General features: G+C 71.8%; 51 protein-coding genes and 7 tRNA genes (2 of these 58 running past the window's edge). 40 read left to right on the top strand and 18 right to left on the bottom strand.

The window, feature by feature from the left end:
- The 4 genes from cbiE to GA0115234_RS13105 form a co-directional block, all read left to right on the top strand.
- Nucleotides 1-955, top strand: the 3' portion of a protein-coding gene (gene cbiE / locus GA0115234_RS13120; RefSeq protein ID WP_093541105.1) for a precorrin-6y C5,15-methyltransferase (decarboxylating) subunit CbiE. Its footprint begins 272 nt before the window's first position; only the last 955 of its 1,227 coding nucleotides appear in the window; its start codon lies beyond the left edge, outside the window; its stop codon occupies nt 953-955.
- Between the two features lie 333 nt (nt 956-1,288).
- Nucleotides 1,289-4,732 (top strand): nicotinate-nucleotide--dimethylbenzimidazole phosphoribosyltransferase, encoded by a 3,444-nt coding sequence (gene cobT / locus GA0115234_RS13115; protein ID WP_093541103.1) that lies wholly within the window; start codon nt 1,289-1,291, stop codon nt 4,730-4,732.
- A gap of 244 nt (nt 4,733-4,976) precedes the next feature.
- Nucleotides 4,977-6,233, top strand: a complete 1,257-nt coding sequence (cobA, locus tag GA0115234_RS13110) for a uroporphyrinogen-III C-methyltransferase (protein ID WP_093541101.1) — start codon at nt 4,977-4,979, stop codon at nt 6,231-6,233.
- A 99-nt stretch (nt 6,234-6,332) separates the two neighbouring features.
- Complete coding sequence (locus GA0115234_RS13105) at nt 6,333-7,151, top strand: TrmH family RNA methyltransferase (protein ID WP_093541099.1); 819 nt, start codon at nt 6,333-6,335, stop codon at nt 7,149-7,151.
- Nucleotides 7,152-7,185: 34 nt separating this feature from the next.
- Here GA0115234_RS13105 and GA0115234_RS13100 read toward each other — a convergent pair whose 3' ends face one another.
- Entirely contained in the window at nt 7,186-8,523 is a 1,338-nt protein-coding gene (locus tag GA0115234_RS13100; protein ID WP_237541318.1) for a serine/threonine-protein kinase, read from the bottom strand.
- Between the two features lie 609 nt (nt 8,524-9,132).
- Between GA0115234_RS13100 and GA0115234_RS13095 the strand changes: the two genes are divergently transcribed.
- The 3 genes from GA0115234_RS13095 (at nt 9,133) to GA0115234_RS13085 (ending at nt 10,931) form a co-directional block, all read left to right on the top strand.
- Entirely contained in the window at nt 9,133-9,339 is a 207-nt protein-coding gene (locus GA0115234_RS13095; protein ID WP_093541097.1) for a hypothetical protein, read from the top strand.
- A gap of 267 nt (nt 9,340-9,606) precedes the next feature.
- Entirely contained in the window at nt 9,607-10,578 is a 972-nt protein-coding gene (locus tag GA0115234_RS13090; RefSeq protein ID WP_093541606.1) for an aminoglycoside phosphotransferase family protein, read from the top strand.
- Between the two features lie 68 nt (nt 10,579-10,646).
- Complete coding sequence (locus GA0115234_RS13085) at nt 10,647-10,931, top strand: TFIIB-type zinc ribbon-containing protein (RefSeq protein ID WP_093541095.1); 285 nt, start codon at nt 10,647-10,649, stop codon at nt 10,929-10,931.
- A gap of 137 nt (nt 10,932-11,068) precedes the next feature.
- On the opposite strand, the gene GA0115234_RS13080 is transcribed toward GA0115234_RS13085, so the two are convergent.
- From GA0115234_RS13080 to GA0115234_RS13060, 5 genes are all read right to left on the bottom strand, one after another.
- A tRNA-Val gene (locus tag GA0115234_RS13080) sits at nt 11,069-11,143 on the bottom strand.
- 23 nt (nt 11,144-11,166) lie between these two features.
- Nucleotides 11,167-11,238: transfer RNA gene (locus GA0115234_RS13075), tRNA-Val, on the bottom strand.
- A 19-nt stretch (nt 11,239-11,257) separates the two neighbouring features.
- Nucleotides 11,258-11,329 (bottom strand) — tRNA-Val (locus GA0115234_RS13070).
- Between the two features lies 1 nt (nt 11,330).
- A tRNA-Cys gene (locus GA0115234_RS13065) sits at nt 11,331-11,404 on the bottom strand.
- A 37-nt stretch (nt 11,405-11,441) separates the two neighbouring features.
- Nucleotides 11,442-11,514, bottom strand: a tRNA-Gly gene (locus GA0115234_RS13060).
- A gap of 163 nt (nt 11,515-11,677) precedes the next feature.
- Here GA0115234_RS13060 and GA0115234_RS13055 point away from each other — a divergent pair.
- Genes GA0115234_RS13055 through GA0115234_RS13045 form a run of 3 tightly spaced genes read left to right on the top strand, consistent with a single transcriptional unit; the run spans nt 11,678 to nt 14,412 of the window.
- Nucleotides 11,678-12,712 (top strand): chorismate-binding protein, encoded by a 1,035-nt coding sequence (locus GA0115234_RS13055; protein WP_093541093.1) that lies wholly within the window; start codon nt 11,678-11,680, stop codon nt 12,710-12,712.
- Nucleotides 12,712-13,533: an aminotransferase class IV gene (locus GA0115234_RS13050; protein ID WP_093541091.1), complete on the top strand. Its 822-nt coding sequence runs from the start codon at nt 12,712-12,714 to the stop codon at nt 13,531-13,533. The genes GA0115234_RS13055 and GA0115234_RS13050 overlap by 1 nt, the downstream gene beginning before the upstream one ends.
- A gap of 42 nt (nt 13,534-13,575) precedes the next feature.
- Nucleotides 13,576-14,412, top strand: a complete 837-nt coding sequence (locus GA0115234_RS13045) for a GNAT family N-acetyltransferase (RefSeq protein ID WP_093541089.1) — start codon at nt 13,576-13,578, stop codon at nt 14,410-14,412.
- Between the two features lie 12 nt (nt 14,413-14,424).
- Here GA0115234_RS13045 and GA0115234_RS13040 read toward each other — a convergent pair whose 3' ends face one another.
- On the bottom strand, nt 14,425-14,940 hold the full coding sequence (locus tag GA0115234_RS13040) for a DsbA family protein (RefSeq protein WP_093541087.1): 516 nt from the start codon (nt 14,938-14,940) through the stop codon (nt 14,425-14,427).
- A 204-nt stretch (nt 14,941-15,144) separates the two neighbouring features.
- Between GA0115234_RS13040 and GA0115234_RS13035 the strand changes: the two genes are divergently transcribed.
- The 3 genes from GA0115234_RS13035 to GA0115234_RS42305 all read left to right on the top strand — a co-directional run bounded on the left by GA0115234_RS13035 (nt 15,145) and on the right by GA0115234_RS42305 (nt 17,156).
- Nucleotides 15,145-15,600: a hypothetical protein gene (locus tag GA0115234_RS13035; RefSeq protein WP_093541604.1), complete on the top strand. Its 456-nt coding sequence runs from the start codon at nt 15,145-15,147 to the stop codon at nt 15,598-15,600.
- A 96-nt stretch (nt 15,601-15,696) separates the two neighbouring features.
- A complete protein-coding gene (locus GA0115234_RS13030; RefSeq protein WP_093541085.1) occupies nt 15,697-16,716 on the top strand; it encodes a LacI family DNA-binding transcriptional regulator in 1,020 nt (339 codons plus the stop codon).
- 263 nt (nt 16,717-16,979) lie between these two features.
- Nucleotides 16,980-17,156, top strand: a complete 177-nt coding sequence (locus GA0115234_RS42305; RefSeq protein WP_176729149.1) for a hypothetical protein — start codon at nt 16,980-16,982, stop codon at nt 17,154-17,156.
- A 4-nt stretch (nt 17,157-17,160) separates the two neighbouring features.
- Here the strand turns inward: GA0115234_RS42305 and GA0115234_RS13025 are convergent, their stop codons facing one another.
- Both GA0115234_RS13025 and GA0115234_RS13020 read right to left on the bottom strand, forming a co-directional pair.
- Nucleotides 17,161-17,748: a CGNR zinc finger domain-containing protein gene (locus GA0115234_RS13025; RefSeq protein WP_093541083.1), complete on the bottom strand. Its 588-nt coding sequence runs from the start codon at nt 17,746-17,748 to the stop codon at nt 17,161-17,163.
- Nucleotides 17,749-18,057: 309 nt separating this feature from the next.
- Complete coding sequence (locus tag GA0115234_RS13020; RefSeq protein WP_003959770.1) at nt 18,058-18,471, bottom strand: SsgA family sporulation/cell division regulator; 414 nt, start codon at nt 18,469-18,471, stop codon at nt 18,058-18,060.
- Nucleotides 18,472-18,661: 190 nt separating this feature from the next.
- Here GA0115234_RS13020 and GA0115234_RS13015 point away from each other — a divergent pair, with 190 nt between their 5' ends.
- Together GA0115234_RS13015 and GA0115234_RS13010 are read left to right on the top strand one after the other, a co-directional pair.
- Entirely contained in the window at nt 18,662-19,150 is a 489-nt protein-coding gene (locus tag GA0115234_RS13015) for a TIGR02611 family protein (protein WP_093541082.1), read from the top strand.
- A gap of 55 nt (nt 19,151-19,205) precedes the next feature.
- Nucleotides 19,206-19,277 (top strand) — tRNA-Val (locus tag GA0115234_RS13010).
- A 415-nt stretch (nt 19,278-19,692) separates the two neighbouring features.
- Here GA0115234_RS13010 and GA0115234_RS13005 read toward each other — a convergent pair.
- Entirely contained in the window at nt 19,693-22,230 is a 2,538-nt protein-coding gene (locus GA0115234_RS13005; RefSeq protein ID WP_176729151.1) for an SCO7613 C-terminal domain-containing membrane protein, read from the bottom strand.
- Between the two features lie 83 nt (nt 22,231-22,313).
- Between GA0115234_RS13005 and GA0115234_RS13000 the strand changes: the two genes are divergently transcribed.
- Nucleotides 22,314-22,760, top strand: a complete 447-nt coding sequence (locus GA0115234_RS13000; RefSeq protein ID WP_093541080.1) for an SRPBCC family protein — start codon at nt 22,314-22,316, stop codon at nt 22,758-22,760.
- 39 nt (nt 22,761-22,799) lie between these two features.
- Nucleotides 22,800-22,871, top strand: a tRNA-Val gene (locus GA0115234_RS12995).
- Between the two features lie 84 nt (nt 22,872-22,955).
- Here GA0115234_RS12995 and GA0115234_RS12990 read toward each other — a convergent pair.
- Nucleotides 22,956-23,681, bottom strand: coding sequence for a 3'-5' exonuclease (locus GA0115234_RS12990; protein WP_093541079.1), 726 nt, complete (start codon nt 23,679-23,681; stop codon nt 22,956-22,958).
- Nucleotides 23,682-23,871: 190 nt separating this feature from the next.
- Here GA0115234_RS12990 and GA0115234_RS12985 point away from each other — a divergent pair, with 190 nt between their 5' ends.
- From GA0115234_RS12985 to thrS, 3 genes are all read left to right on the top strand, one after another.
- Nucleotides 23,872-24,438, top strand: coding sequence for a DUF4365 domain-containing protein (locus tag GA0115234_RS12985; protein WP_093541602.1), 567 nt, complete (start codon nt 23,872-23,874; stop codon nt 24,436-24,438).
- Nucleotides 24,438-25,721 (top strand): hypothetical protein, encoded by a 1,284-nt coding sequence (locus GA0115234_RS12980; protein ID WP_237541315.1) that lies wholly within the window; start codon nt 24,438-24,440, stop codon nt 25,719-25,721. The genes GA0115234_RS12985 and GA0115234_RS12980 overlap by 1 nt, the downstream gene beginning before the upstream one ends.
- A gap of 114 nt (nt 25,722-25,835) precedes the next feature.
- On the top strand, nt 25,836-27,812 hold the full coding sequence (gene thrS, locus GA0115234_RS12975) for a threonine--tRNA ligase (RefSeq protein WP_093541078.1): 1,977 nt from the start codon (nt 25,836-25,838) through the stop codon (nt 27,810-27,812).
- 29 nt (nt 27,813-27,841) lie between these two features.
- Here the strand turns inward: thrS and GA0115234_RS12970 are convergent, their stop codons facing one another.
- Entirely contained in the window at nt 27,842-28,519 is a 678-nt protein-coding gene (locus GA0115234_RS12970; protein ID WP_093541077.1) for a potassium channel family protein, read from the bottom strand.
- A 66-nt stretch (nt 28,520-28,585) separates the two neighbouring features.
- Between GA0115234_RS12970 and GA0115234_RS12965 the strand changes: the two genes are divergently transcribed.
- On the top strand, nt 28,586-29,146 hold the full coding sequence (locus GA0115234_RS12965) for an HIT family protein (RefSeq protein WP_093541076.1): 561 nt from the start codon (nt 28,586-28,588) through the stop codon (nt 29,144-29,146).
- A gap of 80 nt (nt 29,147-29,226) precedes the next feature.
- Here the strand turns inward: GA0115234_RS12965 and GA0115234_RS12960 are convergent, their stop codons facing one another.
- A complete protein-coding gene (locus GA0115234_RS12960; RefSeq protein WP_093541075.1) occupies nt 29,227-30,897 on the bottom strand; it encodes a hypothetical protein in 1,671 nt (556 codons plus the stop codon).
- A 147-nt stretch (nt 30,898-31,044) separates the two neighbouring features.
- Complete coding sequence (locus GA0115234_RS12955) at nt 31,045-33,270, bottom strand: elongation factor G-like protein EF-G2 (protein WP_093541074.1); 2,226 nt, start codon at nt 33,268-33,270, stop codon at nt 31,045-31,047.
- 267 nt (nt 33,271-33,537) lie between these two features.
- Between GA0115234_RS12955 and pgsA the strand changes: the two genes are divergently transcribed.
- The 15 genes from pgsA (at nt 33,538) to GA0115234_RS12880 (ending at nt 48,811) form a co-directional block, all read left to right on the top strand.
- Nucleotides 33,538-34,209 (top strand): phosphatidylinositol phosphate synthase, encoded by a 672-nt coding sequence (gene pgsA, locus GA0115234_RS12950; RefSeq protein ID WP_093541073.1) that lies wholly within the window; start codon nt 33,538-33,540, stop codon nt 34,207-34,209.
- Nucleotides 34,206-35,141 (top strand): phosphatidylinositol mannoside acyltransferase, encoded by a 936-nt coding sequence (locus tag GA0115234_RS12945; RefSeq protein WP_093541072.1) that lies wholly within the window; start codon nt 34,206-34,208, stop codon nt 35,139-35,141. Before pgsA ends, GA0115234_RS12945 begins: the two co-directional genes overlap by 4 nt.
- Nucleotides 35,138-36,298, top strand: a complete 1,161-nt coding sequence (locus GA0115234_RS12940; protein WP_093541071.1) for a glycosyltransferase family 4 protein — start codon at nt 35,138-35,140, stop codon at nt 36,296-36,298. Before GA0115234_RS12945 ends, GA0115234_RS12940 begins: the two co-directional genes overlap by 4 nt.
- Before the next feature lie 72 nt (nt 36,299-36,370).
- Complete coding sequence (locus GA0115234_RS12935) at nt 36,371-36,916, top strand: hypothetical protein (RefSeq protein WP_093541598.1); 546 nt, start codon at nt 36,371-36,373, stop codon at nt 36,914-36,916.
- Nucleotides 36,917-37,085: 169 nt separating this feature from the next.
- On the top strand, nt 37,086-38,006 hold the full coding sequence (gene pdxS / locus GA0115234_RS12930) for a pyridoxal 5'-phosphate synthase lyase subunit PdxS (RefSeq protein WP_093541070.1): 921 nt from the start codon (nt 37,086-37,088) through the stop codon (nt 38,004-38,006).
- 6 nt (nt 38,007-38,012) lie between these two features.
- Entirely contained in the window at nt 38,013-38,606 is a 594-nt protein-coding gene (gene pdxT / locus GA0115234_RS12925) for a pyridoxal 5'-phosphate synthase glutaminase subunit PdxT (protein WP_093541069.1), read from the top strand.
- Nucleotides 38,607-38,667: 61 nt separating this feature from the next.
- Entirely contained in the window at nt 38,668-39,420 is a 753-nt protein-coding gene (locus tag GA0115234_RS12920) for a YebC/PmpR family DNA-binding transcriptional regulator (RefSeq protein WP_093541068.1), read from the top strand.
- A 124-nt stretch (nt 39,421-39,544) separates the two neighbouring features.
- Entirely contained in the window at nt 39,545-40,117 is a 573-nt protein-coding gene (ruvC, locus tag GA0115234_RS12915; protein ID WP_093541067.1) for a crossover junction endodeoxyribonuclease RuvC, read from the top strand.
- Nucleotides 40,114-40,740 carry a Holliday junction branch migration protein RuvA gene (gene ruvA / locus GA0115234_RS12910; RefSeq protein WP_093541066.1) on the top strand — a complete coding sequence of 209 codons (627 nt, stop codon included), beginning with the start codon at nt 40,114-40,116 and terminating at the stop codon, nt 40,738-40,740. Before ruvC ends, ruvA begins: the two co-directional genes overlap by 4 nt.
- Nucleotides 40,741-40,811: 71 nt before the next feature.
- Complete coding sequence (ruvB, locus tag GA0115234_RS12905; RefSeq protein ID WP_093541065.1) at nt 40,812-41,885, top strand: Holliday junction branch migration DNA helicase RuvB; 1,074 nt, start codon at nt 40,812-40,814, stop codon at nt 41,883-41,885.
- A gap of 165 nt (nt 41,886-42,050) precedes the next feature.
- Nucleotides 42,051-42,536: a preprotein translocase subunit YajC gene (gene yajC / locus GA0115234_RS12900; RefSeq protein ID WP_093541064.1), complete on the top strand. Its 486-nt coding sequence runs from the start codon at nt 42,051-42,053 to the stop codon at nt 42,534-42,536.
- Between the two features lie 146 nt (nt 42,537-42,682).
- Nucleotides 42,683-44,416 (top strand): protein translocase subunit SecD, encoded by a 1,734-nt coding sequence (gene secD, locus GA0115234_RS12895; protein WP_093541063.1) that lies wholly within the window; start codon nt 42,683-42,685, stop codon nt 44,414-44,416.
- Nucleotide 44,417: 1 nt separating this feature from the next.
- Nucleotides 44,418-45,521: a protein translocase subunit SecF gene (secF, locus tag GA0115234_RS12890; RefSeq protein ID WP_093541062.1), complete on the top strand. Its 1,104-nt coding sequence runs from the start codon at nt 44,418-44,420 to the stop codon at nt 45,519-45,521.
- Nucleotides 45,518-46,069, top strand: coding sequence for an adenine phosphoribosyltransferase (locus GA0115234_RS12885; RefSeq protein WP_093541061.1), 552 nt, complete (start codon nt 45,518-45,520; stop codon nt 46,067-46,069). The genes secF and GA0115234_RS12885 overlap by 4 nt, the downstream gene beginning before the upstream one ends.
- Nucleotides 46,070-46,237: 168 nt before the next feature.
- Entirely contained in the window at nt 46,238-48,811 is a 2,574-nt protein-coding gene (locus GA0115234_RS12880) for a RelA/SpoT family protein (protein ID WP_093541060.1), read from the top strand.
- A 60-nt stretch (nt 48,812-48,871) separates the two neighbouring features.
- Here GA0115234_RS12880 and GA0115234_RS12875 read toward each other — a convergent pair whose 3' ends face one another.
- The 3 genes from GA0115234_RS12875 to GA0115234_RS12865 all read right to left on the bottom strand — a co-directional run bounded on the left by GA0115234_RS12875 (nt 48,872) and on the right by GA0115234_RS12865 (nt 51,987).
- A complete protein-coding gene (locus tag GA0115234_RS12875; RefSeq protein WP_093541059.1) occupies nt 48,872-49,477 on the bottom strand; it encodes an ALF repeat-containing protein in 606 nt (201 codons plus the stop codon).
- Nucleotides 49,478-49,768: 291 nt separating this feature from the next.
- Nucleotides 49,769-50,998 (bottom strand): DUF349 domain-containing protein, encoded by a 1,230-nt coding sequence (locus tag GA0115234_RS12870; protein WP_093541058.1) that lies wholly within the window; start codon nt 50,996-50,998, stop codon nt 49,769-49,771.
- A gap of 197 nt (nt 50,999-51,195) precedes the next feature.
- Nucleotides 51,196-51,987: a peptidylprolyl isomerase gene (locus tag GA0115234_RS12865; RefSeq protein ID WP_093541057.1), complete on the bottom strand. Its 792-nt coding sequence runs from the start codon at nt 51,985-51,987 to the stop codon at nt 51,196-51,198.
- Nucleotides 51,988-52,137: 150 nt separating this feature from the next.
- On the opposite strand from GA0115234_RS12865, the gene GA0115234_RS12860 reads away from it, so the two are divergent.
- From GA0115234_RS12860 to GA0115234_RS12845, 4 genes are all read left to right on the top strand, one after another.
- The gene (locus GA0115234_RS12860) at nt 52,138-52,824 is read left to right on the top strand and encodes an MBL fold metallo-hydrolase (RefSeq protein WP_093541056.1); all 687 of its coding nucleotides are present in this window, start codon (nt 52,138-52,140) and stop codon (nt 52,822-52,824) included.
- A gap of 15 nt (nt 52,825-52,839) precedes the next feature.
- Nucleotides 52,840-54,102, top strand: coding sequence for a histidine--tRNA ligase (gene hisS, locus GA0115234_RS12855; protein WP_093541055.1), 1,263 nt, complete (start codon nt 52,840-52,842; stop codon nt 54,100-54,102).
- A 420-nt stretch (nt 54,103-54,522) separates the two neighbouring features.
- The gene (locus GA0115234_RS12850) at nt 54,523-55,158 is read left to right on the top strand and encodes a vitamin K epoxide reductase family protein (protein ID WP_093541054.1); all 636 of its coding nucleotides are present in this window, start codon (nt 54,523-54,525) and stop codon (nt 55,156-55,158) included.
- A 71-nt stretch (nt 55,159-55,229) separates the two neighbouring features.
- Nucleotides 55,230-56,609: a replication-associated recombination protein A gene (locus GA0115234_RS12845; RefSeq protein ID WP_093541053.1), complete on the top strand. Its 1,380-nt coding sequence runs from the start codon at nt 55,230-55,232 to the stop codon at nt 56,607-56,609.
- Nucleotides 56,610-56,651: 42 nt separating this feature from the next.
- Here GA0115234_RS12845 and GA0115234_RS12840 read toward each other — a convergent pair whose 3' ends face one another.
- Nucleotides 56,652-56,979: the final stretch of a DUF2470 domain-containing protein gene (locus tag GA0115234_RS12840; RefSeq protein WP_176729150.1), read on the bottom strand. Its footprint extends 374 nt past the window's final position; 328 of the gene's 702 nt are visible here — the last part of the coding sequence; the start codon falls outside the window, past its right edge — the gene reads right to left on this strand; the stop codon is at nt 56,652-56,654.

The raw sequence follows: 56,979 nt of genomic DNA, 5'->3' as shown, positions 1-56,979 counted from the left end.
GGAGGTCGAGGTCGTCCCGGCCGTGTCCTCCGTCGCCGCGGCCTTCGCCCGCGCGGGAATGCCGTGGGAGGACGCCCGAACCGTCGTCGCCCACCCACGTACCCTGCGCCGCGCCGTCAACGTCTGCCGCGCCCACCACAAGGTCGCCGTCCTCACCTCGCCCGGCGCGGGCCCCGCCGAACTCGCCCTGCTCCTCGAAGGCGTCCACCGCACCTTCGTCATCTGCGAGGAACTCGGCACCGCCCGCGAACAGGTCACCGTCGTCACCTCCGACAAGGCCGCCGACCACGTCTGGCGCGACCCCAACGTCGTCATCGTCATCGGCGGCGGCCCCGAACCCCGCGCCGCCGGAGCCTGGATCGCCGGCCAACACCCCGCCCACCTCCACGGCGTACGCGGCTGGGCACTGCCCGCCGAGGCCTACCGGGGCGCCGGCGGGGAGAGCGGCGAGGGCGAGTCCCCGGGGCTGCGCGCCGCCCAACTGGCCCGCCTGGGCCCCCGGACCGGCGACCTCCTCTGGGACATCGGCTCCGGCAGCGGGGCCCTGGCCGTGGAGGCCGCCCGCTTCGGCGCGGCGGTCCTGGCCGTCGACAGCGACCCGGCCGCCTGCGCCCGTACCGCGGCGGCGGCGCGGGACTTCGGGGTCCAGCTCCAGGTCGTCGAGGGCCGGGCCCCCCACGCGCTGGAGCGGCTGCCGGAACCCGACATCGTACGGATCGGGGGCGGCGGGGTCCCCGTCGTCACCGCCGTCACCGATCGGCGGCCGGAGCGGATCGTGACCCATGCCTCGACGCGGGACGAGGCCGAGGCGCTCGGCGCCGCCCTCGGGGCGAACGGATACACCGTCCGGTGCTCGCTCCTCCAGTCCGTCGAACTCGACACGGCCGCATGGTCGGAGCGCGAACGCTCGGTCGTGTTCCTGCTCTCGGCGCTGCGCTCCGACCTCGCCCCGTGACCCGGTCGGCGTACAGCGGGAGGTAGGCTGGCCGATCGTTGCACCGCGCCTGGACGTTCGTCGCTTCGTTCGTCAATGTCCGGAAAAGGGGACTCTTTTGGCCCCCGTTGTGGTACGGCAGCACCGGGGGACGCGCAAAGTGGCGCAGTCCACAGCGGGCCGTGGCGAAATGAGCTGCCGCGGCGGCGAACGGCCGCGAGAATGCAGTATGTCCGCGACCGGTTCGTGCCGCGCGGCGAGCCCGCTCGTTCTTGTTGACGAGCACCGGCCTGCCGTGCTCGGGCGTCCCGGGCGTAGGGCCGAAGGAGCACTGACGATGGGCGAGGGGTACGCATGAGTGACACCGGCCAGATCCCGGGTGAGGGACTGCCGGAGAACGCAGGCATGGTGGAGCAGCCGGGCGTCGCCGCCCCGGATGCCTACGCCTACCTCGCTCCCTCCGAGCATGTCTCCGAGGACGACGACCTCCTCCTGATGCCGAGCCCCCAGGGCGCCTGGAGCGACCCGCAGACCGTGCCGGCCCCTGGCCAGTACCCCGAGGGCGCCGTTCGGACGCCGCTGCCCGGACAGGGCACCTACCAGGCCCAGCCGGTGGCACAGCCCTACGCCCAGCAGGCCGATGAGGCCCCCGCTCAGCCCCAGGGCCCCGTCCAGGTCCAGGTGCAGGAGTCTCCCGTCCAGACGCAGGCCGCGGACGCGTACGCCGCCCAGCAGACGGTGGCGGAGCCGCTGCCCGGGACCGGCCAGGGGACCCATGAGTCCGGTGGCCGCGACTCCGGTTCGGTCGACCTCAGGGGCGTACGCATTCCGTCGCCCGCCCCGGCCCCCGCTCCGGCGGCCCAGCCCCAGACACCGGTGCGCCGGCCGCTGCACCGCGGCCCGGTCGCGGCCGACGGCTCGCCGACGTACGGCGGGACGCCGACCGGCGGAGTGGTGCGTTCGCTCGCCGACCGCGGACCCGCGGGCGCGCCCCAGACGCAGGCCCGTACCCAGGCCCCCGCGCGGCACGCCGGTCCGCCGACCACCGGCCCGGAGTTCTTCGAGGCGCCGGCCGAGGACGCGTCCGCGCTGCCGGGCCCGCAGCTCGGGGAGATCCTGCCGCAGGGCGGCAGCCCGTGGGCGGCCCAGGCGCCGGAGCAGGAGGCCGTACCGTCGGCCGCGGAATCGGTCGTTCCGGAGCAGGCCGCCGAGCCCGTGCCGGCGGAGCAGCCGGTTCAGGCCGCTGAGGCCGTGGCGCCGGAGGCCGAAGCGGCTCCGGCCGTGACCGCTCCCGCCGTCGAGCCGATCCCGGCCGAGGCCGGGACGCCGGACGAGATCCCCGCCGACGCCGGGGCGCCCGCCGAGGCGATCGCGCCGCAGCGCGCCGCGGAAGCCGTTCCCATGGGCCAGTTCGTGCCCGTGGAGGGCTCGGTGCCGACGACACCGCACCTGGCCCCGACACCCATCGCGGAACAGCCCGTCGCGGCGGAGCCCGCGGTAGAAGTCGAGGCGGAGCCCGTAGCCGTGGCCGAGGCAGAGCCCGAAGCCGAGCCCGTGCGCGTGGCGATCGCCATGGAGCCCGTGCCGACTCCCCAGCCGGAGGCCGTTGAGGCCGTGGTGGCCGGGGGAGCCGTCGAGCCTGCCGAGTCGGCCGCGCCTGCTGCCGAGCCCGTCGAGCCTGCCGCGACCGCTGAGGTCGTCGAGGCTGCCGAGCCCGTCGTGAACGCTGAGCCTGCCGAGGCCGTCGAGAACGCTGCGACGGCCGAGGTTGTCGCGGCCCCTGAGCCCGCCCCCGCCGCCGAGGCCGAGGCCCCGGCGGTGACCGAGCGGGAGTCCGAGCAGGGCCCGGAGGTCATCGAGACCCCGGACCTCACGGACACCGCGGCCCCCGCGGAAGCCACCCCGCCCGCGGAGCCCACGGCGGCGGAGAGCACGGAGGCCCCGGAGACCGGGCACGTGGACCCCGTACAGCCCGAGGACCTGCCCCAGGAACCCGTCGAGCCGGAGGCCGCTCAGGCGGAAGCCCCCGAGGCGTCCGAGGCCGACGAGCCCGCGGCTGCCGCCGGTCCGCCGGCCCCCGGCTACGACGACGCCGAGCGCGAGGCGGTGCTCCGCGTCATGCGTGAGCGCCGTGACATCCGCAACGGCTTCCGCAGCGACCCCATCCCGCACGAGGTCCTGCTCCGCGTCCTCGAAGCCGCGCACACGGCGCCCAGCGTCGGCCACTCGCAGCCCTGGGACTTCGTCGTCATCCGCTCGGCGGAGACCCGTCGCTCCATGCACGAACTGGCCCAGCGCCAGCGCGACGCCTACGCCAAGTCGCTGCCCAAGGGCCGGGCCAAGCAGTTCAAGGAACTGAAGATCGAGGCCATCCTCGACACCCCGGTGAACATCGTCGTCACCGCCGACCCCACTCGCGGAGGCCGCCACACCCTCGGCCGGCACACCCAGCCGCAGATGGCCCCGTACTCCTCCGCGCTCGCCGTCGAGAACCTCTGGCTGGCCGCGCGCGCCGAGGGGCTCGGTGTCGGCTGGGTCAGCTTCTTCGACGAGCGCGAGATGGTCCGCGCCCTGGGCCTGCCCGAGCACCTCGAAGTCGTCGCCTACCTGTGCGTGGGTTACGTCGACGAGTTCCCCGAGGAGCCCGAACTGATGCAGGCGGGCTGGTCCAAGCGCCGCCCGCTGTCCTGGGTCGTCCACGAGGAGACCTACGGCCGCCGTGCCCTGCCCGGCGAGGAGCCGCACGACCTGCTGCAGGAGACCATCTCCAGCATCCGCCCGCTGGACGCCAAGGCGCTCGGCGAGGCGTGGGAGCGCCAGAAGCGGATGACCAAGCCGGCCGGTGCGCTCGGCATGCTGGAGATCATCTCGGCGCAGCTCTCCGGGCTCTCCCGGATGTGCCCGCCGCCGATCCCCGAGCCCGCGGCCGTCGCGATCTTCGCGGGCGACCACGGCGTGCACGCCCAGGGCGTCACCGCCTGGCCGCAGGAGGTCACCGGCCAGATGGTCGCCAACTTCCTCGGCGGCGGCGCGGTCTGCAACGCCTTCGCGGCCCAGGTCGGCGCCGAGGTGTGCGTGGTCGACGTCGGCGTGGCCATGGAGCTGCCCGCGACGCCGGGGCTGCTGCCCCGCAAGGTGCGCGCCGGGACCGCCGACTTCACGACCGGTCCCGCGCTCAGCCGCGAGGAGGTGCTCGCGGCCATCGAGGTCGGCATCGAGACCGCCCGCGATCTGGTCGCGGCGGGCAACAAGGGCCTGCTCACCGGTGAGATGGGGATCGCCAACACCACGGCGTCGGCCGCGTTGATCTGCGTGTACACGGGCATGGACCCGGCCGAGGTGACCGGTCGCGGTACCGGCATCAACGACGAGATGCACGCCCGCAAGGTCGACGTGGTCCGCCGGGCCCTCGAACTCCACCAGCCCGACCCGGCCGACCCGATCGGCGTCCTGGCGGCGGTCGGCGGCCTGGAGCACGCCGCGATGGCCGGCTTCCTGCTGGGCGGTGCCTCGCTCCGTACGCCCGTCATCCTCGACGGCGTGAGCGCGGGCGCCGCGGCCCTGGTCGCGCGGGCGATCGCCCCCGAGGCCCTGGCCGCCTGCATCGCCGGTCACCGCAGCGCCGAGCCCGGCCATGTCGCCGCGCTCAACAAGCTGGGCCTGCGTCCCCTGGTCGACCTCGACCTCCGCCTCGGCGAAGGAACGGGCGCGCTGCTGGCGCTCCCGATCGTCCAGAGCGCGGCGCGTGCGATGCACGAAGTCGCGACGTTCGACTCGGCGGGCGTGACGGAGAAGTAGACCGCACCCCGCTCCTCAAGCCCCCGGGCGGTCGAGGAGCGGGGTCCGGGGCGGAGCCCCGGCCATCGGGAAGGGGCGGGGGAGGGAAGGCCGGCCGCAGGCGCCCACTCCTGCCACCGCAGTGCCCGCCACACCCCCCGGCGCACCCCGTATCGTGGACCCACGCCCCACGAAACCGCACGTCACAGCCGCTCCATCGCCGCAGCGGCCCGCACCCCGCATCGCACGAGGAGTCCGCACCGCCATGGCCGAGCACGCCGATCACCCCGCGTACCCCGTCGGACTGCGCCTGAGCGGGCGCCGCGTCGTCGTCGTCGGCGGCGGCCAGGTCGCGCAGCGCCGCCTCCCGGCACTCATCGCGGCGGGCGCCGACATCACTCTCGTATCGCCGTCCGCGACCCCGTCCGTCGAGGCGATGGCCGACGCCGGCGAGATCCGCTGGGAGCGCCGCCGGTACGAGGACGGGGACCTGACGGACACCTGGTACGCGCTCATCGCCTCCGACGACGACGCCGCGAACGACGCCGCGTCCGCCGAGGCCGAGCGCACCCGTACCTGGTGCGTGCGCAGCGACAACGCCGACGTGGCCACCGCCTGGACCCCGGCCACCGGCCGCAGCGAGGGCGTGACCGTCGCCGTCCTCTCCACCGACGCCCAGGGCCGCGACCCGCGCCACTCCGCCGCCGTCCGCGACGCCATCGTCGAGGCGCTGCGCGACGGCACGCTCGCCGCCCCGCACCACCGCACCCGGCCCGCCCCCGGCGTCTCCCTGGTCGGCGGCGGCCCCGGCGACCCCGACCTGATCACCGTGCGCGGCCGCCGCCTCCTCGCCGAGGCCGATGTGGTCATCGCCGACCGGCTCGGCCCGCGCGACCTGCTCGACGAACTGCCGCCGCACGTCCAGGTGATCGACGCGGCGAAGATCCCCTACGGCCGCTTCATGGCGCAGGAGGCGATCAACCAGGCGCTCATCGAGCACGCCAGGGCGGGCAAGGCCGTCGTACGGCTCAAGGGCGGCGACCCGTTCGTCTTCGGCCGGGGCATGGAGGAGGCGCAGGCGCTCGCCGCCGAAGGCATCCCGTGCACCGTCGTCCCCGGTATCTCCAGCTCGATCTCCGTGCCCGGCGCGGCCGGAATCCCCGTCACCCACCGCGGGGTCGCCCATGAGTTCACCGTCGTCAGCGGCCATGTCGCCCCCGACGACGAGCGTTCGCTGGTCGACTGGGCGGCGCTCGCGCAGCTGCGCGGCACCCTCGTGCTGCTGATGGCCGTGGACAAGATCGGCGCCATCGCCAAGGCCCTCGTCGCCCACGGCAAGTCCCCTGACACCCCGGTCGCCCTGGTCCAGGAGGGCACCACGGCCTCCCAGCGCCGCGTCGACGCCACCCTGGCGACGGTCGCGGAGCGGGCCGCCGCCGAGGACGTGCGTCCCCCGGCCGTCATCGTCATCGGAGACGTCGTCGCCATCGGCCCCGACACCGCACCGCTCCCCGCCGGGTAGCCGGGCCGGGACGCCCCGCACCCCCGTCGAGTAACCAGCGGTAACGGATCTTCTCCCGAGCCGTTGGCACCACACACCGGACAAGGCAGTATCGAACCCGTGGCTGATCTCATCACCGTCGACGACCCCGACGACCCCCGACTGCGCGACTACACCGGACTCACCGACGTCGAACTCCGGCGCAGGCGGGAGCCCGCGGAGGGCCTCTTCATCGCCGAGGGCGAGAAGGTGATCAGACGCGCCCGGCACGCCGGGTACGAGATGCGGTCGATGCTGCTCTCGGCGAAGTGGGTCGACCTGATGCGGGACGTCATCGACGAGGTCCCGGCCCCGGTGTACGCGGTCAGCCCCGAGCTCGCCGAACGTGTCACCGGCTACCACGTCCACCGCGGAGCCCTCGCGTCGATGCAGCGCAAGCCGCTGCCGACGGCCGACGAACTGCTGACGACGGCCCGCAGGGTGGTCGTCATGGAGGCCGTCAACGACCACACCAACATCGGGGCGATCTTCCGCAGCGCCGCCGCCCTCGGCATGGACGCCGTACTGCTCTCCCCGGACTGCGCCGACCCGCTCTACCGGCGCTCCGTCAAGGTCTCGATGGGCGCGGTCTTCGCCGTCCCCTACGCCCGCCTCGACATCTGGCCCAAGGACCTGGAAGCGGTACGGGAAGCGGGCTTCAGGCTCCTCGCGCTGACCCCGGACGAGAAGGCCGGCAGCATCGACGAGGCGGCACCCCACCGGATGGACAAGGTGGCGCTGATGCTCGGCGCCGAGGGCGACGGGCTGTCCACCCGGGCCCTGGTCGCCGCCGACGAATGGGTACGCATCCCGATGGCGCACGGCGTCGACTCGCTCAACGTGGGAGCGGCCGCGGCGGTCGCCTTCTACGCCGTGGCATCGGGCCGCCCGCAGAACTGACGACAGACCCCGCGGGAGCGACCGGACCGACCGGCTAGAGGAGCGACCGGCCCTCGGGCGGGGTTTCGACCCGCGCCTGGACCGGGGTCCCGTGCCGGCCCGGATCCGTACCCAGCCCCTGGGACGGCCCCTGGCAGCCCTGGGCCGCCGCGATGCCGAGTGCCACCAGCAGCGTCACCACCACGAAGACGACGAGCCGCTGCCGCAGCAACCGCGGATTGGCGGGACGCAGCCCCGTCGACGTCGTACGGGTCCCGGGCCGGGTACCCGGCCGGCCGTTCGTCCCCTTCGCACCCTGCGGGCGCCTGCCCGGCCGCGTGCCCCGCGTCGGCTGATGCTGCTGGGGACGCGAACCGCCGGTCCGGGGCGATCCGGCCCGCGAGGACGGGGACGGCCTGCTGCCCTGCGGTTGCTTCTGCTTCTGCTGACGGGGCGCGGGAGGAGCCGAACGCCGGGTCTGCTGCTCGGTGTACGGGCCGTCGAGACGGCCGGTCGGCCGGTCCAGCTCCTGCGCCGAACGCTGCACGGGCGGGCGGCTCTCGTGCAGCCCCTGCGCCTCGCGCGCCGCGATCTCCTTGAGCCGCATGGAGAGTTGGAGCGTGCTCGGCCGCTCCTCGGGATCCTTCGCCAGACAGGCGCTCACCAGCGGTGCGAGCGCGTCGTGCACATCACGCAGCTGGGGTTCCTCGTGCACCACGCGGTACAGCATCACCTCGGAACTCCCGTGTCCGAAAGGCGAGTCGGCCATGGCCGCGTAGGCGAGCGTGGCACCGAGCGAGAACACATCGGTCGCAGGCGTCACGGCCGCCCCGCGCACCTGCTCGGGCGCGAGGAATCCCGGCGAACCCACTGCCGTACCGACATGGGTGAGAGTGGAGGCCCCGGTCGCCCAGGCGATCCCGAAGTCGATGATCCGGGGGCCCTTGGGGGAGAGGAGGATGTTCGACGGCTTCAGGTCACGGTGGACGACACCGGCCTCGTGCACCGCCACCAGCCCCTCGGAGAGCGCGGCCCCGATCGAGGCCACCTCCGCGGCCGACAGCGGTCCCTCCTCGGCGACCTTGTCGTGCAGCGAGGGCCCCGGGACGTACTGGGTGGCGAACCACGGGCGGTCCGCCTCCAGGTCCGCGGCCACCAGCCGCGCCGTGCAGCCGCCCCGGATCCGCCGGGCGGCGGACACCTCGCGCGCGAAACGGGACCGGAACTCCTGGTCCTCCGCCAGATCCGGGCGGATCACCTTCAGTGCCACCCGCTGTCCCCGCCGGTCGGACCCCAGGTAGACGACACCCATGCCGCCTGCTCCCAGTCGCCTGTGCAGCCTGAACGAGCCGACGACACGCGGGTCCTCGCGCCGGAGCCGCATCATCGCCATGTCTGCCCATCCCCGCTGCCTGGTCCGCCTGACGAGGCACAGCTTACGTACCCGGCGCCCGGGGCGCTCAGAGGCCGCGCCCTCACCTCTCGACCGATTGTCGGCGCCCGGCACGGCCCATGACGGACCGTACGGACGGGGCGGACCGGGCGCCGGACCGGACCCGGCCCCAAGACGGGTGCGGCGACGGGGGGTTGGAGCCGCACCGGTTGCCCGGCGCCGTGGCACGGGCCCCGGCCCGCACCGGCGCACGACGCCCGCGCCGGTGCACCGCGGCCGACCACAGGGAACCCGGGGCGGAAAGGGTGAGTGAAGTCACGGTGGACGCGGCCGTACGCACCGACGGGCCGCGCCCCCCGACGACGACTCCGCCATCACGGGACGTTCGCGGCGCCCCCTCCGGGATGTCCCCGGGATCATCAGCCCGGTCTCCACCCAGGGGAGTACATCGGTGGCCCGGGGCTCATCCTCCGGGAGGCCCGGCAATCGGTACGCGGGCATGACGCCCGCCGCCCCGCGCGTCCCTAATGTTGAGGTCAAGCGGTGGGTGCAGCACTCGTCCCCCGAGGTCACACACCCGCCGCCCCACATCGAGTCAGGAGAGGAACCATGGCGGACACGGCAACGCGGACCATGACCCGCGCGGGGCGCAGGGTCCCTGCCCCGTTCGGCGGCCGCCCGTCGTCCGGGACGCGCCACCCCCTGGTGGCGACGGCGATGGTTCTTCCTCTGGCGGCCCTGCTCGTGGTCGTCTTCGGCGGCTGGGACGCAGTGGTCACACAGGCGTCGTCCGTGGGCGTGATGCTGGGGCGCTGAGCGGCGCCCCGGGTCCGGAAGAGCGGTCCGGACCGGGACATCCGGCCAACAACCCCGTGGGGACGGGGGTGCGGCGGACGGCAGCGTTTGTCCGGTCAGCTGGGGAGCTGACCGGACATCGCGCTTTCCGGGCCCGTGCGCGACACGGTGCCGACCGCACCGGCCACGACGATCTCCCCGCCCGCGACCCCGTACGGCGCGCGTACGCTCATCGGCGGGCCCGGTGCGGACCGGGCCGCCCGTACCCGTTCACCACCGGGGGAGACCGTGACCACCGCAGCCGTACGCGTGCTGGGCGCCCTCGCCCACCGGGCCGCCCACGCACACCCCGAAGACCCCTGCGCCTGCCCGCCCCCGGCGGTGCTCGCGGACCGCGCGGACGGCACGGTGGTCCGCAGCGGGGCCGTCGTCGCCAAGGCCCACGCCCCCGGCACGGACGTCCCCGGCCTGCTCGCCCGGCTGAGCCTCGCGCACGACCCGCACCTCACCGGCATCCTGCTCGCCCCGCTGGAACCCCGGCCCGCCGCGCCGTCCGCCGCCCTCGACGGCCGCCCCGTCACCCTGTGGCCGCACGGCCGCCCCGTCGACCCCGGCGACCCCGACGCCGCCCCCTGGGAGGAGGCCGCCACACTGCTCGCCGGACTGCACCGGGCCCCGGTCCCGTCCGCCCGCGCGCTCCCGCCCATGCGGGGCCCCGCGAAGGCCGCGCTCGCCGTCGCCCGGATGCGCGCCGCCCGCCCGGCCGACCCGGTCACCGCCCCCGTACTCGAAGCCTGGCGCCGGCTGCCGGCCTGGGCCCGCGACGAGGCCCCCGCGCCCCCGCACCGCTCGGGCTTTCTCTGCCACGGAGATCTGCACCTCGGCCAGCTCGTCCGCCACCCGGCCCCGGACGGACCCTGGCTGCTCATCGACGTCGACGACGCCGGTATCGGCGACCCCGCCTGGGACCTCGCCCGCCCCGCCGCCTGGTACGCGGCCGGGATCCTGCCCTCCGAGGTCTGGCTCCGCTTCCTGGACGCCTACCGGGCAGCGGGCGGCCCCGCCGTGCGGGCCGAGGGCGACCCCTGGCCGGAGCTGGACGTACCGGCCCGAGCCCTGACCGTCCAGACCGCCGCGCTGGCGTTCGCCAAGTCCGCGACGGAGGGCCGGACTCCGGATGAGGTGGAGCAGACGATGATCGATGCCTGTGCCCGAATCGCGGCCCTCCCGCCCGAGTTGGGCGCCGCGCGCTCGTCGTAGGCTGAACCGACCGTCGGCGGGCACGCATTCCGTCGACGGCGACCCGACGGCGAGGAGTGAGCCGAACCATGCAGTGTCCCAAGTGCCACGCACAGATGCACACGTACAACCGCAACGGCATACAGATCGAGCAGTGCAGCGGCTGCCGGGGAATCTTCCTCGACTACGGCGAGCTGGAGTCCCTCACCCGCATCGAGGCGCAGTGGACGCAGCAGGCCCCGCCCGTCCCGCCGGCCCCGCAGGCCTACCCGGCCGCCCCGGGGCCCGCCTGGGGAGCCCCGCAGCACCACGGCGGCCACCACGGCGGTCACTACCGGCACAAGAGCTTCGGCCACATGCTCTTCTCGTCCTGAACGGGCCGAACGGGCCGACACCGGCGAGTGCCCGACCGTGGGCCCGGACATCTCCGTCCGGGCCCGCAGTGTCAGTGCGCCGGTACGCACGCCAGGCACGGAAAAGCCCCGGTCGTCGGAACGACCGGGGCTTTTGCTGGTGCGCGATACTGGGATTGAACCAGTGACCTCTTCCGTGTCAGGGAAGCGCTCTCCCGCTGAGCTAATCGCGCAGGGTGAACCTGCGTGTACTGCGTGCGCGATACTGGGATTGAACCAGTGACCTCTTCCGTGTCAGGGAAGCGCTCTCCCGCTGAGCTAATCGCGCGGGGATCCTTGCGGACCGGTGGACGATACTGGGATTGAACCAGTGACCTCTTCCGTGTCAGGGAAGCGCTCTCCCGCTGAGCTAATCGTCCTTGGAGGTGGAGACGGGATTTGAACCCGTGTAGACGGCTTTGCAGGCCGTTGCCTCGCCTCTCGGCCACTCCACCAGGGGTGGGGGTTCGGGAAGATCCCCCACCTTCTGCGAGCGGACGACCAGGTTCGAACTGGCGACCTCAACCTTGGCAAGGTTGCGCTCTACCAACTGAGCTACGTCCGCTTGTCTTTCCCGGTCCGCTTGCGCGTCCCGGCGACGTGTTGAACTCTAGCGGATTCCCGGGCCAGTACAAAAACGCGTTTGTGCAGCGTGCTGAGGTGCGCCCGCCCCGGCGCAGGTCATCGCGCACCGTCCTAGACTCGACGACGTGCTCGACCTCGCCCCAATGGCCCGCTTCGGCGGCCTCGTCGCGTCCGATCTGCGGGACGTGACCAGTGATCCCGCAGCCCTCGAATCGACCGGCTTCTGGGCCGTGTCCGCCGATTTCGAGGGCCGTCTCGTCTGCGCGCGCTTCGGCTCCGTACGCACCGAGGAGGTGCCCGCTCCCGTGCGGGGCGCCTGGCGCGGGCCCGCGGCCGGTGACTGGAATTCCTCCCTGGGCCGGGTCGCGTACCTCGCGGGCGTACGGCGGATCCGCGCGTACATCGAGGCGGGCGAGGTCTACCAGGCCAACCTCTGCCGGGTGATGACCGCGCCGCTGCCCGACCCGGACGCCGCCGACGTGGACGCGCTGACCGCGCTGCTCGCCCGCGGCAACCCCGCCCCCTATGCAGGAACGATTCGGCTTCCCAGGCACGGCGTGGAGATCGCCACCGCGTCCCCCGAACTCTTCCTGAGCCGGAACGGCCGGACCGTCGAGTCGGGACCGATCAAGGGCACCGGCCGCACCGAGGCCGACCTGCTGGAGAAGGACCACGCCGAGAACGTGATGATCGTCGACCTGGTCCGCAACGACCTGGGCCGGGTCTGCGCCACCGGATCGGTCAACGTCCCCGACCTCTGTGTGGTCGAGAAGCACCCCGGTCTGGTCCACCTCGTCTCCACCGTGCGCGGGGAGCTCGCCGAGGGTGCCGGCTGGCCCGAACTCCTCGGCGCCGCGTTTCCGCCCGGCTCGGTCACCGGGGCACCCAAGTCCAGCGCGCTGCGGATCATCGAGGAACTGGAGACCGCACCGCGCGGGCCCTACTGCGGAGGCATCGGCTGGGTCGACGCCGACCGCCGCACCGCGTCGCTCGCCGTCGGCATACGCACCTTCTGGATCGACCGGACCGGCACCGCCCCGGTCCTCCGCTTCGGCACCGGGGCCGGCATCACCTGGGGCTCCGATCCGGAACGCGAATGGGACGAGACCGAACTCAAGGCGTCCCGACTGCTCGCTGTAGCGTCGGGCGCTCACGAAACAACAGGAAGGACCGCGTGATGAGGATGTGGGTCAACGGCGAACTGCGCGCCGCCGAAGACGCCAGGGTGTCCGTGCTCGACCACGGACTCACCGTGGGGGACGGCGTCTTCGAGACGGTCAAGACCGTCGACGGCAGGCCCTTCGCCCTCACCCGCCACCTCGACCGGCTGGCCCGCTCGGCCCGCGGCCTCGGACTCCCCGCCCCCGACCTCGACGAGGTCCGCCGCGCCTGCGCCGAGGTCATCGACGCCAACCCGATGCCGCGGGGCAGGCTGCGGATCACCTTCACCGGAGGGCTCTCCCCGCTCGGCTCCGACCGCGGTGACGCAGGCCCCGGCCTCGTCGTCGCCCTCGGCGAGGCGGGCCGCCGCCCCGACACCACCGCTGTGATCACCGTCCCCTGGACCCGCAACGAACGCGGCGCGCTCACCGGGCTCAAGACCACTTCGTACGCCGAGAACGTCGTCGCCCTCGCCCGCGCCCATGAGCACGGCGCCTCGGAGGCGCTCTTCGCCAACACGGCCGGACAGCTCTGCGAGGGCACCGGGTCCAATGTCTTCGTCGTCCTCGACGGGCAGCTGCACACCCCGCCGGTCGCCTCCGGCTGCCTCGCCGGGATCACCCGCGCACTGACCGTGGAGTGGACGGGCGCACAGGAGACCGAGCTGCCGTTCGACATCCTGGAGCGGGCCGAGGAGATCTTCCTCACCTCCACCCTGCGCGATGTGCAGGCCGTCCACCGGGTCGACGGCCGGGAGCTGCCCGGCGGGCCCGGACCGGTGACCGCCAAGGCCATGCGGATCTTCGACGAGCGGGCCGGGAACGACCTCGATCCGTAAATCGAGGTGACGGACCCGGGCGCAGCGGATAGAACATCTGCGATGACCACCACCCTCCGGCCGACCGGGCCGGTCCAGCAGGGCGCCGACGGCGCTAAGAGCCGCACGTACGACGTGTGCGACAACGGGCGGCCCGTCGGCGCCGTCGAGATCGGCACCGATCCGGGATTCGGTACGGCCACCGGCGAGCTGCGCTCCCTGACCATCGACGAACCGAGCCGGCGCCGGGGCCGCGGCACCATCGCCTTGCTCGCCGCCGAGGAGGTGCTGCGCGGATGGGGCTGCGGCCAACTGCACCTGTCGGTGCCGGAGGGCAACGAGGGGGCCGGACGCCTGGCGGCCGCACTCGGGTACACCGGACGCAGCCGCAACATGCTCAAGGGCCTCGGCCCGACGGCCCCCGTGCTCCCGGACGGTGTCGTGGCCAGGGAGATGACGGCCGAGGAGTTCGCGGCCTGGCAGCGCACCAGTGTCGACACATACGCGCAGTCCTGGATCGACCAGGGTGTTCCGGTCGAGCAGGCCATGCACAAGTCCCGCTCCGACCACGCCCGCAACCTGCCGGCCGGAATGGACACCGAGGGCATGCACTTCCACGTCCTCGTCACCGGGGGAGTGGTCGTCGGCCATGTGTGGGTGTCGGTGCGCGAGGGTGACGACGGCGAGGTGAGCGGCTTCGTCTACGACGTGGAGGTGGGCGAGGAGTACCGGGGCCGGGGCCACGGGCGTGCCCTGATGCAGCAGGCGGAGCACATCACCCTGGCCGCGGGTGCCCGGCGCCTCGGACTGCATGTGTTCGCCGCCAACACGCCCGCCCTGCGGCTGTACGAGTCGCTCGGATACCGGACGACCCAGTACAACCTGGCCAAGAACCTCTGAGGGCGGGGCCGCTCAGCCCTGCTCGGCGAGCAGCCGGTCGACGATCTCCTCGATCCGCTCGCGCAGCCCGTCCTGGCTCTTGCCGCCGTCCAGCCGCTCGTCGCCGATCACATAGGTCGGGGTGCCGGTGACTCCGATCGCCTTGCCCTCGGCCTCGTCGGCGTCGACGATCAGCGTGTGCCGGCCGTCGATCAGCGCGGTGTCCATCTCCTCGGCGTCCAGGCCGAGTTCCCGTGCCACCTCGATCAGCAGCGGCTCGCCGGTGCGGGCGAGGTCGGCGGTCCTGGCGAGCACCGCCTCGACGTACGGCCAGTCCTTGCCCTGCGCGGCGGCCTCCTCGGCTGCCTGCGCGGCGGCGTGGGCGTGCTTGTGCTTCTCCAGCGGGAAGTGCCGCAGCCGCACGTCCAGCCGGTCGCCGTACTTGGCCCGCAGGGCACGCACATCGGTGAGGGCCTGGTGGCAGTCGGGGCACTGGAGCTCGCACCAGAGGTCGAGGACGACGGGGGCCGCAGGGGTGGAATCGCTCATACGGCCAGTCTCCCAGGGCCCGCGCGAGCCTCCCAATCGGTACCCCCGGTTCGCCGGGGCACCGTACGACGGGTGCACCTCCGATCGGCACCTGGGGAGGATACCGGCCCTGAAATGTCCCTGATGCGGTCCCGGATCATGGCCACCCGACCGGTCACCGGTGCAGGATGGAAGGGACGTTTCCCCTTGCGCCTGGAGGCACCGATGCTTGCCGAGACCATCTGCTCCGCGGTGTCCGCGGCGGGCCTGGGCATCGCCGCCGTCACCGCCTGGCGAAAGCGCTTCCTCGCCGCGACCCGGATCGCCGCCTACTCCCTGGTCCCGATCGCCCTGGTGCTGACCGGGGTCGTGGACTGGGTCGCGGGGATCGCCTTCAAGCCGAGTGTCTGGATCGGCTTCGGGCTGCTCGCCGTGGCCTGGGTGCTGTTCTCGACCACCCGCGCGATCGAGCGCCGGGGCGGCGGCACCCGCAAGGAACGCAGGGCCGCCGCACGGGCGGCCCAGGGCGAAGCGGTGGCCCCCGCGGCCTCGGCGCCCTCGCTGGGGGCGGGGCTCGCGGACTCCCGGGCGCGTCCGGGGACGAAGTCCCCGCAGCGGTCCGCCGCTCCGGCCGAGGACTTCAGCGACATCGAGGCCATCCTCAAGAAGCACGGCATCTGACCCCTGCCCCTCTGCCCGGGGCGGGGGAGTGGACATCCGTACGATGAGGGCACGCCGCGGACCGGCGCGGCCGACGGCATCAGTGGGGCGGGGCGAGTGGCGCACGTGGCAGGGATCAAGGATGTGGCCCGGCAGGCCGGAGTCTCCGTGGGCACCGTCTCCAACGTGATCAACCGGCCCGAGGCGGTGCTGCCGGAGACCCGCGCCCGGGTGCTCGCCGCCATCGAGGAACTCGGATACGTACGCAGCGAGTCGGCACGCCAGCTCAGGGCGGGCCGCAGCCGGATCATGGCCCTGCTCGTCCTCGACATGGGCAACCCGTTCTTCGTGGACGTGGCCCGCGGCGCCGAGCGCGCCGCCCGGGAGGCCGGTCTCGGCGTCATGGTCTGCAACAGCGACCAGAGCCCGGCGGAGGAGGCCGAGTACCTCGGACTCTTCGCCGAGCAGCGGGTCTGCGGCGTCCTGGTCACCCCGACCGACGCCACCGGCCGGAACCTGGAGGCGTTCGGCCGGCACCGGATCCCCTTCGTGCTGGTGGACCGGGTGGCGCCCGGCACGGGGACCTGCGCGGTCTCCGTCGACGACGTGCGCGGCGGCGCCCTCGCCGTCGGCCATCTGGTCGCGGCCGGTCACCGCTCGGTGGCGTACGTCAGCGGGCCGGGCGATCTCCATCAGATCAGGGACCGGCGCGAAGGCGCCCTGTCGGCCCTCGCCGACGCCGGACTGCCGCCCGAGGCGCTCGTCGAGATCCCTTCCGACCGCCTGGACGTGTCGGCGGGCCGCGACGCCGGAGCCCGGCTGCTGGGCCTGGTGCCCCGGCCGACCGCGGTGTTCTGCGCCAACGACCTGCTCGCCCTGGGGGTGCTCCAGGCGTTGTACGCGGCGGGCGTCCGGGTGCCGCACGACATGGCCATCGTCGGCTACGACGACATCGAATTCGCCGCCGCCGCTGCCGTACCGCTCACCTCCGTCCGCCAGCCCGCGGCCGTGATGGGCCGGATGGCCGCGGAGCTCCTGCTGGAGGAGTCGGACGACGAGGACGGCACCCATGAGCACCGCAGCGTGGTGCTCCAGCCGGAACTCGTGGTGCGGGCCTCCAGCTCGACCCCGCGCTGAGGGCCTTCGGCGCGGGGTCGCGCCGAGGCCGGGGAAGTCGTAGCGGCAGAATCTCGAATTCACCCTGTGCGGGGCGGTGTTGGCCCGCCGAGGTGCGCGCGGGCTGCCGTATCGGCCTGATTTTCCCCGGAGTTGCGGCATAGGAGTGCCCCGGGCGGCGTGCGAATGTGTGGCGGCCGATCGGACGCCGGAGCGAATCCGGACCGGCCGGGGCGGGTGAACTCCCGGTGCGGGAGGGCGTATTGATCGCCAACGGTTCCGGAGTGAGTCATGATCGTCCCGCGATGGTCGACACCTCCCGGGGCGATGCCCCCACCACCCCTGCCGAAGAGCCGCGCGGCTGCCTCTTCGCGCTCTCCCAGCCCCCTTTGATGATCTTCCTCGCGGTCGTCGGCAGCCTGCTGCTGATGGCCGCGGTGCATGATCTCTTCATGCTGTGAACGGTCAGCCGGCCGCTTCCTTGCGGCGTGCCCGGTACGCGGCCACATGCAGACGGTTGCCGCAGGTGCGGCTGGAGCAGTAGCGCCGGGAGCGGTTCCGGGACAGGTCGACGAAGGCGTGCCGGCAGTCCGGTGCCTCGCACCGCCGCAGCCGTTCCTGCTCGCCCGCCACCACGATGAAGGCCAGCGCCATGCCGCAGTCGGCCGCGAGGTGGTCGGCGATCGACGCGTCGGGCGCGAAGTAGTGCACATGCCAGTCGTAGCCGTCGTGATTGCTGAGTTGCGGCGTCGTGCCGGCCGCGGCGACGAGCGTGTTGACGAGCGAGGCCGCGGTCTGCGAGTCGTCCGTCGCGAAGATCTCGGCGAAGCGCGCCCGTACGTCCCGTACGGCCCGCAGGTCCTTCTCGTGGAGCTCGCCCACGCCGCTGATGCGGTGGCGCCGCGCGAAGTCGTACAGCGCCGTGATGTCGGCGAGGCCGTCGCTCCGCTCGGCCTCCGGCTGCCCGCCCGACGGCGGTTCGCTCTCCGGTGCGGTGTTCACCAGATCGACCACCGTGTCGAGGGCGATCCGGGTGTCGTGGGGGATCAGCACGCTTTCGCTCCCTGCCTCCGGCGGGCGGGTGTCCGCCGATGCGGGCTGACTCTACTGGCTCCGCCGTGGCGCACGGCGGCCCGAGAGGGCCCGTGGGGGGCGCGGAGAGCGGGTACCGGCCATGGGGCGGTATCTCTGGGCCGGTGGCTGCCGTGGCCGCGGCAGGAGAGGTGCTGAGAGCCCCGGGCGCGCGCCGACGCCGTCACCACGGTGGATTCCGTGACGACGGCGCCGGTGTCAGCCGTATGAGGTTTTCCGCGCGGCGCCGTCTCCCCGAGTCGGACGGCGCCGTGCAGCTCTCGGCCTGGCTCAGCTCTCGGCCAGGATGTGTGAGAGCTCCGTATCGAGGTCGAAGTGGCGATGCTCGGTGCCCGGCGGCACCGCGGCGTCGGTCCTCTTCAGGAACGACTCCAGGGCTCTCGCCGGGGCTTCGAGCAGGGCTTCGCCCTCTGGGGAGCTCAGCGCGATGCAGACGACGCCCTGGCCGTGACTACGGGATGGCCAGACGCGGACGTCTCCGGTGCCGGTGGGCCGGTGCAGCCCCTCGGCGAGGAGGTCGCGGGCGAATACCCATTCGACCGTCTCCTCCGCTCCGGTATGGAAGGTGGCGTGCACGGCATACGGATCGGCCGTGTCATACCGCAGGCCCGCGGGTACAGGCAGTGAGGACTCGCTCGACACAACGAGGCGCAGGTGCAGCTCGCAGCTGACCGTGGTGTTCATAAGCGCCAGGGCCTTTCGCTCAGTGTGCGCTCGGGGATTCGCACGTCGGCGAAATCGACATGCCACCTACGGTGGCGTTGTAAACCCCTCTGACCTTTTTGTGTTCCTTCAGGTAGCTCGTACGGCGGTGTGTAACTTTCGGTTATGCGGCCATTCCGGTGATGAAGGCCGTTCCGGTAGGTTGACTCCTATGAATGCGGAGCGTGACGCGCGGGACGGGGACGCCGCACCGGCGGCACCGGTGTCCGCCGCGGGGGACAGGACGGACGGCATGACGGACGAGGTCGCGGAGGGTGTGGCCAAGGTGCGGGAGCTCGGCTCCCGGGCGCCCGGGTTCATCAAGGCGTCCCGGCCGCTGCATCTGAGCTGGCAGGTCGGCGTCTTCGTGGTCGGCTTCGCCGTGGTCGTGGCGGGCATCATCATGCTGCCGCTGCCCGGGCCCGGCTGGCTGGTGATCTTCGGTGGCATGGCGATCTGGGCGACCGAGTTCGTCTGGGCGCAGCTGGTGCTCCGGTGGACCAGGCGGAAGGTCACCGAGGCCGCTCAGCGGGCGCTCGACCCCAAGGTCCGGCGGCGCAACATCATCCTCACCTCGATCGGCCTGGTGATCATCGCGGTGCTGGTGGGGATCTACGTCTGGAAGTTCGGCATCACCATGCCGTGGAAGATCCACGAGTGACCCCGGGGTGGTCATGGGGCGCCGCTGACATGGGGTAATGTTTGGCCTGCGCCCGGGGCGATTAGCTCAGTGGGAGAGCGCTTCGTTCACACCGAAGAGGTCACTGGTTCGAACCCAGTATCGCCCACCCCGGACAGAAGGCCCGTGAGACCGCAGAGTCTCACGGGCCCTCTGCGTTTTCCGCGTCCGTCCGGGCCGTCCGCCGAGTCGGGTTCCGGCCGTGTCTCCTTGGCGAATTCGCCCGCGCATTCGTGAACGATGCAATCCGGATGGCCACGTACGGGGCCGTCCGCCGATCGAGCGGGGGCATCCGGATATCCCGGCCGGACGGCCTTCTCCGGCCGCCGGAATTCCCGGAAAGGGATCGGCCGCCGGTATCCGTGGCCGATGCTCCGGCGATGTCGAGAACTGCGTTGCAATTTCGCGGGAGCGGCTACAGGTGCGAACTGCTGTATTTCACGGGCGAGTTCGCCGCGTACGCCTCCTGCGCGCGGCCCGGAGCGTCCCGTCGGGGAGCTCCGGGCCCGTCGTGCGACGTACCGTCAGCGCATCCGGCCCACGGTCTCCTTCAGCCGCCGCGCATCGCGCAGCCGCTGTTCGTACGTCGCCCCGACCACCAGCAGCAGCACCCCGGCCAGGGCGGGCGGCAGCCAGCGCGGGAGCGCGCCGACGACCTGGACCACGTACGGCGCCAGTTCGTGCACGGCGTCCATGGCCAGCACCGCTCCGCCGAGCAGCAGCAGCGCCTGCAGCCGCAGCCGGGCGCCCGCCAGGGTGATCGCCAGTGCCGCCACACCGAGCAGCAGCGGCCGCACCCAGTGCGGATCGGCCCAGGCCGCGAAGAGGCTCGGGACCAGCGTCGCCGCGAGGCCCGCCCCGTACGCCGTCCACGACGACGCCTCCGGGTCGCGGCGCCGGCGCAGCACACCGATCGCCAGCGCGGGCACGGTCACCGGCAGCGTGTACGCCTCCGGGGCCGACACCCCCGAGGCCGAGAGCCGCACCCAGTTCGCCAGGACGAACAGCGCCACCGCCAGATACCCGGCCACCGGCCGCCGCTCGGCCCGCACGGCCGTGCCCGCAGCGAGCACTCCGCTCAGCGCCAGCACCAGCGCCAGGAACGGCCGGTCCGGCAGCGCCATGAGCACCGCGGCCACGGCCGCCACGGCCCCGGTCAGCTCGACCGGAAGCGCCACGGGGCGGCCCCGCAACCGGGCCCCGAGCAGCGCCGTCACCGCGGGGACGACCAGCAGGACCGGCGCGGCCCGGTACCCGTCGAGCCCCAGCGAGGCCCCGGCCGCGCGGGCGAGCACCATCGCGCACACCACGGCCCCGCAGGCCGGCACCGCCTGGGCGACCCTCAGTGTCTGCACCGCACGCCCCGCACGGGCGTCCGGCAGCGCCCGCACGGCCCGCGCAAGGGCGCCGTCGAGCAGCACCGCGGCCGCTCCGAGCACCACCAGCACCAGCGCGAACACCGCGTACGTCGCCGCCTGCGACGCGAGCGCGAGGAACCCCGCGCTCACCGCTCCGACCATCCCGCACACCAGCGCCGTCGTCCCCAGGGCGCCCGCACCGCGGCGCAGACCCAGGACCGCCACCGCGAACGCCCCGGCGACCAGTGACAACTGCACCGACACCGCCGCCGCGTACGACAGGCCCAGCACCGCGGGCAGCGCGGTGAGCCCCGCCCAGCAGAGCGCCGAGGCGGCGGCCCCCGCCGCGCCCCGCCGGCCCGTACCCGGCGGGAACACCGGCCCGGCCACCCGCACCAGCCGGTCCCACGACCGGTGCGCGAGTCCCAGCAGGGCGGCCGCCATCAGCAGTCCCACCGGGGCCCCGGCCAGGTGGGACCACGCCACGTCCGCCGTACCGAGAGCGCCCCGGACACCGCCGTCGGGAACGCCGGACCACACACGGGCCAGCTGCGACACCGTACCCATCAGCGACATGCCGACCGGCGGTGCCGAGAAGAGCACCGCGGCCGCGGTCACCGCCGACGAGGCCCACAGCAGCCCCTGCCCGACCGGGCGCGGCAGCGGCGCGCGCACCGCCACCAGCAGCACCGCACCGCACAGCAGATACACCGGCACGGACCAGCCCCAGGCGGTCCCGGCGCGCAGCACACCGCCCACCGCGGCCACCCCGCACAGCCCGGCCAGCGTCCCGCCCGCCACCGCGAGACCCGTGGGCGCGCGCCACGCTCCGAACAGCGCGACCGCCGCACCCGCGAGCAACAGCGCGGCCGGGCCCACCGCCCCCGCCGCCGTCTCGGCGGACATCGACTGCGTCAGGGCCACCAGCAGTCCCAGCAGGCCCGTCGTCCAGCAGCCGGCACAGGCGGTCACCCGGACCGCCACGCCCCGGCCCCACACCGCGATCGCGCAGTCCAGCGCCGCCGTCAGCAGCAGCGCCCAGCCGAACACCGAGGCGCCCGCCCCCGCCGACCAGGCCCACAGCAGCAGCGGCAGCTGGGCGCTCACCACCGCCAGGGGCAGCGGCAGCCGCAGCCGGCCGAGCAGCAGCCCGTACCCGCCCCAGGCCACCGCCAGCACCGCCGAGGCGGCCGCGGCGAAACCGAGGCCGTCGGCCTCCGGCACCGCCACCCGGTGCAGCGCGTAGGCGTCGAGGATCATCAGCACGGACGCCAGGGCGGCGAGCGACTCGGCCGTCGCGGACAGCCCGCGACGCAGCAGCACGGCGGGCGCGGCGAGCGCCGCGAGCGTCACCACGCCGAGCACCGCCGAGCGGCCGGCGATTCCCAGATGGCCCCAGCTGACCAGGGTGAAGGCGATCGCCGCGACCGTCAGCAGCAGACCGCCCAGGGTGAGCAGCACGTTCTGCGCGCTGTGCGCTCCGGCCCGCGCGGCGGGCGGCCCGAAGGGAGCCGCGAACGGCGCGGGCGGCCCGGACGGGGCGGCGAACGGCGTCGGCGCCGTGGCGGGAGGCCTGGCGGGCGGCGTCAGCACGCTCAGCAGCCAGGCACGGCGAACCAGCAACTGGGACCGGTGGGCGTCCAGCCGGGCCAGTTCGCGATCGAGCAGCGCCAATTCCTCGGCGGGTGGCGGCACATGTTCCATGGACGTGAGTGTGGTGCGGGCCACGGGATCGGACATGCGCTCGGATACTCAGTTCCCCGGCTGAGTACGCGCAGACTGGAGCCATGGACTGGAGCCACTACCGATTTGTGAGTATCTGGGACCTGCCCGCCCCACCCGATGCCGTGTACGGGATCCTCGAACGCGCCGAGGACTACCCGCGATGGTGGCCGCAGGTCCGCGAGGCCACCCCGGTCGACGGCACCACCGGCACGACCCGGATCCGCTCCCTCCTCCCGTACGACCTCGTCCTGACGGTCCGCGAACGCCGCCGCGACCCCCGGGCCCGGGTCATCGAGGCGACGCTCAGCGGCGACCTCGACGGCTGGGTCCGGTGGACGGTCACCTCGCACGGCGGTGGCAGCCGGGTCGTCTACGAGCAGGAGGTCAAGGTGCGCAGACGGCTGATGCGGCTCCTGGCGGTGCCCGGACGCCCGGTGTTCCGGGCCAATCACGCGCTGATGATGCGTGCCGGACGGCGGGGTCTCGCGGCCCGGCTGGCAGCGGTTTGAACCGGACCCGCCGAGCCCTGTATGGTTCAACCCGTTCCCGGGCGATTAGCTCAGTGGGAGAGCGCTTCGTTCACACCGAAGAGGTCACTGGTTCGAACCCAGTATCGCCCACCCGGGAGAGGCCGGTCCGTCAGCAGAATCGACGGACCGGCCTCTGCGTGTCCGGAACCCCCGAGGAAGCGACGGGACACCCGCTCACGCCGCGGCGGGAAGAACCGGGCGCAGCGGCCAGGCCGGATCCACCATCTCCGCCGTCCCGTTCTTCGCGAACCACGCCTGCAGCCCACGCGCCTGCGCCGCATGCCACACGGCCTGCAGGGTGTGCAGCTCCGGCGGCGTCAGCCGTTCCAGACGGGACGAGAACCGCCGCCCCACCGCGCGGACCAGCTCCAGCGAGGCCGCCGCGTCGGCCGCCGCGTCATGGGCGCCGTCGAGCACCACGCCGTAGAGTTCGCAGAGGTCGGTGAGGGTTCGCCGCCCCTTGCGGTAGCGGTCCAGATGCTTGTCGAGCACCCGCGGATCCAGCACGCACAGCGGGGAGTTCTGCAGATACGCCGCGAGCGAGGACGCGCGATGGCGCTTCAGTTCGCGGTCCAGCAGCGTCAGGTCGAACGGCGCGTTCATCACGACCAGCGGCCGCCCGGCCGCGCACTGCTCGGCCAGCGCACGGCCTATCTCCTCCACCACCGGTGCCGGCCAGCGCCCGTTGCGCTGGAGGTGATCGTCGGTCAGGCCGTGGATCTCGGTGGCCCCCACGGGCACCGGTATCCCCGGATTCACCAGCCAGCGGGTGACGCGCAGCCGCCCGCCCGCCGTGTCCTGGACGACCAGGGCGGCCGAGACGATCCGGTCCCCCTCGACGTCGACTCCTGTTGTCTCGGTGTCAAAAGCGGCCAGTGGCCCTTCGTACCAGTGCGTCATCCCCGAACTCCTCGTGCCCGAACGGCAGATGGTGTGATTCCCCTGCCCGGTTCGGTGATACCCGCGCCCTTTGCCTGATACGCCGTTTGCGGGCCGTCCGGTGCGGTGACAACACAGGTGTGGGGAGCGGAAGTTGTCCGTCACCCGCATCGGAGAACCGATCGGCACGGCCCGGAAGGCACACGCAGCCATGGCGCTCGCGCAGCCCGAACCGAGCGGGCTGCTGTCCCAGCGGATCGAACCGCTGCGCGGCACACTCGCAACCACCGCCTGCATGGAGACGCTCCAGGTGGGCTATCTGCACGCGGTCGCGGCCGCGGCGGGGTGCTCCCTGTCGCAGCCCTTCCCCGACAACGGCATCGACTGGCACGTCAGCCACGGCGCCCCCGGCCATGCCGTGGACGACGAAGTGACCATAAAGGTGCAGCTCAAATGCACCTATCAGCTCCCGCCGCACCCGCCGGGACCGACATTCGCCTTCACGCTCGACAACGCCCATCTCGTGAAGCTCGCCCGGACCCCCGTGTCCGTGCACAAGATCCTCGTCGTGATGATCGTGCCGCGCAGCCAGGACGACTGGCTGCGCGCCGGACACGACCGGCTCGACCTGCGGCACTGCTGCTACTGGACCAACCTGGCCGGCCACGCGGTGACGGGCCGGCACCGGACCACCGTGCGGATCCCGACCTCGCGCATCTTCGACGACCGGGCACTCTGCGAGATCATGACCCGCGTAGGGGCGGGAGGGAGGCCCTGATGCACCGGCCGATGGACGAATACGACGCGCACACGGACGGAGCGGTCCCGTCCGCCAGCCGCCCGCACCCCGCCGAATCCGCGGGGCCGTGGCCCGACGCCTCCCCGCCGCCCGGCGGGATCCCCGACCCCGCCCGCGTCGATCCCGCGGTCCTCGGCGCCCTGCTCGGCCGGCACGGCTGGCAGCGCCGCGGCGGGGCGGCCGGGCGATACAGCCGCTGGACCCCGCCCGGACCGCCGGCCCCGCCCGGGGGCGCGACCAGCCTCCTGGTCCCCGACACCACCGCCTTCCCCGACAGCGAGGACCTGCTCGGCGAGGCGCTGACCGCACTCGCCCGCAGCGCGGCGCCCTCCGCCCGCGAGGTCCTGGTCTCGCTCGCCGTACCCAGCGACGAGATCCGCTGGTGGCGCGAGGTCCCCGAAGAGATGGCAGGTGTGGCGGGCGCGGTCGGCTGGACCGGGGCGGAGCGGCTGCACACCGCCGCCCGGCAGATACTGCTGGCCGGAGCCCTCGCCGTACGCAAGAGCACCGGCTACCACGGCGCACGCCACCGGCGCAGGGCCCGCGCGGCGCTCGAAGGCATCCTCGTCGGGCCCGCTCCCGGCGGGCGCGAGCTCGCCGCGTTGGTGCCGGTCGCATCCGGCCGTGCCGTCGCCGTACGGCTCTACCAGGCCCTGCACGCCACCCGCGAGGCCGTGGACTACCAGCGGGCCACCGGCGGCTTCGACGCCTTCGGCACGGCCGTCGAGGCAGGCGTCAGCCGGGAACTGACCGAGGCCGTCGTCGCCCTCGTCCAGGGCTCGGAGGGGGCGCGGATCGCCCTGCAGTGGGCGCCGGCCGCCGGGACCCCCGAAGGCTGCCCGGACCGCCCCGACCCGGTGGAGTTCTCGCCGGGCGACCTGCCCGCCCTGCGCCGGGCGGGCGCCCGCTACCTCCGGGACGAACCGGCCGTGACGGTGCGGATCACCGGCGCCGTCGTCCGGATGCGCCGCTCGGCGCCGCGCGGCGCCGGGATCGTGCGGCTGCGGGTGCTGGCCGGCGCCGAGGTGCCGCACGTCCGGCTGGAGCTGGACGAGGAGGCGTACCGGATCGCCGGCCACGCCCATCTGGTGGGCTTGCCGATCCGGGTGGAGGGCAGGCTGGAGAGCCGCAGTGGCTTCCGGCGGCTGACCCGGACCTCGCACGTCGTGCCCGTGCAGGTGGACGACGCCGAGCGGGACCGGCTGATGAAGTCCCTCCAGGAGAACGTCGACCAGTTCGAGGAGGCGTGCACCGGCGAGTAGCGGGCCGGAGGCCCCGGGATCCGGCCCTTTCGCAATGGGGGCCGTCGGCTCGGTACGATTCCCCTGGCACGCGCAAGAGGAATGCGGGTGCGCCCCCTGAGTCAGGAGAGACCGGTGTCAGACGTCCGTGTGATCATCCAACGCGATTCCGAGCGGGAAGAGCGCGTGGTGACGACGGGCACTACGGCAGCCGAGCTCTTCCCCGGCGAGCGCACCGTCGTCGCCGCCCGGATCGCCGGTGAGCTGAAGGACCTCGCGTACGCCGTCGCCGACGGCGAGGTCGTCGAGCCCGTCGAGATCTCCTCCGAGGACGGCCTGAACATCCTGCGGCACTCCACCGCGCACGTGATGGCGCAGGCCGTGCAGCAGCTCTTCCCCGAGGCCAAGCTGGGCATCGGTCCGCCGGTCAAGGACGGCTTCTACTACGACTTCGACGTCGAGAAGCCGTTCACTCCCGAGGACCTCAAGGCCATCGAGAAGAAGATGCAGGAGATCCAGAAGCGCGGGCAGCGGTTCTCCCGCCGGGTCGTGACGGACGAGGCCGCCCGCGAGGAGCTGGCCGACGAGCCGTACAAGCTGGAGCTCATCGGCATCAAGGGTTCCGCGTCCTCGGACGACGGCGCGGACGTCGAGGTGGGCGGCGGCGAGCTGACCATCTACGACAACCTCGACCCGAAGACCGGCGACCTGTGCTGGAAGGACCTCTGCCGGGGTCCGCACCTGCCGACCACCCGGTTCATCCCGGCGTTCAAGCTGATGCGCAACGCCGCGGCGTACTGGCGGGGCAGCGAGAAGAACCCGATGCTCCAGCGCATCTACGGCACCGCGTGGCCCACCAAGGACGAGCTGAAGGCGCACCTGGAGTTCCTGGAGGAGGCCGCCAAGCGCGACCACCGCAAGCTCGGCAACGAGCTGGACCTCTTCTCGTTCCCGGACGAGATCGGTCCCGGCCTCGCGGTCTTCCACCCCAAGGGCGGCATCATCCGCCGGGCCATGGAGGACTACTCGCGCCGGCGTCACGAGGAGGAGGGCTACGAGTTCGTCTACTCCCCGCACGCCACCAAGGGCAAGCTCTTCGAGAAGTCCGGCCACCTGGACTGGTACGCCGACGGCATGTACCCGCCCATGCAGCTCGACGACGGGGTGGACTACTACCTCAAGCCGATGAACTGCCCGATGCACAACCTGATCTTCGACGCGCGCGGTCGCTCCTACCGTGAACTGCCGCTGCGCCTCTTCGAGTTCGGCACGGTGTACCGGTACGAGAAGTCCGGCGTGGTGCACGGTCTGACCCGCTCGCGCGGCTTCACGCAGGACGACGCGCACATCTACTGCACCAAGGAGCAGATGGCGGAGGAGCTCGACCGTACGCTCACCTTCGTCCTGAACCTGCTCCGCGACTACGGTCTGACCGACTTCTACCTGGAGCTCTCCACCAAGGACCCGGAGAAGTTCGTCGGCTCCGACGAGATCTGGGAAGAGGCCACCGAGACGCTGCGCCAGGTCGCCGAGAAGCAGGGCCTGCCGCTGGTCCCGGACCCGGGCGGCGCCGCGTTCTACGGCCCGAAGATCTCCGTGCAGTGCAAGGACGCCATCGGCCGCACCTGGCAGATGTCGACCGTGCAGCTCGACTTCAACCTGCCGGAGCGCTTCGACCTGGAGTACACCGGCCCGGACGGCACCAAGCAGCGCCCGGTCATGATCCACCGCGCCCTGTTCGGCTCCATCGAGCGCTTCTTCGCGGTGCTCCTGGAGCACTACGCGGGCGCCTTCCCGGTCTGGCTGGCCCCGGTCCAGGCGGTCGGCATCCCGATCGGCGACGCGCACATCCCGTACCTCCAGGAGTTCGCGGCCAAGGCCCGGAAGAAGGGGCTGCGGGTCGAGGTGGACGCCTCCTCCGACCGGATGCAGAAGAAGATCCGGAACCAGCAGAAGGCCAAGGTTCCCTTCATGATCATCGCGGGCGACGAGGACATGGCCAACGGCGCCGTCTCCTTCCGCTACCGCGACGGATCGCAGGAGAACGGCATCCCGGTCGAGGACGCCATCGCCAAGATCCAGAAGGCCGTCGAGGACCGCGTCCAGGTCTGACGGATACGCGACAGAAGGCCCCCGGAGAGCTACCCGCCCTCCGGGGGCCTCTTCTCGTCCTCCCGGGTGAACACCTGCAACAGCCACGACGAGAACGAACCCGTCACCGCCCCCAGCAGCCCCAGCCCGCAGACCATCAGGCCCGTGGCGACGACCCGGCCGCCCGCCGTGACCGGCACCGCGTCCCCGTACCCCACCGTCGTGAGCGTCGCGCACGCCCACCACAGCGCGTCACCGAAGGTACGGATCGTGGCGTCCGGGGCCCTGTGTTCCTGGTGGTAGACGGCCAGCGCGGCGGAGAAGCCGAGCAGCAGGGCGGTCGCGCCGGCGTAGGAGATCACGCGGGCGTACAGGCTCAGCCGCGGTCGCTCCCGGCGCCGCTGGACCGCGGTGTAGACCCGGATCAGGCGCAGCGGCCGCAGCAGCGGAAGCAGCAGCACCACCGTGTCCAGCCAGTGCACCCGGACGAAGCGGTGGCCGAGGCCGCTGAGCCGGAGCCGTACGGCGTAGTCCACCGCGAAGACCAGCCAGGTGGCGCCGACCAGCGCGAGGGCGAGGTTCCGCCAGGGCTCGGCGTCCTCGGGGGCGAGCACCCGGACCGCGTAGCCGAGCAGGAAGAGGAGGGAGGCACCGAAGAGCGGCACCTCCGTGCGCTGCTCCCAGCGCCGGAAGCGAAGCGGGGCGGAGTCGGCGGAGGGGACGCTCATCGCCTCAGCATCCCCGTACGCCGACGGGGGCGGCCCCGGCGACACGCACCCCGGGAGTGAAGCAATATGCTGATCGCCATGACGAGTGAGCCGGAGCAGCAGATCGGAGTGGGGACGCCCGACGCGTTCCAGCGCCTGTGGACGCCCCACCGGATGGCGTACATCCAGGGTGAGAACAAGCCGACCGGTCCGGAGGCCGGCGACGGCTGTCCGTTCTGCGGGATCCCGTCGAATTCGGACGAGGACGGGCTCGTCGTCGCCCGTGGCACCCATGTCTATGCCGTGCTGAATCTGTATCCGTACAACGGTGGCCATCTCATGGTGGTGCCGTACCGGCATGTCGCCGACTACACGGAGCTGGACGGCCCGGAGACCATGGAGCTGGCCGATTTCACCAAGCGGGCCATGGTGGCCCTGCGGGCGGCGTCCGGGGCGCACGGATTCAATATCGGGATGAACCAGGGCGCGGTGGCGGGGGCCGGGATCGCCGCCCATCTGCACCAGCACCTGGTGCCGCGCTGGGGCGGTGACACCAACTTCATGCCGGTGGTCGGGCACACGAAGGTGCTGCCGCAACTCCTCGCCGATACGCGCAAGATGCTGGCCGACGCCTGGCCGGTCGACTGATCCCGGCCGTAGCCTCCGCTCGTGGGCCGCCCCGGCTCGTGTTCTGCACCGGGGCGGCCTTCGTGCGTCCGGGCGCGCGGCTACGCGTCGTACAGGTCGGCCTTGCGCGGGGACGGGTCCTGGACCAGACCACTGAGGACCATCGAGCGGTTGTCGAAGCGCTCGACGTCGACGCCGTTCTCCTTGAGGACGCGCAGGGCGGCGCTGTGGACGGCGCGCAGGACGGGCGTCGCGGCGCGCATCGCGTCGTCCGCCATGAAGCGGTGACGCCACGGCTTCTCGGCCCAGGCGTGGCGCAGACCGAACGGCTCGGGCAGGGCGATCTTGCCGCCCAGGTAGTCCAGCAGCGGCGGGTACCAGGTGAACGGGGCGCGCAGGGCGAGGCGGACGACCTCGCTGGACTCCACCAGCGGCAGGGTGATGTCGCGGGTCTCCCAGAACCGGACGGTCTTGTTGACCGTCCTGGTCTTGGCCGCGGGCTTGCTGGTGAAGAGCGAGTGGACCGGACCGAGCGCGTATCCGGTGACCTCGATGCGCAGGGTCTCGTGGAGCACTGTGACCGTGATCATCATGGTGATGATCAACTGGCCTTCCCAGAGGGTGAACTGGACGCCCAGATAGTGCCGGTCGCCGCTGCCGAACTGCTGGTGGTTGCAGATCCGCTGTATCTCGTGCGGCTTGACCTGGAAGGTGGCGACGTCCTCGCCGTCGGGGCGGGAGACCGAGTCGGCGTTCTCCCCGACGGGGGACACGATCCAGTGGGTGACCGACGGGGTGGGGAACCCCCCGGTGTTCAGCGGGCCCCGCTCCAGCATCTTGAGCTGGTCGTGGATGGCCCGTATCAGGTCCCAGCTGCGGAACTGGTGGAACTCCTTGCCGGGCTCCTTGGCGACGAGTTCCTCGGCGAGCTGCCAGCTGCCCCAGCGGGTGCCCATGCCGAGGATTCCCTTGGGGCCCGCGTAGAAGACCGAGTTGGACTGCTGCTCGGCGGAGAGCTTCTCCAGGCCCTGGCGCAGCGCCTCACGGGAGGTCTCGTTGGGGTTCTTCGGCACGGCCTCGGGGATCTTGGCGATGACACCGCCGCCGGAGAGCAGCCCTTCCCAGCGGGCGCGCATGTCCTTCGCGGAGGACTCGGCGATCCGCTTGGCGATGAGCCAGCCGACGACGGGGGCGATGATCATCAGGCGGACGTAGAGAGCCAGGAATCCGTTGAGCGGCAGCTTGACCAGGAGGATCAGCGCCACGATGCCGATGATCGGGAGCAGGGCGCTGCCCAGCGTGGACAGGGCCTTGTCCTTGGTCTTGCCGAGGAGGTCGCGCAGGCGGAACGCGAGGAACCACAGCAGCATGCCGGGCAGGAAGAGGAAGCCGAACAGCGCGGTGACGGCGGTGAGCTGGGTGTCGCGGCGCTTGCGGAGACGGGTCGCGGACAGGCAGTGCTCGACGACGGTCTGCGGATCCATCCCGAAGGACTGGATGAGCGCCTTGCGGGCGCCGCCCAGCATGCGTTCCTGGACGGCGCGGGAGAACGCCTCACCGAGATTCGGCTTGAAGTAGTCGGACTTGAAGAGCTTGGAACGGCCCACCTTGACATCGGACTTGTGCCACTCGCTGTTGGCGTCAAGGATTTTCTCCACCGGGCTGTCCCGGTACGCGGCGGAGGCGAGGGCGTTCGTCGCCACCGCCTGTCCGCCGGAACCCTGGAGCGGGATCTGTGCTCCGGGAGAGAAATCGAATCCGTCGCTGGCCACTGTCGCCCCCACTCGGCGCCGAGGAACTGCTCCTGCGGCTGTTTCCCAACTGCCGTGCCCGGCACACCTTCTGAGCTGGGACCAAAGCGTATCGTCCGGATCGCCACGCCGTCCGCCCCTGTGGACAAAGACGGGTGACATGGCTGATCACGCGTCGTTCGGGTTGTTCTCCCGCTGCTCCCCGAGGCGTTCGGCGAGCTGCGGGGGCATGGCTTCGTGCCGGGCGTACGCCCGGTCGAAGCGACCGGCGCCATGGGAGAGGGAGCGCAGGTCGACCGCGTACCTGCCGATCTCCAGCTCGGGCACCTCGGCCCGTACGAGGGTGCGGCCGGGGCCGGACTGCTCGGTTCCGACCACTCTGCCGCGCCGCCCGGACAGATCGCTCATCACCGGCCCGACATAGTCGTCGGGGACCAGGACCTGGATCTCGGCGACGGGTTCGAGCAGTTGGATACGGGTCTCCGCGGCGGCTTCGCGCAGGGCCAGCGCCCCTGCGGTCTGGAACGCGGCGTCGGAGGAGTCCACCGAGTGGGACTTGCCGTCCCGCAGCGTGACGCGGACGTCGACGAGCGGGTGTCCGGCCGCGACCCCGCGGGCCGCCTGGGCGCGTACGCCCTTCTCGACGGACGGGACGAACTGGCGGGGCACCGCCCCGCCCACCACCTTGTCGACGAACTCGATGCCGGAGCCCGCGGGCAGCGGCTCCACGTCGATCTCGCAGATGGCGTACTGGCCGTGGCCGCCGGACTGCTTCACATGCCTGCCGCGCCCGGTCGACGGGGCGGCGAAGGTCTCGCGGAGCGACACCTTGTGCGGGACGGCGTCCACCTGGACGCCGTAGCGGTTGCGCAGCCGGTCCAGCGCCACGTCCTGGTGGGCCTCGCCGAGGCACCACAGAACCACCTGGTGGGTGTCCTGATTCTGTTCGAGGCGCATGGTCGGGTCCTCGGCGACCAGCCGGGAGAGCCCCTGGGAGAGCTTGTCCTCGTCCGCCTTGCTGTGCGCCTCGACGGCGAGCGGCAGCAGCGGGTCCGGAGCGGCCCAGGGGTCCATCAGCAGTGGCCGGTCCGTGCCGGACAGGGTGTCCCCGGTCTCGGCGCTGCCCAGTTTGGCGACGCAGGCCAGATCTCCCGCGATGCAGGCGGTCAGCGGGCGCTGCTGCTTGCCGAAGGGGGAGGAGAGCGCGCCGACGCGCACCTCGGTCTCGTGGAAGGGACGGCTCTCCCGGCCGTGGTCGGTGAGGCCGCGGCCGAACACATGGACGGTCTCGTCGGAACGCAGGGTGCCGGAGAAGACACGTACCAGCGAGACCCGGCCGACGTACGGGTCGGAAGCGGTCTTGACGACCTCGGCGACCAGCGGGCCGTCCGGATCGCAGCTCAGCTCGGGCAGCGACGCCCCGTGCAGGGGGGTGACACCGGGGAGCGGGCGCTCCAGCGGCGTCGGGAAGCCACGGGTGACCAGGTCGAGGAGCTCGACGGTCCCGATGCCCTGGCGGGCGCCCGCGGCGGCCGGGGCCGCGGCCAGGACGGGGTGGAAGGTGCCCCGGGCGACGGCGCGCTCCAGATCGTCGACGAGTGTCCCGACCTCGACCTCGGCCCCGCCGAGGTAGCGGTCCATCAGGGTCTCGTCCTCGCTCTCGGCGATGATCCCCTCGATGAGCCGGTCGCGGGCCTCCCGGAGCGCCGTCCGCCGGTCCTCCCGGGGCGGGTTCTCCTGCCGCTCGCCCGAGGAGTAGTCGAAGACCCGCTCGGTGAGGAGCCCGGTGAGCCCGGTGAGCGGGGCGTGGCCGTCGGCGCCCTCGGGGCCGTGGACGGGGAGGTAGAGCGGGAGCACGGCGTCGGGGTCGTCGCCGCCGAAGATCTCACCGCAGATCCGGGTCATCTCGTCGAACGAGGTGCGTGCCGTGTCCAGGTGGGTGACGACGATGGCACGCGGCATGCCGACGGCCGCGCACTCCTCCCACACGGCCCGGGTGGTCCCCGCCACCGCGTCGGCCTCCTGGGCCGCGGACACCACGAACAGGGCCGCGTCCGCCGCCCGCAGCCCGGCCCTGAGCTCCCCGACGAAATCGGCGTATCCGGGGGTGTCCAGCAGATTGATCCGGTACCCGCCCCATTCGACGGGGACCAGGGAGAGCTGTACGGAACGCTGCTGGCGGTGCTCGATCTCGTCGTAGTCGGAGACGGTGGCGCCGTCCTCGACCCGGCCGGCCCGGTTGACCGCGCCCGCGGTCTGTGCGAGGGCCTCGACGAGCGTGGTCTTTCCGGAGCCGCTGTGGCCGACCAGCACCACATTCCGTACGGATGAGGGCCGGTCGGCCGTCGCTGCCCTGCCGGCGGCCCCGGTGTGTGCGTGTGTCCTGTCGCCCATGATGCGTGCCTCCCGGGTAGTGGCGCGGATTCGGAAGAAATACCGACGCGAAGTGGGGGAGAGATGCACGGGAACCGGGGAGCCGCCACGGCGGCTACGACGACGCCCGCGGTAATTCGAGCTTTCCACTCGGGCCGGGCCGCGTCCATACAAGGCACCGCGCCGCGCGAGGCCGGGTGCCCGGACGGTGGAGTCCGGCGGGCGTGACTACGATGGGCCAGCCGGTGGCCGAAGGGGCCGCTCGGCCCACCGACCCTCGGGAAGGCCATGCTGAACAAGTACGCGCGTGCATTTTTTACGCGTGTCCTCACACCGTTCGCCGCGCTGCTGCTCCGTCTCGGCGTGAGCCCGGACGCGGTCACTCTGATCGGTACGGCCGGGGTGATGGCAGGTGCGCTGGTCTTCTTCCCCAGGGGGGAGTTCTTCTGGGGCACGATCGTCATCACGATCTTCGTCTTCTCCGACCTCGTCGACGGAAACATGGCCCGGCAGGCCGGTATCTCCAGCCGCTGGGGCGCGTTCCTGGACTCGACCCTGGACCGGGTCGCCGACGGGGCGATCTTCGGCGGCTTCGCGCTCTGGTACGCGGGCAGGGGCGACGACAACGTGCTCTGCGCCGTCGCGATCTTCTGCCTGGCCAGCGGCCAGGTGGTCTCGTACACGAAGGCGCGTGGCGAGTCGATCGGGCTGCCGGTCGCGGTCAACGGTCTCGTGGAGCGCGCCGAGCGGCTGGTGATCTCGCTGGTCGCGGCCGGGTTGGCGGGTCTGCACAAGTTCGGTGTCCCCGGGATCCAGGTCCTGCTGCCGATCGCGCTGTGGATCGTCGCCGTGGGCAGCCTGATCACGCTCGTTCAGCGGGTCGTGACCGTGCGCCGCGAGTCCGCGGAGGCCGACGCGGCCGAGGCCGCCGCAGGGCCGGGGAGCGGGACCGCCCGGTGAGCGACGACCCCGGGGCCGCCCGGCCCGGCCTGCGGGACCGGCTGACCGACGGGCTGTACGGGCTCGGCTGGACCGCCGTCAAGAAGCTCCCCGAGCCGGTCGCCCGGACGCTCTTCCGGACCATCGCCGACCAGGCGTGGAAGCGGCGCGGCAAGAGCGTGCTGCGGCTGGAGTCGAATCTGGCCCGGGTCGTGCCCGACGCGTCACCGGCCCGGCTGGCCGAGCTCTCCAGGGCCGGGATGCGCTCGTACATGCGGTACTGGATGGAGTCCTTCCGGCTGCCCACCTGGAGCCCGGCGCGGATCAAGGCGTCCATAGAGGTGACCGACGCGCACCGGCTGACCGACGCCCTCGGCACCGGCCGCGGCGTCGTCCTCGCCCTGCCGCACCTGGCCAACTGGGACCTGGCGGGAGCCTGGGTCACCACCGACCTCAAGGTGCCCTTCACCACGGTCGCCGAGCGGCTCAAGCCCGAGACGCTGTACGACCGGTTCGTGGCCTACCGCGAGGGACTGGGCATGGAGGTCCTGCCGCACAGCGGCGGCGCCGCCTTCGGCACCCTGGCGCGGCGGCTGCGGGCGGGCGGGCTGGTCTGTCTGGTCGCCGACCGCGATCTGTCCGCCTCCGGCGTCGAGGTGACCTTCTTCGGCGACACCGCGCGGATGCCCGCCGGGCCCGCGCTGCTGGCCCAGCAGACCGGGGCGCTGCTGCTGCCCGTGACGCTCGGCTACGACGACACGCCCGTGATGAAGGCGCGGATCCATCCGCCGGTCGAGACGCCCGGGTCAGGCAGCCGCACGGAGAAGACGTCCTCCATGACACAGGCGCTGGCCGACGCCTTCGCCGTCGGGATCGCCGACCATCCGGAGGACTGGCACATGCTGCAACGGCTCTGGCTCGCCGACCTGGAGACCCGGGAGGACCCGACGTGAAGATCGGCATCGTCTGCCCGTACTCCTGGGACGTGCCGGGCGGCGTGCAGTTCCACATCCGCGACCTGGCCGAGCACCTGATCCGGCTGGGGCACCAGGTGTCGGTGCTGGCGCCCGCCGACGACGAGACCCCGCTGCCGCCGTACGTGGTGTCGGCGGGCCGGGCCGTGCCCGTCCCGTACAACGGCTCCGTCGCCCGGCTGAACTTCGGCTTCCTCTCGGCCGCCCGGGTGCGCCGCTGGCTGCACGACGGCACCTTCGACGTGATCCACATCCACGAGCCGACCTCGCCCTCGCTGGGGCTGCTCGCCTGCTGGGCCGCGCAGGGGCCGATCGTCGCCACGTTCCACACCTCCAACCCACGCTCCCGGGCCATGATCGCGGCGTACCCGATCCTCCAGCCGGCCCTGGAGAAGATCAGCGCGCGCATCGCGGTGAGCGAGTACGCCCGGCGCACCCTGGTCGAGCACCTGGGCGGCGACGCGGTCGTCATCCCGAACGGGGTCGACGTCGGCTTCTTCGACAGGGCCGAGCCCAGGCCCGAATGGCAGGGCGGCACGATCGGCTTCATCGGGCGCATCGACGAGCCGCGCAAGGGCCTGCCGGTCCTGATGAGGGCGCTGCCCGCGATCCTCGCCGCCCGCCCGGACACCAGGCTGCTGGTCGCCGGCCGGGGCGACGAGGAGGAGGCCGTCGCCTCGCTGCCTGCGGCGATGCGCGAGCGGGTCGAGTTCCTCGGCATGGTGAGCGACGAGGACAAGGCACGGCTGCTGCGCAGCGTGGACGTGTACGTCGCGCCCAATACCGGCGGCGAGAGCTTCGGGATCATCCTGGTCGAGGCGATGTCGGCCGGTGCCCCGGTCCTCGCCAGCGATCTGGACGCGTTCGCCCAGGTGCTCGACCAGGGCGCTGCGGGCGAACTCTTCGCCAACGAGGACGCGGACGCGCTGGCGGCGGCGGCGATCCGGCTGCTCGGCGACCCGGAGCGGCGCGCGGAGCTGCGCGAGCGGGGTACCGCGCACGTGCGGCGGTTCGACTGGTCGACGGTCGGGGCGGACATCCTCGCGGTGTACGAGACGGTGACGGACGGCGCGGCCTCGGTGGCCGCCGACGAACGCACCGGCCTGCGCGCCCGGTTCGGGCTGGCCCGGGAATAGGTCCGGTCCGCGCGCCCCCGCGCTGGCCCGGAAGGCCCCGCCGCCCGCGCCTCGGCGGTAGCCTTGCCGCCCGTGATCGAAACCCTCATCTGGATCGCCGTCGCGGTCGTCGCGATCGGTATGTACCTCAGTTGGACCGCCGGCCGCCTGGACCGGCTGCACACCCGCATCGACGCCGCGCGGGCCGCCCTCGACGCGCAGCTGCTGCGCCGTGCGTCGGTCACCCAGGAGCTGGCCACGTCCGGTGTCCTCGACCCGGCCGCCTCCATCGTCCTGTACGAGGCCGCGCACGCCGCCCGGCAGGCCGAGGAGGAGCACCGCGAGGTCGCCGAGAGCGAGCTGAGCGCGGCGCTGCGGGCGGTCTTCGGCGAGACGGCACAGGTGGAGGCGGTGAAGGAGATCCCCGGCGGTGAGGAGGCGGCGTCCGAACTCGCCGCCGCCGCACGCCGTGTCCCGATGGCCCGGCGGTTCCACAACGACGCGGTGCGCGCGGCCCGCGCGCTGCGCCGGCACCGCAAGGTGCGGTGGTTCCGGCTGGCCGGGCACGCCCCGTTCCCACTGGCCTTCGAGATGGACGACGAGCCCCCGGTGGCCCTGGCGGACCGTCCCGTCAGCTGACCGGACGGCCGCATGCGTACGTGACGGGGGCCACATCCCTTCGCGTACGCGTTCAAAACGATCCACCGGCCTGTCATTGGCCCTTGCAGTGGACTGGTCCCGGAGAGTTTGCTCGGCACTGCACCAACCAGCGCTTTTCAGCAACTTTTTCTCCGAGTGAGGTCGATCCATGTCCACGCTTCCCACCACTCCGCAGTCCGCAGACTCCCCGGCCACCGGCACCGCGCGCGTCAAGCGCGGCATGGCCGAGCAGCTCAAGGGCGGCGTGATCATGGACGTCGTCGACGCCGAGCAGGCGAAGATCGCCGAGGACGCGGGCGCCGTGGCCGTCATGGCGCTGGAGCGGGTGCCGGCCGACATCCGCAAGGACGGCGGCGTGGCCCGGATGTCGGATCCGAACATGATCGAGGAGATCATCGAGGCCGTCTCCATCCCGGTGATGGCGAAGTCCCGCATCGGCCACTTCGTCGAGGCGCAGGTCCTCCAGTCCCTCGGCGTCGACTACATCGACGAGTCCGAGGTCCTCACCCCGGCCGACGAGGTCAACCACAGCGACAAGTTCGCCTTCACCACCCCGTTCGTCTGCGGCGCCACCAACCTGGGCGAGGCGCTGCGCCGGATCGCCGAGGGCGCCGCCATGATCCGCTCGAAGGGCGAGGCCGGCACCGGCAACGTCGTCGAGGCGGTCCGCCACCTGCGCCAGATCAAGAACGAGATCGCCCGGCTGCGCGGCTACGACAACAACGAGCTGTACGCCGCCGCCAAGGAGCTCCGCGCCCCGTACGAGCTGGTCAGGGAGGTCGCGGAGCTCGGCAAGCTGCCCGTCGTGCTGTTCTCCGCGGGTGGTGTCGCCACCCCCGCCGACGCCGCGCTGATGCGTCAGCTCGGCGCCGAGGGCGTCTTCGTCGGCTCCGGGATCTTCAAGTCCGGGGACCCGGCCAAGCGCGCCGCCGCGATCGTGAAGGCCACCACCTTCTACGACGACCCGAAGATCATCGCGGACGCCTCCCGCAACCTGGGCGAGGCCATGGTCGGCATCAACTGCGACACCCTGCCCGAGGCCGAGCGCTACGCCAACCGTGGCTGGTAGTCACCGATGAGCGACACCCCTGTGATCGGAGTCCTGGCCCTCCAGGGCGACGTCCGGGAACACCTGATCGCCCTGGCCTCGGCCGACGCCCTGGCCAGGCCGGTCCGGCGTCCCGAGGAACTCGCCGAGGTCGACGGCCTGGTCATCCCCGGTGGCGAGTCCACCACGATGTCCAAGCTGGCTGCCCTCTTCGGCCTGCTGGAACCGCTGCGCGAGCGGGTACGTGACGGGATGCCCGTCTACGGCACCTGCGCCGGAATGATCCTGCTCGCCGACAAGATCCTCGACCCGCGCTCGGGCCAGGAGACGGTCGGCGGGATCGACATGATCGTGCGCCGCAACGCCTTCGGGCGACAGAACGAGTCCTTCGAGGCGGCGGTCGAGGTCGCCGGTGTCGAGGGCGGCCCCGTGGAGGGTGTGTTCATCCGCGCCCCCTGGGTGGAATCGGTCGGCGCGCAGGCCAGGGTCGTGGCGGAGCACGGCGGCCACATCGTCGCCGTACGTCAGGGAAACGCCCTGGCTACGTCGTTCCACCCGGAATTGACCGGCGACCACCGTGTTCACGCGCTGTTCGTGGACATGGTGCGCGCAGTCGGCTGACTCGATCCCGGTAGGATCTCTCGGGTTCGAATCGTTTTTGGTGACGCGAAGGAGAAGGCAGATGTCCGGCCACTCTAAATGGGCTACGACGAAGCACAAGAAGGCCGTGATTGACGCCAAGCGCGGCAAGCTCTTCGCGAAGCTGATCAAGAACATCGAGGTCGCGGCCCGCACCGGCGGTGTGGACCCCGAGGGAAACCCGACCCTCGTGGACGCGATCCAGAAGGCGAAGAAGAGCTCCGTACCGAACAAGAACATCGACTCCGCGGTCAAGCGCGGTGGCGGTCTCGAAGCGGGCGGTGTCGACTACCAGACGATCATGTACGAGGGCTACGGTCCCAACGGTGTCGCGGTGCTCATCGAGTGCCTCACCGACAACCGCAACCGTGCCGCGTCCGACGTACGGGTCGCGATGACGCGCAACGGGGGCTCGATGGCCGACCCGGGTTCGGTCTCGTACCTCTTCAACCGCAAGGGCGTCGTCATCGTCCCCAAGGGCGAGCTGTCCGAGGACGACGTCCTGGGTGCCGTGCTCGACGCGGGCGCCGAGGAGGTCAACGACCTCGGTGACACGTACGAGGTCGTCAGCGAGGCCACCGACATGGTCGCGGTCCGCACCGCGCTCCAGGAGGCCGGCATCGACTACGACTCCGCCGAGGCCAACTTCCTGCCCACCATGCAGGTCGAGCTGGACGAGGAGGGCGCGCGCAAGATCTTCAAGCTGATCGACGCGCTGGAGGACAGCGACGACGTGCAGAACGTCTTCGCCAACTTCGACGTCTCGGACGAGGTCATGGAGAAGGTCGACGCCTGAGCCGCGCTCAGCGCAGTCTTCACGGACGGGCCGACGGGGACACACCCCGTCGGCCCGTCGCATTGTCAGTGCGAGCCGATAGCCTGCGGGAACAGTTGACCGATCGGTACGGAGGGGGTGTCCCATGCGGGTGCTGGGCGTGGACCCGGGGCTGACCCGGTGCGGTGTCGGCGTCGTCGAGGGCGTCGCCGGCCGCCCCCTGACGATGCTCGGCGTGGGCGTCGTCCGCACCCCGGCCGACGCGGAGCTCGGCCACCGGCTGGTCGCCATCGAGCGCGGCATCGAGCAGTGGCTCGACGAGCACCGGCCCGAATACGTCGCCGTGGAGCGGGTGTTCAGCCAGCACAACGTCCGTACGGTGATGGGCACCGCCCAGGCCAGCGCCGTCGCCATGCTCTGCGCGTCGCGCCGCGGCATACCCGTCGCCCTGCACACCCCCAGCGAGGTCAAGGCGGCCGTCACGGGCAGCGGGCGTGCCGACAAGGCGCAGGTCGGCGCGATGGTCACCCGGCTGCTGCGGCTCGACGCCCCGCCGAAACCGGCCGACGCGGCCGACGCCCTGGCCCTCGCCATCTGCCACATCTGGCGGGCCCCCGCCGTCAACCGCCTCCAGCAGGCGCACGCGGCGGCCGCCGCGGCCCGCACCCCACGCGTACCCCGTACACCCGCAGTCCCCGTCCGGAAGGTCCCCCGATGATCGCCTTCGTCAGCGGCCCCGTGGCCGCCCTCGCCCCGACCACGGCCGTGATCGAGGTCGGCGGCATCGGCATGGCCGTCCAGTGCGCGCCGAACACCCTCGCCGGCCTCCGGATCGGCACGGAGGCCAGGCTCGCCACGTCCCTCGTCGTCCGGGAGGACTCGCTCACCCTCTACGGCTTCGCCGACGACGACGAGCGGCAGGTCTTCGAGCTGCTCCAGACCGCCAGCGGGGTCGGGCCCCGGCTCGCCCAGGCCATGCTCGCCACCCACAGCCCGGACGCCCTGCGCACCGCGGTCGCCACCGGCGACGAGAAGGCGCTCACCGCCGTCTCCGGCATCGGCAAGAAGGGCGCACAGAAACTCCTCCTCGAACTGAAGGACAGACTCGGCGAGCCCGTCGGTGCCCACATCGGCCGCCAGGGCATCGGGACCGCCGTCACCTCCTCCTGGCGCGACCAGCTCCAGGCCGCCCTCATCGGCCTCGGCTACGCCACCCGCGAGGCCGACGAAGCGGTCACCGCCGTCGCACCCCAGGCCGAGGCGGCGATCGCCGGAGGCGGCCAGGCTCCCGTGCCGCAGCTGCTGCGCGCCGCACTGCAGACCCTCAACCGCGCGCGCTGACCGCGGCGCGGCACCCCGACGCCGGGCCGGGCACCGCACGGCACCGAAACACCCGAGGCGGGACAGACTGAATGAACTGGGACGAGACCGGACCCGACACCGACGAGCGGCTCGACGAGCGCCTCGTCCAGGCCGACGCGGACGGCGAGGACACCGCGGTCGAAGCGGCGCTGCGGCCGAAGGACCTCGACGAGTTCGTCGGCCAGGAGAAGGTGCGCGAACAGCTCGACCTGGTCCTCAAGGCGGCCCGCGCCCGCGGCGCCACCGCCGACCACGTCCTGCTCTCCGGCGCCCCCGGCCTCGGCAAGACCACCCTCTCCATGATCATCGCGGCCGAGATGGGCGCACCGATCCGGATCACCTCCGGCCCCGCCATCCAGCACGCGGGCGACCTCGCCGCGATCCTCTCCTCCCTCCAGGAGGGCGAGGTCCTCTTCCTCGACGAGATCCACCGCATGTCGAGGCCGGCCGAGGAGATGCTCTACATGGCCATGGAGGACTTCCGGGTCGACGTCATCGTGGGCAAGGGCCCCGGCGCCACCGCCATCCCGCTGGAACTGCCGCCCTTCACCCTGGTCGGCGCGACCACCCGGGCCGGACTGCTGCCGCCGCCGCTGCGCGACCGCTTCGGCTTCACCGGCCACATGGAGTTCTACGCACCCACCGAGCTGGAACGCGTCATCCACCGCTCCGCCCGCCTCCTCGACGTGGAGATAGACGTGGACGGCGCCGCCGAGATCGCCGGCCGTTCCCGCGGCACCCCCCGTATCGCCAACCGGCTGCTGCGCCGCGTCCGGGACTACGCCCAGGTCAAGGCCGACGGGAGGATCGACCGCCCGGTCGCCGCCGCCGCCCTCGGGGTGTACGAGGTCGATGCCCGCGGCCTCGACCGGCTCGACCGCGCGGTGCTCGGTGCCCTGCTGAAACTCTTCGGCGGCGGCCCCGTCGGGCTGTCCACCCTCGCGGTCGCCGTGGGGGAGGAGCGCGAGACCGTCGAGGAGGTCGCGGAGCCCTTCCTGGTCCGGGAAGGTCTGCTGGCCAGGACGCCGCGGGGACGGGTGGCGACCCCCGCGGCCTGGGTCCATCTCGGTCTCGTACCTCCGCAGCACGGCGGAAAGGGACAACAGGGCCTGTTCGGGGCGTGATCTGTCACAGGTTGACCGGAGCAGGAACCACAGGGCGACGCTGGGCGTTGTTCCATCGATGCGGACTCGCTTAGACTCCGCCGATGCCGCCCTTACAGGTCGGTGTACCCACCCCCGTAGATACAGGCCGCCTTCCAGCGCGGTCGTGCGAAGGAAACTCGTCCCGTGAATCCCGTGACTCTCCTCCCCTTCATCGTGCTCATCGGGGCCATGTTCCTGATGACGCGGTCCGCCAAGAAGAAGCAGGCGGCCGCCGCCCAGATGCGCAACGAGATGCAGCCCGGCACCGGCGTCCGGACGATCGGGGGCATGTACGCCACCGTCAAGGAGCTGCACGACGACACGGTTCTCCTTGAGATCGCGCCCGGCGTCCACGCCATCTACGCCAAGAACGCCATCGGCGCCGTCCTCGACGACGCGGAGTACAACCGCATCGTCCACGGCGACGACGAGAGCGGTCTCGACCTCGACGGCACGGTCGTCCCGGACGACGCCTCCTCGCTGACCGAGAGCGACGAGGACGCCTCGGACGACTCCCGGATCGACCTGGGCAAGAAGTCCGAGGAGAAGACCGACGAGGCCGAGCCGAAGGACGCCGACTCCGGCAAGAAGTCCGAGGGCAAGGACGACGGCGAGGCCGACGCGAAGTAAGCCACGCCCGGGGAATGCCGTGAGCCCACCGGCGTCCGGCACTCCCCGGTCCGTGCGATCTTCTGCGGGGGCGGGTCCCCACTACACTTCGTGGCCGCTCGGGCGCGTACCCGGCGCGGGGCGGTTGGACAGGGAGAAACGAGAAGGTGGCAGCACCGAAGAAGAGCCGGGGACCGGCCGGCGGTCAGGGCAGGCCGGGGCGTTCCCTGGCTCTGATCCTGATCGCCATGGTCGCGCTCACCGGCGGGATGTTCCTGGCGGATCAGCCGACCCCACGGCTCGGCATCGACCTGGCGGGCGGTACCTCGATCACGCTTGAGGCGAAGAGCGAGCCGGGCCAGGAATCGGCGATCAACAAGACCAACATGGACACGGCGGTCCAGATCATGGAGCGCCGTGTCAATGGTCTTGGTGTCTCCGAGGCCGAGGTCCAGACACAGGGCGATCGCAACATCATCGTCAACATCCCCAAGGGCACGAACTCCGCCCAGGCCCGGGAGCAGGTCGGTACGACGGCCAAGCTCTACTTCCGGCCGGTGCTGACCGTCGCCCAGGGCACGCCCACCCCGACGCCCAGTGCCTCGTCGTCGGGCAAGCCCACCCCGTCCGGCAGCCCGAGTGCTCCCACCGCCGACAAGGGCAAGGGCTCGTCGACGCCGGATCCGAGCGCCACCACCCAGGGCCGCGCGGTCACCGGCGCCCTCAAGGCCGACGCCACACCGAAGGCGAGCACCACCCCCAAGGCCGACGCCACGCCGTCGGCCTCCGCTGCTGACCAGGCCGCCGCGGCCGAACTGCAGAAGAAGTTCGCGGCCCTCGACTGCTCCAGCAAGGCGTCCCGCGCCGCAGCCGCACGGGGGGCCAAGCCCACCGACGCGGTCGTCGCATGCAGCTCCGAGGGTGACGCGAAGTACGTCCTCGGCCCGGCCGAGGTGTCCGGCACCGAGGTCGACAACGCCAAGGCCGGTTTCGACCAGTCGCGCGGCATGTGGATCGTCAACATGGAGTTCACCAAGCAGGGCTCCAAGCAGTTCCAGACGATCACCAAGAAGCTCTCCGCCCAGCAGTCCCCGCAGAACCAGTTCGCCATCGCGCTGGACGGCGAGGTCGTCTCCGCGCCCCAGGTGAACAGCACGCTCAGCGGTAGCGCCGAGATCTCCGGCAGCTTCACCCAGCAGTCCGCCGACGACCTGGCCAATGTGCTTTCCTATGGTGCGCTCCCGCTCTCGTTCAAGGAGCAGAGCGTCACCACGGTCACCGCCGCGCTCGGCGGCGAGCAGCTCCAGGCCGGTCTGATCGCCGGTGCCATCGGTCTGGCCCTGGTGGTCATCTACCTGGTGGCCTACTACCGGGGCCTCGCGTTCATCGCCCTCCTGAGCCTCCTGGTCTCCGGCATCCTGACCTACACGCTCATGTCGCTGCTCGGTCCGGCCATCGGCTTCGCGCTGAACCTCCCGGCGGTCTGCGGCGCCATCGTGGCCATCGGTATCACCGCGGACTCCTTCATCGTGTACTTCGAGAGGGTCCGCGACGAGATCCGCGAGGGCCGTACGCTCCGCCCGGCCGTCGAACGGGCCTGGCCGCGCGCCCGGCGCACCATCCTGGTCTCCGACTTCGTGTCGTTCCTCGCCGCCGCGGTGCTCTTCGTCGTCACCGTCGGCAAGGTCCAGGGCTTCGCGTTCACGCTGGGTCTCACCACCCTGCTCGACGTCGTCGTGGTGTTCCTCTTCACCAAGCCCGTCATGACGCTCATGGCCCGTACGAAGTTCTTCGCCGGCGGTCACCCGTGGTCCGGACTGGACCCGAAGCGGCTCGGAGCCAAGCCGCCGCTGCGCCGCTCGCGCCGTGTCAACGCCCCCACCGACCCGAAGGAGGCGTGAGATGTCGCGACTCGGCAGTCTCGGCGCCCGTCTCTACCGCGGCGAGGTCGGCTACGACTTCATCGGCAAGCGCAAGATCTGGTACGGGATCTCGATCCTGATCACCATCACGGCCATCGTCGGCCTGGCGGTCAGCGGCCTGAACATGGGCATCGAGTTCAAGGGCGGCGCGGTCTTCACCACCCCGAAGACCAGCGTCACCGTCGCCAAGGCGGAGGACCTGGCCACGGAGGCCTCCGGCCACCAGGCGATCGTCCAGAAGCTCGGCAACGGCGGTCTGCGCATCCAGATCACCGAGGTCGACACCGCGAAGTCCGACGAGATCAAGGGCAAGCTCTCCAAGGACCTCGGCGTCCCGGCGGAGAAGATCGCCGCCGACCTGGTCGGCCCCAGCTGGGGTGAGCAGATCGCCAACAAGGCCTGGACCGGCCTCGGCATCTTCATGGTCCTCGTCGTGATCTACCTGGCCATCGCCTTCGAGTGGCGCATGGCCATCGCGGCCCTGGTCGCGCTGATCCACGACATCACCATCACGGTCGGCGTCTACGCCCTGGTCGGCTTCGAGGTCACCCCGGGCACCGTGATCGGTCTGCTGACCATCCTCGGTTACTCCCTCTACGACACGGTCGTCGTCTTCGACAGCCTCAAGGAGGGCACGAAGGGGATCACCAAGCAGACCCGCTGGACGTACAGCGAGATCGCCAACCGCTCCATCAACGGCACGCTGGTCCGTTCCATCAACACCACCGTCGTGGCCCTGCTGCCGGTCGCCGGTCTGCTGTTCATCGGTGGCGGTGTCCTCGGCGCCGGCATGCTGAACGACATCTCCCTGGCGCTCTTCGTCGGCCTCGCCGCCGGTGCCTACTCCTCGATCTTCATCGCCACGCCGCTCGTCGCCGACCTCAAGGAACGCGACCCGCAGATGAAGGCCCTGAAGAAGCGGATCCTGGCCAAGCGCGCGGCAGCCGCCGCCAAGGGCGAGTCCGCCGAGGACGAGTCGTCGGAGGACGACTACCCGGACGACACCGCACCCGCCGCCGCGGTCGTCGGCCAGCGCCAGCAGCCCCCCAGGGGCCACGGCCGGACCCCGGGGAAGCGTCGATGACCAGCACCACCGAGAGCACCCGCGAGCTCCTGCTCAGCCGGATCCGTGATGTGCAGGACTACCCGAAGCCGGGGGTGCTGTTCAAGGACATCACCCCGCTGCTCGCGGACCCGGTGGCCTTCGCGGCCCTCACCGACACCCTGGCGGAGCTGTGCGTACGGCACGGCGCCACCAAGGTCGTCGGTCTGGAGGCGCGCGGCTTCATCCTGGCCGCGCCGGTCGCGGTCCGGGCCGGGCTCGGCTTCGTCCCCGTCCGCAAGGCGGGCAAGCTGCCCGGAGCCACGCTCGGCCAGACGTACGCGCTGGAGTACGGCACCGCCGAGATCGAGATCCACGCGGAGGACCTGTCCGCCGACGACCGGATCATGGTCATCGACGACATCCTCGCCACAGGTGGCACCGCCGAGGCCTCGGTGGAGCTGATCCGGCGGGCCGGTGCCGAGGTCGCGGGCGTCGCCGTCCTCATGGAGCTCGGCTTCCTGCCGGGACGGGCCCGGCTGGAGAAGGGCCTGCGCGGCGCTCCGCTGGAGGTTCTGATCACGGTCTGAGCCGCCCCGGCCGTACGCGGCAAGGGCACACGCGAACAGGACGGGCACCCGGGAACAACCGGGTGCCCGTCCCGCGTTCTCAGGAGTCCCGCGGTCCCCGGGGGAGGTCCGGCCGCAGGCTCGATACGATGGCCTCTCCGGGTACCCGGATCCGCACGAGGAGCGCTCTTGCCAGACGAGGCCCAGCCAGTCGCCGCCCCGCAGCCCGACAAGCCCGCGGCGGCCCCAGCCACGCCCGGGAAGAAGCAGCCCGCGGACAAGCCGAAGCCCCCGGCACCCGAGCCCGGCACGGGCCCGGACCGGGCGAGCGTCCCGGCATCCGGTGCCGCCCCCGCTTCCCCCGCGCAGCCGGCCGCGCCCGTCACCCCGGCGGCGTCCGCCCCGAAGCCCCCGGCGAAGCCCGCGGCCCGACCGGTGCCCGCCACCGCCCCCACGACCCGCTCCGGCGGCTCGTCCAACCGGGTGCGGGCCCGGCTCGCCCGGCTCGGCGTGCAGCGCTCCAGCCCGTACAACCCGGTGCTCGAACCGCTGCTGCGCATCGTCCGCAGCAACGACACCAAGATCGAGACGGCCACGCTGCGCCAGATCGAGCGCGCCTACCAGGTCGCCGAGCGCTGGCACCGCGGCCAGAAGCGCAAGAGCGGCGACCCGTACATCACGCACCCCCTCGCCGTCACCACGATCCTGGCCGAGCTGGGCATGGACCCGGCCACGCTGATGGCCGGGCTGCTCCACGACACCGTCGAGGACACCGAGTACGGCCTGGACACCCTGCGCCGCGACTTCGGCGACCAGGTCGCCCTGCTCGTCGACGGCGTCACCAAACTGGACAAGGTCAAGTTCGGCGAGGCCGCCCAGGCCGAGACCGTGCGCAAGATGGTCGTCGCCATGGCCAAGGACCCCCGGGTCCTGGTCATCAAACTCGCCGACCGGCTGCACAACATGCGCACCATGCGCTACCTCAAGCGGGAGAAGCAGGAGAAGAAGGCCCGCGAGACGCTTGAGATCTATGCCCCGCTGGCGCACCGCCTGGGCATGAACACCATCAAGTGGGAGCTGGAGGACCTCGCCTTCGCGATCCTCTACCCCAAGATGTACGACGAGATCGTGCGTCTGGTCGCCGAGCGTGCCCCCAAGCGTGACGAATACCTCGCCATAGTGACCGACGAGGTCCAGGCCGACCTGCGTGCCGCCCGGATCAAGGCCACCGTCACGGGACGGCCGAAGCACTACTACAGCGTCTACCAGAAGATGATCGTGCGGGGCCGGGACTTCGCCGAGATCTACGACCTGGTGGGAATTCGCGTCCTCGTCGACACCGTCCGCGACTGCTACGCGGCGCTCGGCACCGTCCACGCGCGATGGAATCCGGTCCCCGGCCGGTTCAAGGACTACATCGCGATGCCCAAGTTCAACATGTACCAGTCGCTGCACACCACGGTGATCGGTCCCAGCGGCAAGCCCGTCGAGCTGCAGATCCGCACCTTCGACATGCACCGCCGCGCCGAGTACGGCATCGCCGCGCACTGGAAGTACAAGCAGGAGGCCGTAGCGGGCGCCTCCAAGGTGCGCACCGACGTCCCCAAGAACACCGGCCGCGGCCAGGACACCGTCAACGACATGGCGTGGCTGCGCCAGCTCCTGGACTGGCAGAAGGAGACCGAGGACCCCAGCGAGTTCCTGGAGTCGCTGCGCTTCGACCTCTCCCGCAACGAGGTCTTCGTCTTCACGCCCAAGGGCGACGTCATAGCGCTCCCCGCCGGTGCGACCCCGGTCGACTTCGCGTACGCGGTGCACACGGAGGTCGGCCACCGGACCATAGGAGCACGGGTCAACGGGCGGCTCGTACCGCTCGAATCGACGCTCGACAACGGCGATCTGGTGGAGGTCTTCACCTCCAAGGCGGCCGGCGCCGGACCCTCCCGGGACTGGCTGGGCTTCGTCAAGTCGCCGCGCGCCCGCAACAAGATCCGCGCCTGGTTCTCCAAGGAGCGACGCGACGAGGCGATCGAGCAGGGCAAGGACGCCATCGCGCGCGCCATGCGCAAGCAGAACCTGCCGATCCAGCGCATCCTCACCGGCGACTCCCTGGTCACCCTCGCCCACGAGATGCGCTACCCCGACATCTCGTCGCTCTACGCGGCGATCGGCGAGGGCCATGTCGCGGCCGCCGGAGTCGTGCAGAAGCTGGTCCAGGCGCTCGGCGGTGAGGACGAGGCCAACGAGGACATCGCGGAGAGCTCACCGCCCTCGCGCAGCCGCAACAAGCGCCGCTCCAACGCCGATCCGGGCGTGGTCGTCAAGGGCGTCGAGGACGTCTGGGTCAAGCTGGCCCGCTGCTGCACGCCCGTCCCCGGCGACCCGATCATCGGCTTCGTCACCCGGGGCAGCGGCGTCTCCGTGCACCGCGCCGACTGCGTCAACGTCGACTCGCTGTCACAGCAGCCGGAACGGATCCTGGAGGTCGAGTGGGCGCCGACCCAGTCCTCGGTCTTCCTGGTCGCCATCCAGGTCGAGGCCCTCGACCGGTCCCGGCTGCTCTCGGACGTCACCCGCGTCCTGTCCGACCAGCATGTCAACATCCTGTCGGCGGCCGTCCAGACCTCCAGGGACCGGGTGGCCACCTCGCGCTTCACCTTCGAGATGGGCGACCCGAAGCACCTCGGCCACGTACTGAAGGCGGTACGGGGCGTGGAGGGCGTCTACGACGTCTACCGGGTGACCTCGGCCCGCAGGCCGTAGAACGGCCCGGCACCCGTAGGCGGCGAGGCTCCGGCCCCGCCGCCTGCGGACGTCACCCGGCTACGCGTCGACCTCGTACTGGCCGTACTCCAGGAAGTACCGCATCTCCTCCGGCGTACCGTCGATCGCCTTGCTGACCGCCGCACGCATCGCTTCGCTGATGTCCGGGCGGGCCAGGATGCGGACGAGGGCGACGCGGTCGTCCTCGGCCTGGGCCAGGCGGTAGCCGGTTTCCAGCCACTGCCGTATGTCCTGCGCGGTGCCGCTGTCGAGGAGTTGGTTGATTTCCTTGATGACCCGCTTGCCCGAGTCGGGATTGGCGAGGATGCGGACGAGGGCGACGCGGTCGTCCTCGGCCTGGGCCAGGGGATAGCCGGTCTCCAGGAAGTACCGCATGGCTTCCGTGGTGCCGTTGTCCAGGGCTTCGTTGGCCTCCCGGATGACCCTCTTGCCGCTGTCCTCGTCCGCCAGGATGCGCAGGATGGCGATCCTGAGCTCCTCGTCGGACATCTCACCCACCGGTGTGCCCGAGCCGTCGGCCGCCGATGCCGCGGACACGGTGGTGGACGGGGAAGCATTCCCGGCGGCGAAGGCCGGGCCGGTCAGCAGAAGCGCCGGGGCCAGGGCGGTGGCCGCGGCGGTCAGGGCGGCACGGGTCAGTCTCATCTATGGACCTGCCTCAAGGACGTAGTGATCTCGGCGGACCCGGCAGCCGCACGGAGCGTGCCGGGTACGGGAATCATCTCGCCCGTCCCTGCCGCAGGTCACTGTCCGGTTCCGGCAGTTGTCATGGATCTTCGCTGCCGACTTGCGTACAGCAGGCCGCGGCCGTGCGGTGCGGCACGCGCACCGTGACGACACCACGGCGACACCGGTGGGCGCTCCATGGGGCCGGGCACGCGGGAGGGGCTTCCCCGCGTGAACGCGGAGAAGCCCCTCGGACGAAGTCAGGAGGCGTCAGCCGCCGAACTCCTCCAGGCCCTTGAGCGCCTGGTCCAGCAGTGCCTGCCGGCCCTCCAGCTCCCTGGCCAGCTTGTCGGCACGGGCGTTGTTGCCCGAGGCACGGGCCGTGTCGATCTGCGTACGCAGCTTGTCCACGGCCGCCTGCAGCTGACCGGTCAGACCCGCGGCGCGCGCACGCGCCTCAGGGTTCGTCCGCCGCCACTCCGACTCCTCGGCCTCCTGGAGCGTCCGCTCCACCGCCTGCATCCGCCCCTCGACCTTCGGGCGGGCGTCACGCGGTACGTGGCCGATGGCCTCCCAGCGCTCGTTGATGGCCCGGAACGCGGCCCTGGCCGCCTTCAGGTCCCGCACCGGCACCAGCTTCTCGGCCTCGACCGCGAGCTCCTCCTTGAGCTTGAGGTTCTCGCCCTGCTCCGCGTCCCGCTCGGCGAAGACCCCGCTGCGGGCGGCGAAGAAGACGTCCTGCGCACCGCGGAAGCGGTTCCACAGATCGTCCTCGGCCTCGCGCTGGGCGCGGCCCGCCGCCTTCCACTCCGTCATCAGGTCGCGGTAGCGGGCGGCCGTGGCCCCCCAGTCGGTGGAACCGGAGAGCGATTCCGCCTCGACGACCAGCTTCTCCTTGGCCTTGCGGGCCTCCTCGCGCTGGGCGTCCAGCGATGCGAAGTGGGCCTTGCGGCGCTTGGAGAACGCCGAGCGGGCGTGCGAGAAGCGGTGCCACAGCTCGTCGTCGGACTTGCGGTCGAGCCGGGGCAGGCCCTTCCACGTGTCGACGAGCGCGCGGAGCCGCTCGCCCGCGGAGCGCCACTGCTCGCTCTGCGCCAGCTCCTCGGCCTCGGCGACCAGGGCCTCCTTGGCGTGCTTCGCCTCGTCGGTCTGCTTCGCCTTCTGGGCCTTGCGCTCCTCGCGCCGCGAGTCGACCGTCGCGACGAGCGCGTCGAGCCGCTTGCGCAGCGCGTCGAGGTCACCGACGGCGTGATGCTCGTCCACCTGCAGACGCAAGTGCTCGATGGCGGTCGTCGCGTCCTTCGCCGACAGGTCGGTGGTCTTCACCCGCCGTTCGAGGAGGCCGATCTCGACCACAATGCCCTCGTACTTGCGCTCGAAGTAGGCCAGAGCCTCCTCGGGGGAACCCGCCTGCCACGATCCGACGACCTGCTCGCCGTCGGCTGTCCGCACGTACACGGTGCCGGTCTCATCGACACGGCCCCACGGGTCGCTGCTCACAGCGCCTCCTCCACCTGATGCCCGCGAGGGGGTTCGCCCCCCTGGCATCGTCCACAGTTTCCTGGGGCGGGCAGCGCCCGCCCTGCACAACGCCAATCTAGGCGACCGGCCGCCCGGCTGTCCGCACTCAGCGCGGCCGAAAAAAATCCGTCCCGCCGCCAGGACCTGTCAGGGCCGGGCCGGCCGCTCCGGGCCGGTCACGACTTGTCGACAGCGGCCTTCGTGATCTTCACGGCCTTCTTCGGCGCACCGTCGGGGGCGCCGCCCTCCGCGCCCGCCGCACCGATGTCCTTGACGACCTTCAGCGAGGCGGCGTCCATCGTGCCGAACGGGGTGTAGTTGGGCGGCAGTTTGCTGTCCTTGTACACCAGGAAGAACTGGCTGCCACCGGTCTGGGGGCCGGCGTTCGCCATCGCCACCACGCCCGCCGGGTAGGTCACCGTGCCGTCGGCGCCCGCCTTGCCCAGCCCCGTCAGGTTCTCGTCCGGGATGGTGTAGCCGGGGCCGCCGGTGCCGTCGCCCTTGGGGTCGCCGCACTGCAGGACGAAGATGTTCTGCGTGGTCAGCCGGTGGCACTTGGTGCCGTCGAAGAAGCCCTTGTCGGCCAGGTACTTGAAGGAGTTCGTGGTGTGCGGGGTCTTCGCCGCGTCCATCGTGAACTTGATGTCGCCCTGGCTCGTCTTGAGCGACATCGCGTACCCGGCCTTCTTGTCGATCTTCATCGCCGGCTCGGGCGCCTTGCTCTCGCTCGGCGACGGGGACGCGGGGTCCGACGGGCCCGGACTCGCGGCGGCGTCCGCCTTGTCCTTCGTGTCGTCGTCGCCGAGGGCGAGATACGAGCCCACGCCTATGACCGCCACCACGGCCACCGCGGACGCGATGACGACCGTCAGCCGTCTGGTCCTGCGGCGGGCCTCCTCCCGGCGCTGCTGCTGCCGCTCGAACTTCTCCCTGGCGAGCTGCCGCCGCCGCTGATCGCTGCTGACCACCGGGTGATCTCCTTGATAGGTCGTGTGATGGGGCCTTGGCTGCCCCGTACCGTATATGGGTTAGCTGTGGAATGAGGAGCGCCGGTAGGCTCTGAACTGCCGCGACCCTCTCAGTCGCGATCCGCCGTCGGACGACCATTAAGGACGATCGTGCTCATTGCCGGGTTCCCCGCAGGGGCCTGGGGGACCAACTGTTATCTGGTCGCCCCGGCCGCAGGCGAGGAGTGCGTGATCATCGACCCGGGCCACCAGGCCGCGGCCGGAGTCGAGGAAGCGCTGAAGAAGCATCGGCTGAAGCCCGTCGCCGTCGTACTGACCCACGGCCACATCGACCACGTCGCCTCGGTCGTCCCGGTGTGCGGCGCACACGACGTCCCCGCCTGGATCCACCCCGAGGACCGGTACATGATGAGCGACCCGGAGAAGGCCCTCGGCCGCTCCATCGGGATGCCGCTCATGGGCGAGCTGACGATCGGGGAGCCGGACGACGTCAAGGAGCTGAGCGACGGCGCCCGGCTGGAGCTGGCCGGTCTGGAGTTCGGTGTCGCGCATGCGCCCGGCCATACCAAGGGGTCGGTGACGTTCAGGATGCCCGAGGCCGCGGATGTTCCGCAGATCCTCTTCTCGGGCGACCTGCTCTTCGCCGGCTCCGTCGGACGCACCGACCTGCCCGGCGGCGACCACGCCGAGCTGCTCGAGTCGCTGGCCCGCGTGTGCCTGCCGCTCGACGACTCGACCGTGGTGCTGTCCGGCCACGGCCCCCAGACGACCATCGGCCTCGAGCGCGCCACCAATCCGTATCTGCACGGTATGGACGCGCCCCGACGAGGAATGTGACGAGAGACAGATCCCGTGAGCACTTTCAAGGCCCCCAAGGGCACGTACGACCTGACCCCGCCCGACTCCGCGAAGTACCTCGCGGTGCGCGAGGCCATCGCCGCGCCCCTGAAGAACTCCGGCTACGGCTACATCGAGACGCCCGGCTTCGAGGACGTCGCCCTCTTCTCGCGCGGTGTCGGTGAGTCCACCGACATCGTGACCAAGGAGATGTACACCCTCACCACCAAGGGCGGATCCGAGCTGGCGCTGCGCCCCGAGGGCACCGCCTCCGTGCTCCGCGCCGCGCTGGAGGCCAACCTCCACAAGCTCGGCAACCTGCCGGTGAAGCTCTGGTACTCCGGCTCGTACTACCGCTACGAGCGCCCGCAGAAGGGCCGCTACCGGCACTTCTCGCAGGTCGGTGCCGAGGCGATCGGCGCCGAGGACCCGGTGCTGGACGCCGAGTTGATCATCCTGGCCGACCAGGCGTACCGCGCGCTCGGCCTGCGCGACTTCCGCATCCTGCTCAACTCGCTGGGCGACAAGGAGTGCCGCCCCGTCTACCGGGACGCGCTCCAGGGTTTCCTGCGCGAGCTCGACCTGGACGAGGAGACCCGCCGCCGCATCGAGATCAACCCCCTGAGGGTCCTCGACGACAAGCGGCCCGAGGTGCAGAAGCAGCTGACCGGCGCCCCGGTGCTGCGCGACTACCTGTGCGACGCCTGCAAGGCGTACCACGAGGAGGTGCGCGAACTCCTCTCGGCGGCAGGCGTGGTGTACGAGGACGACGAGAAGCTCGTCCGCGGCCTCGACTACTACACCCGCACCACCTTCGAGTTCGTCCACGACGGACTCGGCTCGCAGTCCGCGGTGGGTGGCGGCGGCCGCTACGACGGTCTGTCCGAGATGATCGGCGGACCGGCGCTCCCGTCGGTCGGCTGGGCGCTCGGCGTGGACCGCACGGTGCTCGCGCTGGAGGCGGAGGGCATCGAGCTCGAACTTCCCGCGGCCACCAGCGTCTTCGCGGTGCCGCTCGGCGAGGAGGCCCGCCGGGTGCTCTTCGGCGTCGTCACGCAGCTGCGCCGCGAGGGCGTGGCGGCGGACTTCGCGTTCGGGAGCCGGGGCCTCAAGGGCGCGATGAAGAGCGCGAACCGGTCGGGAGCCCGCTTCACGATCGTCGCGGGCGAGCGGGATCTGGCCGAGGGCGTCGTCCAGCTCAAGGACATGGAGTCCGGCGAGCAGACGCCCGTGCCGCTGCCCGACGTGGTCGCGGCGATCCGCGAGCGCCTGGCCTAGGGACTGTCCGGCGGGTCAGGGCCGGACAGGCCCTGGTCCGTCCGGTGCGGCCGACGCGCGGAATTCCGCCCGCCGGCCGCACACGTACCGGAGAGCGGCAGCCCCGTACCTCCCGCTCACGCACCGTCAACTCGGCAGGCACGGATTCATCCTGCCGGACGATGCCTACCTGTGAACGCCCGCGGTGGTCGGCGCGAGCCGGGTCGTCGACGGCGGCCGGTCCGCCGAAGTGCTCCTTCAGGCCGCTCACCTCCAACGCGAGTTCGGTCATGGTGCGGGCGTTTCTCCGGGGCCCTCGGGTTCGGCGCCGGGAATGCGCAAGCCGTTGCGTACACCTTTATGTCCATCGAACAGAGCATCGCTGCCGTGGTGCGGCACAATGACCGTGCCCAGCAGGCCACTCACTGATGGAACGGCGATATGACGACTGCAGCGGTAGACCATCCCTCCTCCGAACAGGACGAGGACGGCGGGAAGAGGACCTTCGGCGGCAGCCGCGCGCTCGCACTGCTGCTGGTGATCACCGGCGCCGCCGGGCTGCTCGCCGCGTGGGTCATCACGATCGACAAGTTCAAGCTGCTGGAGGACCCCAGCTTCACCCCGGGGTGCAGCCTCAACCCGGTGGTCGCGTGCGGCAACATCATGAAGAGCGAGCAGGCGGCCGCCTTCGGCTTCCCGAACCCGATGCTCGGCCTGGCCACCTACCCCGTGATCATCGGGATCGGGCTGGCGCTGCTCGCGGGTGCCCGCTTCCGCAGCTGGTACTGGCTCGGGATGAACGCGGGCGCGCTGTTCGGAGTCGGCTTCTGCACCTGGCTCCAGTACCAGTCGCTCTACAACATCAACTCGCTCTGCCTCTGGTGCTGCCTGGCCTGGGTCGCCACGATCTTCATGTTCTGCTACATCACCACGCACAACATCAAGCACCGGATCATCCCCGCGCCGAACTGGCTGCGCAACGGCCTGACGGAGTTCCACTGGGTGCCGCCGGTCCTGTGGATCGGCATCATCGGCATGCTGATCCTGACCCGCTGGTGGGACTTCTGGACCAGCTGACCGGCCGCCCGTCCCTCCCGGGCGGGACCGGCCCGGCAGGGATGTCGGTGCCGTGACATAGGCTTCAAAACGTGGAGCCCGACCTCTTTACCGCAGCAGCCGAAGACCGCCAGGAGAAGGACCCGTCCAGCAGCCCACTGGCTGTCCGGATGCGCCCCCGTACCCTCGACGAGGTCGTCGGCCAGCAGCATCTCCTCAAGCCGGGCTCACCGCTGCGCCGCCTCGTCGGCGAGGGGAACGGCGGGCCTGCGGGCCCGTCGTCGGTGATCCTCTGGGGCCCGCCCGGCATCGGGAAGACGACTCTGGCGTACGTGGTCAGCAAGGCCACCAACAAGCGCTTCGTCGAGCTCTCCGCGATCACCGCGGGCGTCAAGGAGGTGCGCGCCGTCATCGAGGGTGCCCGCCGCGCCACCGGCGGCTACGGCAAGGAGACCGTCCTCTTCCTCGACGAGATCCACCGCTTCTCCAAGGCACAGCAGGACTCCCTGCTGCCTGCGGTGGAGAACCGCTGGGTGACGCTGATCGCGGCCACCACCGAGAATCCGTACTTCTCGATCATCTCGCCGCTGCTCTCCCGCTCGTTGCTGCTCACCCTGGAATCGCTCACCGACGACGACCTGCGCGGACTGCTCCGGCGCGCGCTGACCGACGAGCGCGGGCTCGGCGGCGCGGTGACGCTGCCGGAGGAGGCCGAGGCGCATCTGCTGCGGATCGCGGGCGGCGACGCCCGCCGGGCGCTGACGGCGCTGGAGGCCGCGGCCGGTGCCGCGCTGTCCAAGCAGGAGAAGGAGATCAGCCTCCTCACCCTGGAGGAGACCGTCGACCGGGCGGCCGTGAAGTACGACCGGGACGGCGACCAGCACTACGACGTGGCGAGCGCGTTGATCAAGTCGATCCGCGGCTCCGACGTGGACGCCGCGCTGCACTATCTGGCCCGGATGATCGAGGCGGGGGAGGACCCCCGGTTCATCGGCCGACGGCTGATGATCTCGGCCAGCGAGGACATCGGCCTCGCCGATCCCACGGCGCTGCCCACCGCCGTGGCGGCCGCCCAGGCGGTCGCCATGATCGGCTTCCCGGAGGCGGCGCTCATCCTGAGCCATGCCACGATCGCCCTGGCCCTCGCCCCCAAGTCCAACGCGGCGACGCTGGCGATCTCCGCCGCCCAGGAGGACGTGCGCAACGGCCTCGCGGGGCCCGTCCCGGCCCATCTGCGCGACGGTCATTACAAGGGCGCCGCCAAGCTGGGCCATGCCCAGGGCTATGTGTATCCGCACGACGTCCCCGGCGGGATCGCCGCCCAGCAGTACGCACCGGACGCGGTCCGCGACAAGCACTACTACCGGCCCACGCGCTACGGCGCGGAGGCGCGTTACGCGGATGTGGTGGAGCGCGTCCGCGAGCGGCTCGGCCGCACGGCCGGCGACGGCACCGGACCGTCCACGGGCTGAGGCCGGGCGGGGCCGCGCCCCGTTCGGTGTGCCGTGCCTCCTTCAGCGCGCCGCGGCCTCGAAGAGCGTGTGCATGGCCTGGCTCAGCTCGATGACGTCGCACACCGGATCGGGGAACTCGAAGCGCGCGTCGTAGCACCGCCCCCGGTCCTCGCACAGCCGCAGCCGCAGCCCGTACCGGTCGAGTGCGAGTGGTACGACGGCGGGCGGATGGGCCGGGCAGTGACCGGCCGACCGTTCGCCCAGCAGCCCGCAGAGCGTCGCCAGCTGCTCGCCGTGCGCCGCGTGCAGATGCTGGAGCAGCTCCGTCTCGTGGCCGGCCAGCGGATCGGGCACCGCGTCCCGGAATTCCTCCGGCCGCACGTCCTGC

This window comes from Streptomyces sp. DvalAA-43 (genome assembly GCF_900091725.1).
Classification (GTDB): domain Bacteria; phylum Actinomycetota; class Actinomycetes; order Streptomycetales; family Streptomycetaceae; genus Streptomyces; species Streptomyces pulveraceus.
The sequence above is the reverse complement of the archived record's forward strand: the minus strand, read 5'-3'. Positions and strand labels throughout refer to the sequence as shown.

Coding starts and splice junctions, on each gene's coding strand:
- GA0115234_RS13100 (WP_237541318.1), bottom strand. CDS start 8,523: ATGGCGATGATGCGGCTCCGGCGCGAGGACCCGCGTGTCGTCGGCTCG.
- GA0115234_RS12885 (WP_093541061.1), top strand. CDS start 45,518: ATGACCAGCACCACCGAGAGCACCCGCGAGCTCCTGCTCAGCCGGATC.
- GA0115234_RS13035 (WP_093541604.1), top strand. CDS start 15,145: ATGCTTGCCGAGACCATCTGCTCCGCGGTGTCCGCGGCGGGCCTGGGC.
- GA0115234_RS13040 (WP_093541087.1), bottom strand. CDS start 14,940: ATGAGCGATTCCACCCCTGCGGCCCCCGTCGTCCTCGACCTCTGGTGC.
- GA0115234_RS13000 (WP_093541080.1), top strand. CDS start 22,314: ATGGACTGGAGCCACTACCGATTTGTGAGTATCTGGGACCTGCCCGCC.
- secF (WP_093541062.1), top strand. CDS start 44,418: ATGTCGCGACTCGGCAGTCTCGGCGCCCGTCTCTACCGCGGCGAGGTC.
- cobA (WP_093541101.1), top strand. CDS start 4,977: ATGGCCGAGCACGCCGATCACCCCGCGTACCCCGTCGGACTGCGCCTG.
- pdxT (WP_093541069.1), top strand. CDS start 38,013: ATGAGCGACACCCCTGTGATCGGAGTCCTGGCCCTCCAGGGCGACGTC.
- ruvC (WP_093541067.1), top strand. CDS start 39,545: ATGCGGGTGCTGGGCGTGGACCCGGGGCTGACCCGGTGCGGTGTCGGC.
- GA0115234_RS13045 (WP_093541089.1), top strand. CDS start 13,576: ATGACCACCACCCTCCGGCCGACCGGGCCGGTCCAGCAGGGCGCCGAC.
- pgsA (WP_093541073.1), top strand. CDS start 33,538: ATGCTGAACAAGTACGCGCGTGCATTTTTTACGCGTGTCCTCACACCG.
- GA0115234_RS12985 (WP_093541602.1), top strand. CDS start 23,872: ATGGCGCTCGCGCAGCCCGAACCGAGCGGGCTGCTGTCCCAGCGGATC.
- GA0115234_RS13050 (WP_093541091.1), top strand. CDS start 12,712: ATGAGGATGTGGGTCAACGGCGAACTGCGCGCCGCCGAAGACGCCAGG.
- cobT (WP_093541103.1), top strand. CDS start 1,289: ATGAGTGACACCGGCCAGATCCCGGGTGAGGGACTGCCGGAGAACGCA.
- GA0115234_RS13055 (WP_093541093.1), top strand. CDS start 11,678: ATGGCCCGCTTCGGCGGCCTCGTCGCGTCCGATCTGCGGGACGTGACC.
- GA0115234_RS13005 (WP_176729151.1), bottom strand. CDS start 22,230: ATGGAACATGTGCCGCCACCCGCCGAGGAATTGGCGCTGCTCGATCGC.
- GA0115234_RS12980 (WP_237541315.1), top strand. CDS start 24,438: ATGCACCGGCCGATGGACGAATACGACGCGCACACGGACGGAGCGGTC.
- pdxS (WP_093541070.1), top strand. CDS start 37,086: ATGTCCACGCTTCCCACCACTCCGCAGTCCGCAGACTCCCCGGCCACC.
- GA0115234_RS12990 (WP_093541079.1), bottom strand. CDS start 23,681: ATGACGCACTGGTACGAAGGGCCACTGGCCGCTTTTGACACCGAGACA.
- ruvA (WP_093541066.1), top strand. CDS start 40,114: ATGATCGCCTTCGTCAGCGGCCCCGTGGCCGCCCTCGCCCCGACCACG.
- GA0115234_RS13095 (WP_093541097.1), top strand. CDS start 9,133: ATGGCGGACACGGCAACGCGGACCATGACCCGCGCGGGGCGCAGGGTC.
- GA0115234_RS12875 (WP_093541059.1), bottom strand. CDS start 49,477: ATGAGACTGACCCGTGCCGCCCTGACCGCCGCGGCCACCGCCCTGGCC.
- GA0115234_RS12970 (WP_093541077.1), bottom strand. CDS start 28,519: ATGAGCGTCCCCTCCGCCGACTCCGCCCCGCTTCGCTTCCGGCGCTGG.
- GA0115234_RS12965 (WP_093541076.1), top strand. CDS start 28,586: ATGCTGATCGCCATGACGAGTGAGCCGGAGCAGCAGATCGGAGTGGGG.
- GA0115234_RS12850 (WP_093541054.1), top strand. CDS start 54,523: ATGACGACTGCAGCGGTAGACCATCCCTCCTCCGAACAGGACGAGGAC.
- GA0115234_RS12955 (WP_093541074.1), bottom strand. CDS start 33,270: ATGGGCGACAGGACACACGCACACACCGGGGCCGCCGGCAGGGCAGCG.
- GA0115234_RS12920 (WP_093541068.1), top strand. CDS start 38,668: ATGTCCGGCCACTCTAAATGGGCTACGACGAAGCACAAGAAGGCCGTG.
- GA0115234_RS13015 (WP_093541082.1), top strand. CDS start 18,662: ATGAATGCGGAGCGTGACGCGCGGGACGGGGACGCCGCACCGGCGGCA.
- GA0115234_RS13020 (WP_003959770.1), bottom strand. CDS start 18,471: ATGAACACCACGGTCAGCTGCGAGCTGCACCTGCGCCTCGTTGTGTCG.
- GA0115234_RS13085 (WP_093541095.1), top strand. CDS start 10,647: ATGCAGTGTCCCAAGTGCCACGCACAGATGCACACGTACAACCGCAAC.
- ruvB (WP_093541065.1), top strand. CDS start 40,812: ATGAACTGGGACGAGACCGGACCCGACACCGACGAGCGGCTCGACGAG.